Genomic DNA, 56,160 nt, shown 5'->3' with positions numbered 1-56,160 from the left:
CACCGTGGCCGTCACCCTCGTGGAACTGATCGGCGACAACCGGCCCGCCCCCATCGCCATGAGTGCCGTCGTCGCGCTCTACACGGTCGCCTCCCGCACGGACCGGCCCACCACCTGGCGGGTCGGCCTCGTCACCATGGCGCTGCTGACCGTCGCGGCCATGGCCTTCGGCCCCACCCACTGGTACGCGCAGGAGAACCTCGGCGTCTTCGCCTGGACGGGCATGGCGGCCGCCGCCGGTGACGCCGTGCGCAGCCGGAGGGCCTTCGTCGACGCGATAAGGGAGCGCGCCGAACGGGCCGAGCGGACCCGCGAGGAGGAGGCCGGCCGCCGGGTCGCCGAGGAGCGGCTGCGGATCGCCCGCGACCTCCACGACGTCGTCGCCCACCACATCGCCCTGGTCAACGTGCAGGCGGGCGTCGCCGCCCACGTCATGGACAAGCGCCCCGACCAGGCCAAGGAGGCCCTCGTGCACGTCCGGGAGGCCAGCCGCTCCGCCCTCGACGAGCTGCGCGCCACCGTCGGCCTGCTGCGCCAGTCCGGCGACCCGGAGGCGCCCACCGAACCGGCCCCCGGCCTCGCCGTCCTCGACGGGCTCCTCGACACCTTCCGCAAGGCCGGCCTCCCGGTCGCCCTGGCCCGTACCGACGGCGAGTCGCCGCTGCCCGCGACCGTCGACCTGGCCGCGTACCGGATCGTGCAGGAGGCCCTGACCAATGTGCGCAAGCACGCGGGACCGGACGCGGAGGCCGAGGTGAGCGTCGTCCGGGTGGGCCGTACGGTCGAGATCACCGTCCTCGACAACGGCGGCCCGCCCGCAGCCGGGGACCCCGCTCCCCACGGCGGCCACGGCCTCCTCGGCATGCGCGAACGGGTCGGCGCCTTCGGCGGCACCCTGACCGCGGGCCCCCGGTACGGCGGCGGGTTCCGGGTCCAGGCGATACTGCCCGTGACGTCCCGAACGGGGGAGGACCGATGACGATCCGGGTAGTGCTCGCCGACGACCAGGCCCTGCTGCGCAGCGCCTTCAAGGTGCTGGTCGACTCCGAACCGGACATGGAGGTCGTCGGCGAGGCCGCCGACGGCGCCCAGGCCGTGGCCCTCGCCCGCTCCGAGAAGGCCGATGTCGTCCTCATGGACATCCGGATGCCGGGCACGGACGGCCTCGCCGCCACCCGCATGATCACGGCCGACCCGGAGCTGTCCGAGGTGCGGATCGTCATGCTGACCACCTTCGAGGTCGACGAGTACGTCGTGCAGTCGCTGCGCGCCGGCGCCTCCGGCTTCCTCGGCAAGGGGGCCGAGCCCGAGGAACTGCTCGGCGCGATCCGGATCGCGCACGCGGGCGAGGCGCTGCTCTCCCCGGCCGCCACCAAGGGCCTGATCGCCACGTTCCTCGCGCAGGGCCCCGGCGCGGAGGACGTCGGCGGGGGCGGTGCGGCCCGCACCGAGCGGCTGTCCGCGCTCACCGCCCGGGAGCGCGAGGTCCTCGTCCTGGTCGCCGGCGGCCTCTCCAACGACGAGATCGCCGACCGGCTCGACGTCAGCCCGCTCACCGTGAAGACCCATGTCAACCGGGCCATGGCCAAGCTCGGCGCCCGCGACCGGGCCCAGCTGGTGGTCACGGCCTACGAGTCCGGTCTCGTACGCCCCCGGGTGGAGTGAGCGCGTACTCCAGACGCGGTATGCGCCGGATAAGGATCTGGACCCGGGGACCGAGGACTTCCGGCGCTCGATGGCAGATCGTATAGACGGGGGGCGCCCCCGGCGGATCCAGCGGATCCCGGCCGGGGTCTTGGCTGCTCCCGCCTGTCGACGAGTACGCCACAGAAGAGAGACCCCATGTCCTGGCTGTCCAGATTCAGCCTCGCGCAACGGGCCCTGATCGGGCTGATCTCCATCGTCGCGATCGTGTTCGGCGCGATCGCGATCCCGCAGCTGAAGCAGCAGTTGTTCCCCTCGATCGAGCTGCCGATGGTCTCGATCCTCGCCCCCTACCAGGGCGCCTCTCCCGATGTGGTCGAGAAGCAGGTCGTGGAGCCCCTGGAGAACAACCTGAAGGCCGTCGACGGCCTGAAGGGCGTCACCTCCACCGCCTCCGAGGGCATGGCCCTCGTCATGGCCTCCTTCGACTACGGCGACGAGTCGACGAAGCAGCTCGTCGCCGACGTCCAGCAGGCCGTGAACCGGGCCCGCGCCCAGCTGCCCGACTCGGTCGACCCGCAGGTCGTGGCCGGCTCGACGGACGACATACCGACCGTCGTCCTCGCCGCCGCCTCCGACAAGGACCCGCAGGCGCTCGCCGACCTCCTGGAGCGGACCGTCGTGCCCGCCCTCGAGGACATCGACGGCGTCGGCCAGGTCTCCGTCAGCGGCGTCCAGGACCTCCAGGTCTCCGTCACCCCGGACGACACGAAGCTCGCCGCGGCCGGACTCAACTCCATGAAGCTCGCCGAGGCCCTCCGCTCCGGCGGCGGCACGATCCCGGCCGGCTCCTTCTCCGAGGCCGGGAAGAACCGCACCATCCAGGTCGGCGGCGGCTACACCTCGCTGCGCCAGATCGAGGACCTGCGCATCCCCGCGGCCGTCCCCGGCAAGGGCAAGGCGGTCCGGCTCGGCGATGTCGCCACCGTCCGCCAGCAGGAGTCGCCGCGCGTCTCCCTGACCCGGACCAACGGCAAGCCCAGCCTCGCCGTGATGGCCACCATGGACAAGGACGGCAGCGCCGTCGCGATCTCCGACGCCGTCAAGGAGAAGCTGCCCGAGCTGCGCGCCGCCCTCGGCGCGGGCGCCGAGCTGACCGTGGTCTCCGACCAGGGCCCGGCCGTCGCCAAGGCCGTCTCCGGACTGACCACCGAGGGCGCGCTCGGCCTCGTCATGGCCGTCCTGGTGATCCTGGTCTTCCTCGCGTCGATCCGCTCGACCCTGGTGACCGCCGTCTCCATCCCGCTCTCGGTCGTCCTCGCCCTGATCGTGCTGTGGACCCGTGACCTCTCGCTCAACATGCTGACGCTCGGCGCGCTCACCATCGCCATCGGCCGGGTCGTCGACGACTCGATCGTGGTCCTGGAGAACATCAAGCGGCACCTGGGCTACGGCGAGGAGCGCCAGACCGCGATCCTCACCGCCGTCCGCGAGGTGGCGGGCGCCGTCACCTCCTCGACCCTCACCACCGTTGCCGTCTTCCTGCCGATCGGCCTGGCCGGCGGCATGATCGGCGAGCTGTTCGGCTCGTTCTCGCTGACGGTCACGGCGGCCCTGCTCGCCTCGCTGCTCGTCTCGCTGACCGTGGTCCCGGTCCTCTCGTACTGGTTCCTGCGCGCCCCCAAGGGCACCCCGGACGATCTGGCGGAGGCCCGCAGGCTGGCCGAGGAGAAGGAGGAGAAGAGCCGTCTCCAGCGTCTCTATGTGCCGGTCCTGCGGTTCGCGACCCGGCGCCGGCTGACCAGCCTCGCCATCGCGTTCGCCGTCCTCGTCGTCACCTTCGGCATGGCCCCGCTCCTGAAGACGAACTTCTTCGACCAGGGCGAGCAGGAGGTGCTCAGCATCCGGCAGGAGCTGGCGCCCGGCACCGGCCTGGACGCCTCCGACGCCGCCGCGAAGAAGATCGAGAAGCTCCTCGCGGACACCGAGGGCGTCAAGGACTACCAGGTCAACGTCGGCTCGTCCGGCTTCATGGCGGCCTTCGGCGGCGGCACCGGCACCAACCAGGCCACCTACCAGGTCAGCCTGGAGGAGTCCGCCTCCTCCGAGAAGGTCCGCGAGACCATCGAGAAGGGCCTCGGCTCCCTCGACGGCATCGGCGACACCACCGTCTCGGCCGGCGGCGGCTTCGGCAGCCAGGACCTGAGCGTGGTCGTCAAGGCCGGCGACGCCGAGGTCCTCAGGAAGGCCTCCGAGCAGGTCCGCGCGGCGGTCGCCGGGCTCAAGGACGTCACCGACGTGCAGAGCGACCTCTCGCAGTCCGTGCCCCGGATCTCCGTCAGGGCCAACGCCAAGGCGGCCGACGCGGGCTTCGACTCCACCTCGCTCGGCATGATCGTCGCCCAGGCCGTTCGGGGCACCCCGGCCGCCAAGGCGATCCTCGACGACAGCGAGCGGGACGTCCTGATCACCTCGGCGCGTCCGGCCACCACCCTGGCCGGGCTCAAGGCCCTGCCGCTCGGCCCGGTGAAGCTGGGCGACATCGCCACCGTCGAGCTGGTCCCCGGCCCGGTCTCGATGACCCGGATCGACGGCGCCCGCGCCGCGACGATCACGGCCAAGCCGGTCGGTGACAACACCGGCGCGGTGAGCGCCACCCTCCAGTCGAAGATCAAGTCCCTGGATCTGCCCGAGGGCGCCTCCGCCACCATCGGCGGTGTCTCCGAGGACCAGTCCGATGCCTTCCTCAAACTGTTCCTGGCGATGCTCGCGGCCGTCGCGATCGTCTTCATGCTCCTGGTCGCGACCTTCAGGTCGCTGATCCAGCCGCTGATCCTGCTGGTCTCGGTCCCGTTCGCGGCCACCGGCGCGATCGGTCTCCTGGTGGTCACCGACACCGCGATGGGCGTACCGGCGATGATCGGCATGCTGATGCTGATCGGCATCGTCGTCACCAACGCCATCGTCCTGATCGACCTGATCAACCAGTACCGGGCCCAGGGCCTCGGCGTCGTCGAAGCGGTCATCGAGGGCGGCCGGCACCGGCTCCGCCCGATCCTGATGACCGCCCTGGCGACGATCTTCGCCCTGCTGCCGATGGCGCTCGGCATCACCGGCGAGGGCGGCTTCATCGCCCAGCCGCTGGCCGTGGTGGTGATCGGCGGTCTGATCACCTCGACGCTGCTGACCCTGCTGCTCGTCCCGACGCTCTACGCGATGGTGGAGCTCCGCAAGGAGCGCCGCGCGAAGAAGAAGGCGGCGAGGAAGGGCGGGGCGCCCGGCGAGACGGCGGTCCCGCCGCAGGCGAAGGAGCCGGCCGCGGTCTGATCCGTACGGCATGACGAAGGGGCGCCCCACGAGCTCGTGGGGCGCCCCTTCCGGCGTACGTACGGGAGAACCGTTACGGCAGCGCCAGCATCCGCTCCAGCGCGAGCTTGGCGAAGCTCTCCGTCTCCTTGTCGACCCGGATTTGGTTGACGAGGTTGCCCTCGGCCAGCGACTCCAGGGTCCACACCAGGTGCGGCAGGTCGATGCGGTTCATGGTCGAGCAGAAGCAGACCGTCTTGTCGAGGAAGACGACCTCCTTGTCCTGGTCGGCGAAACGGTTCGCCAGCCGCCGGACGAGGTTCAGCTCGGTGCCGATGGCCCACTTGGAACCGGCCGGGGCCGCCTCCAGGGTGTTGATGATGTACTCGGTCGAGCCCACGTAGTCGGCGGCGGCGACGACCTCGTTCTTGCACTCGGGGTGGACGAGCACGTTCACGCCCGGGATGCGCGCGCGCACGTCGTTCACCGAGTCCACCGAGAAGCGGCCGTGCACCGAGCAGTGGCCCCGCCACAGGATCATCTTGGCGGCGCGCAGCTCCTCGACGGTCAGCCCGCCGTTGGGCTTGTGCGGGTTGTAGAGCACGCAGTCGTCCAGGGACATGCCCATGTCGCGGACGGCGGTGTTGCGGCCCAGGTGCTGGTCCGGCAGGAACAGCACCTTCTCCCCCTGCTCGAAGGCCCAGTTCAGGGCCCGCTCGGCGTTGGACGAGGTGCAGATCGTGCCCCCGTGCTTGCCGGTGAAGGCCTTGATGTCGGCCGAGGAGTTCATGTACGAGACGGGCACGACCTGCTCGGCGATGCCGGCCTCGGTCAGCACGTCCCAGCACTCCGCGACCTGCTCGGCGGTGGCCATGTCGGCCATCGAGCAGCCGGCCGCCAGGTCCGGCAGGACGACCTTCTGCTCGTCGCCGGTGAGGATGTCGGCCGACTCCGCCATGAAGTGCACACCGCAGAAGACGATGTACTCGGCCTCCGGCTTGGCGGCGGCGTCGCGGGCGAGCTTGAAGGAGTCGCCGGTGACGTCGGCGAACTGGATGACCTCGTCGCGCTGGTAGTGGTGGCCGAGGACGAAGACCTTGTCCCCGAGCTTCTCCTTGGCGGCGCGGGCGCGCTCCACCAGGTCCGGGTCGGAGGGAGACGGCAGATCGCCGGGACACTCCACGCCGCGCTCGCTCTTCGGGTCGGCCTCGCGACCGAGCAGGAGCAGGGCGAGCGGCGTCGGCTGTACGTCGAGCTCAGGACGGGTTTGGGCCGTGGTCACGTCACGCACCCTTTCTTCGGGGAACCTTTTCGTCGAAATGACGCTATCTATCATAACCCCTTCACGTCACGTTGACGATGTCCATAGTGTCGATGTGACGAATTCGCCTTCGCCGTCCCTGGCCTTCGTCGTCCCCGCAGCTGGACAGGGTGTGCGAGCATGAAGGGGGAAAGACCCCACGCGGCCCGGAATGAATCCGGGGCACCGTCGGTTGCAACCGTCGGCAAGCAGTCTCCGTACACACCGGGAGAGAAGCAGATGTCCGTATCGGACGAGAAGACCACTGTCAGCGACGGCATCCTCCTGTCCGACGCCGCCGCGGCCAAGGTCAAGGCCCTCCTCGACCAGGAAGGCCGCGAGGATCTGGCCCTGCGCGTCGCCGTTCAGCCCGGTGGCTGCTCCGGCCTGCGTTACCAGCTGTTCTTCGACGAGCGTTCGCTCGACGGCGATGTCGTGAAGGACTTCGACGGCGTCAAGGTCGTCACCGACCGCATGAGCGCCCCGTACCTGGGCGGCGCCTCGATCGACTTCGTCGACACCATCGAGAAGCAGGGCTTCACGATCGACAACCCGAACGCCACGGGCTCCTGCGCCTGCGGCGACTCGTTCAGCTAAGCCGTACGTACGTGAGGGCGGCGGCCCGGGATCACTCCCGGGCCGCCGCCCTCACGCATGCCCCGGCCGGACCGGCTCCCCGGCCCCGGTCCCGGCGGTTCAGCGCCGCGGCACCGCCGCGCCGCTCGCCGCGTCGACCACCGGACGGGAGCCCAGCGGCACCTGGAGCGTCACGGTCCGGGTGAACTCCTTGGCGACCATGACGCAGACCCGGTCCGGGTCGACCGGCGCCTCGGTGATCCGCACCGCCACCCGCTCCGGACGCTCCTCGGCCGTCACCCCGTACGTGCTGCACACCCCGCCCCAGAAGGTGACCGCGAGCTTCCGCCCGCCGTCCTCCGAGCGGTACGACTCGACCTGCCGTGCCGGCGCCGTGCCGCCGTCCCCGGGAGGAGGCGTCGGCGAGGGCTTCGCGGGCGGCGCCAGGTACTCCTGCGCCACCGCCGTCTCCGGCACCGTGTACGGCGCCCCGTCGTCCGGGTCCGCCGTGAACAGCCAGGACGGCACGAGCAGCCGCTCGCCGTCCACCTCGCGCGCGGCCAGACCGAACACCGCGCCCGTCACCGCCACCCGCTCCGGCTGCGCCCTGTCCACGACCGTCCGGCAGGGCCCGCCGGGCTCGGTCTGCCCGTCGCTCTCGATCTTCCCGCTCCCGATGACGTCACCCGGCGACGAAGGCGGCCCGGTCGGGCAGCCCCCGACACCGACGGGGCCGGCGCCCTTGGACTCGTCGTTCAGCGCGGCGAGCGCCTTCGACGCCCCGACCACCGGATACGTGGCGCCGCGCACCGGCACCTTGAGCATCCCGCTCCCGGAGACCGGCTTCCCGTCCCGCCCGATGTGCAGCCCCGTCGACCAGCCGTAGGTCGGCAGCCCGCTCACCACCGGATCGGCGTTGACCACCCGCACCGAACCGTTCACCACCTGGCTCGCGGTGACCTTCGCGCCGTCCTGGCCGAGCGCCTTCAGGACCGGAGCCGCCGCCGCCTTCGCCGCCGCCTCGCTCAGCGGCGTACCGCCCGGCGACTGCTTCGAGGGCTCGCCGGGCGGCGGGCAGGCCTTGCCCTTCAGGCAGGTGTCGCCGACCGGTCCGCCGTCGTACCAGGAGTACGTCCAGTTCCCCGGTGCCCGCTTCGCCACGTCGAGCCGCGGCCCCGAACCGTCCTTCTCGGGCCGGATCGTCCAGACGTCCCCCACCAGGGCCGGACGGCCGGAGACGCCCAGCGCGCCGGCCAGCCTGGTCACCTCCGCGGAGGTGACCAGGCCCTCGGGCCGGTGGACCGCGGCCGAGGAGGGCCCTTGGGGGAGTGGGCCCTTGGCTGTGTAGACGGTCCCGTTCGGACCGCCGCCGGGGTCGGGCTCGCCGGGCGCGATCCCGGGACCGCCCCGGGTGGCGCTCTCGCCGCCGGTGCCCGTACCGCCGCCGCCTCCGAGCCGCAGCGGCGGTGGGGGCCCGGCCGCGTCGGCGGCCCGGCCCGCCGGTCCGGTGTCGTCACCGGACGCCGTGCCGGCCAGGTAGACCCCGCCGCCCCCGGCGAGCAGCACACCCGCCGCCACCGAGGCGGCCAGGATGTTCCGTCGCCTCCGTACGTTCTCCGTACCGCTCACCGCAAAGCTCCTTCGTCTCGACCGGACGCCGATGGGACGGAGCGGGCGGGCGGACGGTTCCGTCCGTCAGCCCCCGTATTCGGCCGTGGCGTCGATCAGCCGTGCCGAAGCCGCCGGTACGACGACCCCGTGGATCAACGCCGGGGAGACCGGGACGGGTACGGGGGAGGCGGGGGTCACCCAGTGCGGAGCCATCAGAGCGCTGTCACCCCGCAGGTCGGCGAGGCTCAACTCGGACTCGTGTCGCTCACGTGAAGCGGGGTAGAGGGTCATGGGCGCACCGTAAGCACCGCACGCCCCCGGGGAAAAGGCCTACTCTGGGGTAGTTTCCACTGTTCGGCAGGCGCGCCCCCACCCGGTAGCGTGAACTGTCTGTCATTGCCGCCTTCCCGCAGGAGCACCCCGCCGTGCGTATCGCAGTCACCGGCTCCATCGCCACCGACCACCTCATGACCTTCCCCGGCCGGTTCGCCGACCAGCTCGTGGCCGACCAGCTCCACACGGTGTCGCTCTCCTTCCTCGTCGACAACCTCGACGTCCGGAGGGGCGGTGTCGGCCCCAACATCTGCTTCGGCATGGGCCAGCTCGGCGGCAGCCCGGTCCTGGTGGGCGCGGCAGGCTACGACTTCGACGAGTACCGGGGCTGGCTCGACCGGCACGGCGTCGACACCGGCTCGGTGCGGATCTCCGAGGTCCTGCACACCGCCCGCTTCGTCTGCACCACGGACAAGGACCACAACCAGATCGGCTCCTTCTACACGGGCGCGATGAGCGAGGCCCGGCTGATCGAGCTCAAGGCCGTCGCCGACCGCGTCGGCGGGCTCGACCTGGTCCTGATCGGCGCCGACGACCCCGAGGCGATGCTCCGCCACACCGAGGAGTGCAAGACGCGCGGCATCCCCTTCGCCGCCGACTTCTCGCAGCAGATCGCCCGCATGGACGGCGAGGAGATCCGCACGCTCCTCGACGGGTCGACCTACCTCTTCTCCAACGAGTACGAGAAGGGCCTCATCGAGTCCAAGACCGGCTGGACCGACGCCGAGATCCTCGCCCGCGTCGGCCACCGGGTCACCACCCTCGGCTCGCGCGGTGTGCGCATCGAGCGCGTCGGCGACACCCCGATCGAGGTCGGCTGCCCCGAGGAGACCGCCAAGGTCGACCCGACCGGCGTCGGCGACGCCTTCCGCGCCGGCTTCCTCACCGGCCTGTCCTGGGGCGTCGGCCTGGAGCGCGCCGCGCAGGTCGGCTGCATGCTGGCCACCCTGGTCATCGAGACCCTCGGCACCCAGGAGTACACCCTGCGCCGCGCCAACTTCATGGAGCGCTTCACCAAGGCCTACGGCGAGGACGCCGCCGCCGAGGTCCGGTCGCACCTGACCTGACGCCACCTGCCCGGGGCCCGCGCACGCGGGCCCCGCAGCATGTCCGGGCACACCGGGGCCCGCGCGCACGCGCGGGCCCCGTGGCGTATCCGCGCCGTCGGCGGGTCTACGCCACCCGGCGCACCACGTACGCGACGCCGCCGCGCTCCGAGGGCTCCTCGCCCACGTACTCCTGGCCGCGCATCTCGCACCAGGCCGGGATGTCCAGACGGGCCGCCGCGTCGTCCGCCAGGACCGTCACCGTGCCGCCCACCGGGACGTCGCCGATCACCTTCGCCAGCTCGATCACCGGGATCGGGCAGCGCCGGCCGAGCGCGTCCACCACCAGCGGGCCCGCGTCCGCCGCCGGGGCGGCCACTGGGGCCACCGGGGCGCCCAGCCGCTCCCGTACGCCCGCCACCACCCCCGGCAGCACCTCCAGGAAGCGGTCCACGTCCTCGGCCGCCGTGCCCGCAGGCAGGGACACCCGGACGTTCCCCTCGCTCAGCACCCCCATCGCCCGCAGCACATGGCTGGGCGTCAGCGTCGAACTCGTGCACGACGAACCGGACGAAACGGAGAAACCCTCCCGGTCCAGCTCGTGCAGCAGTGTCTCCCCGTCGACATAGAGACAGGAGAACGTCACCAGATGGGGCAGCCGGCGCACCGGGTCGCCCACCACCTCCACCTCGGGCACCAGCTCCGGCACCCGCGCCCGGATCCGGTCCACGAGCACCCGCAGCCGCGCCCCCTCGGCCGCCGCCTCCGCCCGTACCGCCCGCAGCGAGGCCGCCGCCGCCACGATCCCCGGCAGGTTCTCGAAACCGGGCGCCCGGCCCGACTCCCGCTCGTCCGAAGGGCCTTGGGGCGCGAACCTGACCCCCTTGCGTACGGCGAGCAGCCCCACCCCCGCCGGGCCGCCCCACTTGTGCGCGCTCGCCGCGAGCAGCGACCAGCCGTCCGCCACCGGCCCCCAGCCGAGCGACTGGGCCGCGTCCACCAGGAGCGGCACCCCCGCCGCCCGGCAGGCCTCGGCCACCTCCGCCACCGGCTGCTCGGTCCCCACCTCGTGGTTGGCCGACTGGAGACACGCCAGGGCCGTACCGGCGTCGAGCGCCGCCGCGAACCCGGCCGCGTCCACCGCGCCGGACCGGCCCACCGGCACCTCGGCCACCGCCCCGCCCGCCGCCGCGTGCGACTCGGCCGCGTGGAGCACGGAGGAGTGTTCGACCGCGGAGAACACGAGCCGGTTCCCGACACGCCGACGCCCCGCGAGAGCGCCGGAGATTCCCGCGTGAACCGCGCGCGTCCCCGAAGGAGTGAACACGAGCTCGTCCGGGCGACAGCCCACGGCCTCCGCCGCGGCCTCCCGCGCGGCGTCGAGGAGCAGCCGGGCCCGCCTCCCCTCCCGGTACAGCCGGGCCGGATCGGCCCAGCCCTCGTCCAGGGAGGCGAGCAGCGCCTGACGGGCGACGGGGTGCAGCGGGGCGGCGGACGCGGCGTCGAAGTACGGCATCCGCCCACCGTAGGGCCTGTGGGGACCGGTCGGACGGGCCGGTCGCGGCGGGGCCGGGGGTGATCTTCGTCCGGCCCCGGTGAGCCCTCGTCAGAAGCGGGCGGCGGCGCACTGGCAGACCGCCGAACGGACGCGTTCCACCCCCCTCCGGAACCCCGGAGTCCACCCCTTCGGGGACTCGGACGGCGCGTTGGGCACCCTCCCCGCGCGACCCCAAATAGCGTCCAGTAGGGTTTGGTCCGCATAAACATCCAAACCCCTGCCCGCGGCCGGGGCGGCGACCGACCAGCGAGACGGACGGCCGTGGCCGACCAACGCGGGCCGAGACTCTCGGGAAGGCGCTACGTGAGTCCCAACGGCTCCGACCGCTCGTCGCGGCGCCCGATGCGGCGGAAGCTGCCGCAGGTGCTGACTGCGGGCCTGATCCTGGCGACAGCCACGGGCTGCTCGTACAACTGGGAAGACTTCCCCCGCCTCGGTATGCCCACCCCAGTCACGGAAGAGGCGCCTCGGATCCTCTCCCTGTGGCAGGGCTCCTGGGCTGCCGCGCTCATTACCGGCGTCCTGGTGTGGGGCCTGATCCTCTGGGCCACCATCTTCCACCGGCGCAGCCGGACCAAGGTCGAGGTACCTCCGCAGACCCGTTACAACATGCCCATCGAGGCGCTGTACACGGTCACTCCGCTCATCATCGTCTCGGTGCTCTTCTACTTCACCGCGCGCGACGAGTCGAAGCTCCTCGAGCTCACCCCGAAGCCGCCCCACACGGTCAACGTGGTCGGCTACCAGTGGAGCTGGGGCTTCAACTACGTCGAGAACGTGCCCGGTGTGAAGGGTGACGCCAAGACGGACAAGAACCTCGCCTCGATCCCGGACAAGTTCCTGGAGGCGTTCCCGGAGAACGCCGGCGGTGTCTACGACGCCGGTGTCCCCGGCGACCGGAACCCGCAGACGGGCAACCCGGGTCCGACCCTGTGGCTGCCCAAGGGCGAGAAGGTCAGGTTCGTCCTGACCTCGCGTGACGTCATCCACTCCTTCTGGGTCGTCCCCTTCCTGATGAAGCAGGACGTCATCCCGGGGCACACCAACGCCTTCGAGGTGATTCCGACGCAGGAAGGCACCTTCCTCGGCAAGTGCGCCGAGCTGTGCGGTGTCGACCACTCCCGGATGCTCTTCAACGTCAAGGTGGTCTCCCCGGAGCGCTACCAGGCGCACCTGAAGGAGCTGGCCGAGAAGGGGCAGACCGGCTACATCCCGTCTGGCATCGAGCAGACGGACCCGGCCAGGAATGCGGAGAAGAACCAACTGTGAGCATCCACAACGAAACCCAGGGTGCCGCCGCAGCTGAGGACTCGTACGAGAACGAGCTGCCCGTACGGCGCAAGCAGCCCGGTAACGTCGTGATCAAGTGGCTGACCACCACCGATCACAAGACGATCGGGACGATGTACCTGGTCACGTCGTTCGTCTTCTTCTGCATCGGCGGACTCATGGCGCTCTTCATGCGCGCCGAGCTGGCCCGTCCGGGTACGCAGATCATGTCGAACGAGCAGTTCAACCAGGCGTTCACGATGCACGGCACGATCATGCTGCTGATGTTCGCGACGCCGCTGTTCGCCGGATTCGCGAACTGGATCATGCCGCTGCAGATCGGCGCGCCCGACGTGGCGTTCCCGCGGCTGAACATGTTCGCCTACTGGCTCTACCTGTTCGGCTCGATCATCGCGGTGGCCGGCTTCCTCACCCCGCAGGGTGCGGCCGACTTCGGCTGGTTCGCCTACTCCCCGCTGTCGGACGCCGTCCGCTCGCCGGGTGTCGGCGCCGACATGTGGATCATGGGTCTGGCCTTCTCCGGCTTCGGCACGATCCTCGGTTCGGTCAACTTCATCACCACGATCATCTGCATGCGCGCTCCGGGCATGACGATGTTCCGCATGCCGATCTTCACCTGGAACGTGCTGCTGACCGGTGTCCTGGTCCTGCTCGCCTTCCCGGTGCTGGCGGCCGCGCTGTTCGCCCTGGAGGCGGACCGCAAGTTCGGTGCCCACGTCTTCGACGCGGCCAACGGCGGAGCCTTGCTCTGGCAACACCTCTTCTGGTTCTTCGGACACCCAGAGGTGTACATCATCGCCTTGCCCTTCTTCGGCATCATCTCCGAGGTCATCCCGGTCTTCAGCCGTAAGCCGATGTTCGGCTACATCGGTCTGGTGGCCGCGACCATCGCGATCGCCGGTCTCTCCGTGACCGTGTGGGCCCACCACATGTACGTCACCGGTGGCGTGCTCCTCCCGTTCTTCTCCTTCATGACGTTCCTCATCGCCGTACCGACAGGCGTGAAGTTCTTCAACTGGATCGGAACGATGTGGAAGGGCTCACTGTCCTTCGAGACACCGATGCTCTGGGCCGTCGGCTTCCTGATCACCTTCACCTTCGGTGGTCTGACCGGCGTCATCCTGGCCTCGCCCCCGATGGACTTCCACGTCTCCGACTCGTACTTCGTCGTGGCGCACTTCCACTACGTGATCTTCGGCACCGTCGTCTTCGCGATGTTCTCCGGCTTCCACTTCTGGTGGCCGAAGTTCACCGGCAAGATGCTCGACGAGCGCCTCGGCAAGATCACGTTCTGGACGCTGTTCGTGGGCTTCCACGGCACGTTCCTGGTGCAGCACTGGCTCGGTGCCGAGGGCATGCCGCGTCGTTACGCGGACTACCTCGACGCCGACGGCTTCACCGCGCTGAACACGATCTCGACGATCTCCTCCTTCCTGCTCGGTCTGTCGATCCTGCCGTTCTTCTACAACGTCTGGAAGACCGCCAAGTACGGCAAGAAGATCGAGGTCGACGACCCGTGGGGCTACGGCCGTTCGCTCGAATGGGCGACGTCCTGCCCGCCGCCCAGGCACAACTTCCTCACCCTGCCGCGGATCCGTTCCGAGTCCCCGGCGTTCGACCTGCACCACCCTGAGATCGCCGCTGTCGATCAGCTGGAGAACAAGGGTCACGAGGCCGAGGCCCTCACGGGCGCCAAGGAGGCCGGCAAGTGAAGATCCAGGGCAAGATGTTCATCTGGCTGAGCGTCTTCATCCTTGCCATGGCGGTCCTGTACGGCGTCTGGTCCAAGGAGCCGGTCGGCACGACGGCGCTCTTCCTGGCCTTCGGCCTGTCCATCATGATCGGCTACTACCTGGCCTTCACGGCCAAGCGGGTCGACGCGATGGCGCAGGACGACAAGGAGGCCGACGTCGCGGACGAGGCCGGTGAGGTGGGCTTCTTCGCCCCCCACAGCTGGCAGCCGCTGTCGCTGGCCATCGGTGGTGCGCTCGCCTTCCTCGCCATCGCGATGGGCTGGTGGCTGCTCTACTTCTCCTTCCCGATGATCCTGATCGGCCTCTTCGGCTGGGTCTTCGAGTTCTACCGGGGCGAGAACCAGAACCAGTAGCGGTACCCCGCTCCGCACCGGAGCACCCCGAGGGGCCCGGACGCTTCGTCACTGAAGCGTCCGGGCCCCTCTTTTGCAGCACTCGGCGCGCTGGCCGCGAGGATTGTCCTTAGCGTGAAGTCATGAACGACACGCCGCGCATTCGGACTGTTCTGAGCTGCACCTTCCTGGCCGTCACCGTCACCGCGGGCGCCACCGCGTGTGCGGGCTCCGACGGAAATCCGCTGTCGGCGCGGGCCTACGACGCGGCCGGACAGCTCGCGGTCAACGCTCCCGCCGACGGCGCCAAGGCGGATCCCGAGAAGCCCCTGGAGATCACCGCCAAGGGCGACGACGGGCGGATCACCGACGTGACCGCCATCGACGCCGCGGGACACCACCTGGCGGGCGAACTCACCGCGGACGGGCAGCGTTGGCGCTCCACGGCCGCGCTGGCGGCCGGCGCCCGCTACACGGTCCGGGTGGCCACGGAGGACGAGGACGGCGCTCCAGGGGCCCGTACGTTCACCTTCGAGACGGCTCCGGCGAAACGGGCCCTGACGGCGGCCTTCGGCCCGGAGGCGGGCACCTACGGCGTCGGACAGCCCATCACGGCCGACCTCAGCCTCCCCGTCAAGGACCGCAAGGCCCGCGCGGTCGTCGAACGGGCCCTCAAGGTCCGCTCCACGCCCTCCGTCGAGGGTGCCTGGTACTGGGTGGACGACAAGAAGCTGCACTTCCGCCCGAAGGAGTACTGGCCCGCGGGGACGCTCGTCACGGTCACCGGGAACCTGGACGGCCTCAAGGTCGGCGACAAGCTCTACGGCGGTGCGTCCAAGCCGCTGAAGATCACGATCGGCGACCGGATCGAGGCGGAGACGGACGCCGAGACCCACTACATGACGGTGAAGCGCAACGGAGAAGTGATCAATACCATTCCGGTGACCACCGGCAAACCGGGCTTCTCCACCCGAAACGGCATCAAGGTCGTGCTCAGCAAGGAGTACTACGTCCGGATGCGCGGCACCAGCATCGGCATCTCGGAGGGCAGCTCCGACTCGTACGACCTGCCGGTCTACTACGCCACCCGGGTCACCTGGAGCGGCGAGTACGTGCACGCCGCGCCCTGGTCCGTCGGCTCGCAGGGCGTCGCGAACGTCAGCCACGGCTGTGTCGGCATGTCGACGGGGAACGCGGCCTGGTTCTACGAGACCGTCCGCCCCGGCGACCTCGTCCGCGTCGTCAACAGCTACGGCGACACGATGGACACCTTCGGCAACGGCTTCGGCGACTGGAACATGCCGTGGGACAAGTGGCGCACGGGCAGCGCCCTGGTGGAGGCCACCGACGGCCCGGCGACCTCCACGGAGAAGGCCCGTCTCAGGCCCCTCCCTCTCTAGTGCCCGGTTCACCTCCGGCGCGCGGGGAGCCGGGGGAACGGGGCCGACCGTGCTCGACCCGCTCGTGCCTCACGGGCCTCCGCGCGCTCGGCCCTGTTCCCCCGACGCGCCCCTTCGGCTCACTCGCCGGGGCGCCGCGGCTACGCGTCGATCGACAGGCGCGAGCGCAGCAGGGCCGCCAGGGACGCCGCGAACTCGACCGGATCCACCGGAAGGGTGACCGCGGCGTCCGCGCGGCTCCAGGTGGCCAGCCAGGCGTCCTGCGGGCGGCCGATGAGCAGCAGCACCGGCGGGCACCGGAAGACCTCGTCCTTGATCTGCCGGCAGACGCCCATGCCGCCCGCGGGCACCGCCTCGCCGTCCAGGACGCACGCGTCGATGCCGCCCTCGTCCAGGCGCTTCAGCACCGCGTGCAGCGTCGCGCACTCCACGAACTCCACCGGGGGCACGTCCGACGCGGGCCTGCGCCCGGCCGCCAGCCGTACCTGCTCGCGGGTGTTCGCGTCGTCGCTGTAGACCAGGACCGTGGCACTCGACTGCATCGTTCCTCCGGCTGGGAAGGCGGGTGGGTCGTCGTCGACCGATGCGCGGATGCTACTCCGGTCCACACCCCGTCAACACCCGTTCAACACCTGTTCGAAGGGTGCTCCGAGGCCCTCGCACTGGGCCGTTCGGGCTGGACACACCCCTCGTACACTCCGAACGGCACCCCCCGGGGTGAGGGCGGGATAAGCGACCGACATAATGTCGGTCGTGGCGACAGTAACGACAGTAGAAACAGGGCACGCGCACCCGTCGGTCAATCGACCGAACCTCACCAGCGTCGGAACCATCATCTGGTTGAGCTCCGAGCTGATGTTCTTCGCGGCCCTCTTCGCGATGTACTTCACCCTGCGATCGGTGATGGGAGCCGAGTTCTGGACGGAAAAGGCCGATGCCTTGAACTTCCCGTTCTCGGCTACCAACACCACGATCCTGGTGCTCTCCTCACTCACCTGCCAGCTCGGCGTCTTCGCCGCCGAGCGCGGCGACGTGAAGAAGCTCAGGACGTGGTTCATCCTCACGTTCGTGATGGGTTCGATCTTCATCGGCGGCCAGGTCTTCGAGTACACCGAGCTGGTGAAGAAGGACGGCCTCTCGCTGTCCTCCGACCCGTACGGCTCCGTGTTCTACCTGACCACCGGCTTCCACGGCCTGCACGTGACGGGCGGTCTCATCGCCTTCCTGCTGGTCCTTGGCCGGACGTACGCCGCCAAGAGGTTCACCCACGAGCAGGCAACCGCCGCCATCGTCGTGTCCTACTACTGGCACTTCGTCGATGTCGTCTGGATCGGCCTCTTCGCCACGATCTACATGATCAAGTAATCGGTGCCGCCTCCATGGCGGACCGAGACATCCAGCAAGCATCGACGCAGAAGATCCTGACACCGGGGTAATCCGTGAAAAAGCTCTCCGCACGACGACGCCATCCGCTGGCGGCGGTCGTCGTCCTACTTCTCGCGCTGGCGGCCACTGGGGGGCTGTACGCCGCGTTCGCGCCCGCGGGCACGGCGAAGGCCGATGAAACCGCCCAGTCCCTCGCCATCGAGGAGGGGAAGAAGCTCTACTCCGTCGGCTGCGCCAGCTGCCACGGAACCGGGGGTCAGGGCACCACTGACGGCCCGTCCCTCGTCGGCGTCGGTTCGGCCGCCGTCGACTTCCAGGTCGGCACGGGTCGCATGCCGGCCCAGCAGCCGGGCGCCCAGGTCCCGAAGAAGAAGGTCATCTACTCGCAGGCTGAGATCGATCAGCTCGCGGCGTACGTCGCCTCTCTCGGTGCCGGTGCGATCACGCCCACCGAGGGCCAGTACAGCCCGGTCGGTGCCGACGCCGCCCGCGGTGGCGAGCTGTTCCGCACCAACTGTGCCCAGTGCCACAACTTCACCGGTGAAGGTGGCGCGCTGACCCACGGCAAGTACGCCCCGGGCCTCGAAGGCGTGAGCCCGAAGCACCTCTACGAGGCCATGCAGACCGGCCCGCAGAACATGCCCTCCTTCCCGGACACGACCATGCCGGAGAAGGAGAAGAAGGACATCATCGCGTACGTCCAGGCCGTCAACAGCGAGAAGTCCGACAACCCGGGCGGTCTCTCCCTCGGTGGCCTCGGCCCCGTCAGTGAGGGCCTGTTCGCCTGGATCTTCGGTCTGGGCGCGCTGATCGCAGTTGCCATCTGGGTCGCGGCCCACACCGCTAAGGCCAAGAAGTCATGAGTAGCCAAGAGATTCCAGAAGAGAACCTGCCGGCAGGGCAGGACACCGCGCACGGCGCGGTGATGGTCGCCGACGACCCGTTCGCCGACCCGGGCCTCCCGCCCCACAAGCCCCGCATCCAGGACATCGACGAGCGGGCCGCCCGTCGGTCCGAGCGCGCGGTCGCCTTCATGTTCACGCTGTCGATGCTGGCCACCGTCGGCTTCATCGCCTCGTACGTGATCTTCCCGGTCGACAAGATCGTGTACATCTGGCCCTTCGGCCGGGTGTCCGCGCTCAACTTCTCGCTCGGCTGGACCCTCGGCCTCGCCCTCTTCTTCATCGGCGCGGGCGCGGTCCACTGGGCCCGCACCCTGATGTCCGACGTCGAGATCGCGGACGAGCGGCACCCGATCCAGGCCGACGCCGAGACCAAGGCGAAGGTCATGTCGGACTTCGCGGCCGGTGCCGCCGAGTCCGGCATGGGCCGCCGCAAGCTCATCCGCAACACGATGTTCGGTGCGCTGTCGCTCGTACCGCTCTCCGGCATCGTGCTGCTGCGTGACATGGGCCCGCTGCCCGAGAAGAAGCTCCGGACCACGCTGTGGACCAAGGGCCTTCAGCTCATCAACATGAACACGCACGAGCCGCTGCGTCCCGAGGACGTCGCGGTCGGTTCGCTGACCTTCGCGATGCCGGAAGGCCTGTCGGAGCACGACGAGGACTTCCAGACCCAGATCGCCAAGGCCGCCCTGATGATCGTCCGGATCCAGCCGGACGACATCAAGGACAAGCGCGAGCTCGAGTGGTCGCACGAGGGCATCGTCGCCTTCTCGAAGATCTGCACCCACGTGGGCTGCCCGATCTCCCTGTACGAGCAGCAGACGCACCACGTCCTCTGCCCGTGCCACCAGTCCACCTTCGACCTCTCCGACGGCGCCCGCGTCATCTTCGGCCCGGCCGGTCACGCCCTCCCGCAGCTGCGGATCGGCGTGAACGACAAGGGCTTCCTGGAGGCGCTCGGCGACTTCGACGAGCCCGTCGGTCCTGCCTTCTGGGAGCGCGGATGAGCACTGTGACGGATACGAAGAAGGCACCCGCCGGTGAGCGGGTCGCCGACTGGGCCGACGGTCGCCTGGGGATCTACACGCTGGCCAAGGCCAACATGCGGAAGATCTTCCCGGACCACTGGTCCTTCATGCTGGGCGAGATCTGCCTCTACAGCTTCCTCATCATCATCCTGACGGGTGTCTATCTGACGCTGTTCTTCCACCCGTCGATGAACGAGGTGGAGTACGTCGGACCGTACGTCCCGCTCCAGGGACAGCTGATGTCCGAGGCGTTCAACTCGACCATGCACATCTCGTTCGAGGTGCGCGGTGGCCTGCTCATCCGGCAGATCCACCACTGGGCGGCGCTGATCTTCCTCGCCGGCATGTTCGTGCACATGATGCGCGTCTTCTTCACGGGCGCGTTCCGCAAGCCGCGTGAGATCAACTGGCTGTTCGGCTTCCTGCTGTTCTTCCTGGGCATGTTCACCGGCTTCACCGGTTACTCGCTCCCGGACGACCTGCTCTCCGGCACCGGTGTCCGCTTCATGCAGGGCGCGATCCTGTCCGTGCCGGTCATCGGCACGTACCTGTCGATGTTCCTGTTCGGCGGGGAGTTCCCCGGCGGCGACTTCGTGGCCCGGTTCTACTCGGCCCACATCCTGCTGCTGCCCGGCATCATGCTCGGCCTCGTGGTCGCCCACCTCATCCTGGTGTTCTTCCACAAGCACACGCAGTTCGCCGGCCCCGGCCGTACGAACAAGAACGTCGTGGGCATGCCGCTGCTGCCGGTCTACATGGCCAAGGCCGGAGGCTTCTTCTTCCTGGTCTTCGGTGTCATCGCGGTCATCGCGGCCATCGCCTCGATCAACCCGATCTGGGCCATCGGCCCGTACCGGCCGGACCAGGTGTCCACCGGCGCCCAGCCCGACTGGTACATGGGCTTCGCCGAGGGTCTGATCCGAGTGATGCCGGGCTGGGAGATCAACCTGTGGGGCCACACGCTGGTCCTCGGTGTGATGATCCCGCTGGCGATCTTCCCGGCGGTCCTCGCGGCGATCGGTGTCTACCCGTTCATCGAGTCGTGGATCACGGGCGACAAGCGCGAGCACCACATCGCGCAGCGCCCGCGCAACGCTCCGACGCGCACCGCCTTCGGTGTCGCCTGGATCACCGCGTACATGGTCATGCTCATGGGTGGTGGAAACGACCTCTGGGCGACCCACTTCCACCTGTCGCTCAACTCGATCACCTGGTTCGTGCGGATCTTCTTCTTCCTCGGCCCGGTCATCGCGTTCATCGCCACCAAGCGGATCTGCCTCGGCCTCCAGCGCCGCGACAAGGACAAGGTGCTGCACGGACGCGAGTCCGGCATCATCAAGCGCCTGCCGCACGGTGAGTTCGTCGAGGTCCACCAGCCGCTCAGCCAGGGCGAGCTGCACCGCCTCACGGCGCACGAGCAGTACGACGCGGCGGAGCTTCCGCCGGCCGTCGACGAGAACGGCGTGGAGCGCAAGGTCGGGAGCATCGAGAAGCTCCGGGTCAAGCTCAACAAGGGCTACTACGGCGACGACAGCCAGATCGCCAAGCCCACGGTCGACGAGTTCCAGGAGATCCAGAGCGGCCACGGCCACCACTGATCGCCTGAACTCATGATGTGAGACAAGTCGCCACGGCGAGAGCCCCGTCCATTCGATGGACGGGGCTCTTTGCCGTCCCCTGGGGTCGATAGGGTGGAGCCGTATTCCCTACGGACTGACCAGGAGCTGCCATGAGCGCTGCGACCCCCGCTGGAGGACCTACGTCGGCGGGCCGCTCCTGGCCCGCCGTACTGGACGGTCTGCTGTCCGGCCGCGACCAGAGCGCCGAGGACACCGCCTGGGCGATGGACCGCATCCTGCGCGGAGAGGCCACCGACGCCCAGATCGCCGGATTCGTGGTCGCCCTGCGCGCCAAGGGCGAGACCGTCGAGGAGATCACCGGCCTCGTCCGCACCATGTACGAGCACGCCAACACGATCGACGTGCCCGGCCCGTCCGTCGACATCGTCGGCACCGGCGGCGACGGCGCCAAGACCGTCAACATCTCCACCATGTCCGCGATCGTCGTCGCGGGCACGGGCGCCAAGGTCGTCAAGCACGGCAACCGGGCCGCGTCCTCCGCCTCCGGCGCCTCCGACGTCCTGGAGAAGCTCGGCGTCAACCTCAACCTGACCCCGAAGCGGGTCGTCGAGGTCGCCGAGGAGGCCGGGATCACCTTCTGCTTCGCGGTGAAGTTCCACCCGGCGCTGCGGCACGTGGCGACGGCCCGCAAGGAACTCGGCATCCGGACCGTCTTCAACTTCCTGGGCCCGCTCACCAATCCGGCCCGGGTGAAGGCCCAGGCGACCGGAGTCGCGGACGCCCGGGTGGCCCCGATCGTCGCCGGCGTGCTGGCCGAGCGCGGTTCCTCCGCCCTCGTCTTCCGCGGCGACGACGGACTCGACGAGCTGACCACCACGGCCACCTCGCGGGTCTGGGTGGTCCGGGACGGCTCGGTGCGGGAGGAGGCCTTCGACCCCAGGGACGTCGGCATCGACCTCGTACCGGTGGAGGCCCTGCGCGGCGCCGACGCCTCGTACAACGCCGACGTCGCCCGCCGGCTGCTCGCGGGGGAGACCGGTCCGGTACGCGACGCGGTGCTGCTCAACTCCGCGGCGGCGCTGACCGCGCTGGCGCCGGGGGAGGGCACCCTCGCGGAGCAGATCCGCGCCGGGATCGGGCAGGCCGCGGAGTCGATCGACTCCGGGGAGGCCCGACGGGCCCTCGAACGCTGGATCGCCGCCAGCAACGCCTAGGGGCTGTCGTCACGCTCCCGCCTGCCCCACGACGCCCGTTCGACGGCAGGGCTTAGCCCCGTACACCGCCCCACGACCCCGGTCCAGCATGCGGACCGGGGTCTTGCGGTTCGTCGATCATGTGGCAGGATGCTCCGTAGGTCACGAGTGACAGCGTTTTGGCCCCGGCTTGCTGTCCGGCAACCCTCCGTCCGTGGCGGGGTGCCCCGGGTGATGACCAGGCCGTAGGCAGCGAGGTCTACGGCAAGCGCGGACCCCTCGACACACCAGGGGTCCTGGTCTCTCGAGGAGCGTTTTCCGTGAGCAAGCGAATGCGATAGGGCGAGTCCGCCCCTACTTCACCCTCGGATCATCGGATCAGGGTCACTTCCGCGTACCCGTGCGTACCGCCGTGTACCGCCGTGTCCTCCCATGCCCCCGAGGCATCACCCGTACCCCGCCGTGTCCGGCCGCGTACGGGATCACCGAAGCCATTCCGCACCGCCCGCCGGGAGATACCGCCATGTCCGCACGCCCTGACGCCGTCGCCGCCGCCGCCGCCGTCGAGTCCGCCGCCGCGGAGTCCGCCGACCCCTGCTGCGCCGCCCCGCTGCCCGTCCTCGGCCGGGACGTCACCGTCCCGCTCGTCACCGGCGGCGAGGTGACCTACGCTGCGCTCGACTACGCGGCCAGCGCGCCCGCCCTCCAGCGGGTCTGGGACGACGTCGCCGCGTACGCCCCCTACTACGGCAGCGTCCACCGCGGCGCCGGCTACCTCTCCCAGCTCTCCACCGACCTCTTCGAGAACAGCCGCGTCACCGTCGCCGAGTTCCTCGACTGCCGCGCCGACGACCAGGTCGTCTTCACCCGCTCGACCACCGACTCGCTGAACCTGCTCGCCGCCGTCATCCCCGCCGACTGCGAGGTCTTCGTCTTCGAGACCGAGCACCACGCCTCGCTGCTGCCCTGGGGGACCCCCCACGCCCCTGGGCGTAGGGGGAGCGACGCCCGCGTCACCTACCTCACCGCGCCCCGCACCCCGCAGCAGGCCGTCGAGACCCTGGAGCGCGCCCTCGCCGACCGTGATCCTCACGGTCCCGCCCTGGTCTGCGTCACCGGCGCCTCCAACGTCACCGGCGAGCTGTGGCCGGTGAGGGAACTGGCCGCCGCCGCGCACGCCCACGGCGCCCGGATCGTGCTCGACGCCGCCCAGCTGGCGCCCCACCACCCGGTCTCCGTGCAGGACCTGGACGTGGACTGGATCGCCTTCTCCGGGCACAAGCTGTACGCGCCCTTCGGCTCCGGCGTCCTCGCGGGCCGGGCCGACTGGCTCCAGGACTCCGAGCCCTACCTCGCGGGCGGCGGCGCCTCCCGCAAGGTGGCGCGCCGGGCCGACGGCGGGGTGGACGTGGAGTGGCACACCACCGCGGCCCGCCACGAGGCCGGCTCCCCGAATGTCATCGGCGTGTACTCCATCGCCTCCGCGTGCAAGGCGCTCACCGAGGCGGGCTTCGAGGGCCTCGTCGCCCGTGAGCGGCACCTGATCGCCACGGTCCGCGAGGGCCTCGCCGAGGTCCCCGAGGTCAAGGTGCTGTCGCTGTTCGGCGACGACTCCCCCCGGGTCGGCGTCATCTCCTTCGTGGTGGACGGCTGGAACAGCTCCCACTTCGCCGCCGCGCTCTCCGCCGAGTACGGCATCGGCGTCCGCGACGGACTCTTCTGCGCCCACCCGCTGGTCCGCACCCTGCTCGGCAGCGACCCGCAGGACCCGGGCGAGTGCGGCGCCCCCGAGGCGGCCCCCGGCGAGAGGTCCCTCAACGCCATCCGGGTGAGCTTCGGCGCCGGTACGCCGGACGAGCACGTGGAGCGGTTCGTCGGCGCCGTGAAGGCGCTCGTCCGCGACGGCGCGCAGTGGAAGTACCGCACCGAGGACGGCCGCTGCGTCCCCGACCGCGGCTGAGCACTCACTCGTACGGGTGAAGGGGGCCTCCCGGTCGGGAGGCCCCCTTCAGCATGCCGCGTACGGGGTCTCAGGACTCCAGACCGATGGCGAAGGCCGCCTCCAGATCGTGCTGGGAGTACGTGCGGAACGCGACGTGGGTGTCCGTCGCCTCCACGCCCGGGATCTTGCTGATGCTGCCGGGGATGACGTCCGCCAGGTCGTCGTGGCGGGGCACGCGGACCATCGCGATGAGGTCGTAGGTGCCGGTCACCGAGAAGACCTCGCTGACGCTGTCGAGCGCGGCGATCGACTCGGCGATCTCGGGGATGCGGTCCACGCTGGTCTTGATGAGCACGATCGCGGTGATCACGGCTGGCTTTCTCCCTCGGTCGCCGCGGCTTGGGCTTTCACTCTATCCCCACCCCGGTAGCGCCCCCAGGCGTAGAGGAAGCCGACGGAGAAGCCGACGACGTGGGCCAGATAGGCGACGCCGGGTCCGGCCCCCGCCGCCCGGGCGGCCATCCACTGGAGCGCGAACCAGAAGATCAGCACGATCCAGGCGGGGAAGCGCAGCGGCAGGAAGAAGAGGAAGGGGAAGAGGCTGGTGACCCGGGAGCGCGGGAAGAGGAAGAGGAAGGCCCCGAGCACCCCGGAGATCGCCCCGGACGCCCCCACGAGGGTCTGCTCGCTGTTCGCGTGCGCCACCGCGTACCCGAGGAGGGCGAGGTAGCCGGTGCCCAGGTAGAAGAGGGCGAACTCGACCGGGCCCATGCGCTCTTCGGCCATCGCGCCGAAGACGTACAGGAAGAGCATGTTCCCCAGCAGGTGGAGCCAGCTGCCGTGCACGAAGAGCGCGGTGAGCGGGGTGAGCAGGGCGCGGGGCTCGCCGCTCATCAGCTCGGCGGGGACGACGCCCCAGCGGCGGAAGTACGCGCCCTGCGCCGCGAGGAGCTGGTCCCCGGAGCCGTACACCGGGTTCAGCCCGGAGACCGGGCTGATCACGAAGAACAGGCAGCAGGCGGCGATCAGTCCGTACGTCACCGTGGGGCCGCTGCGGGTGCCGCGCCAGGCCCCGAGGGCCGAGCCTCGCCAGTCGATCATGGACAGATCATGGCGTACCGGGGCCGAACTGGACAGAGTGCCTCGCCGTGCCTCCGGGTACCGGTGAGGCCGTAGGGTTGCAGGCAGTACAACCGCAGTTCGACGGCGCACCGCGGCTCCCGCACCTGGTACCACGCAGACAGGAAGAAGGACGGCTCGATGACGACGGTTCCCCTGCCGACCGCCGAGACCCGCTGGCGCTGCACGCTCTGCGGCAACCTCACCCGCTTCGACGTGACGCGCTCCTCCAAGGTCGTCGAATACGTCCATCTGGACCTCGCGGGCGATCCCACGGTCGAGGAGCGGCAGGTGGTCAGTGAGACCATCGAGTCGGTCCGCTGCCGCTGGTGCAACGCGGTGGACCAGATCGAACTGGTGGACAGGCCGGGCGCCGCTTCCTGAGGGACGGCGCGGACGACATAGGGGTGACGGATCGTGGAGCAGCCCGCGCACGGTGGAGAGCCGGCCGGCGCGGCAGGTGACGCTGCCGAGACGCTCGACCACCCACTGCCGGAAGGCGTACGGCGGCGGGTCGTCGCGCTGGTCGCCGACGCCTTCGGCGGGCTGACCGTCGCGGAGCTGCCCGCACCCCTGAGGCAGTACGCCCGTTTCACCGCGAGCCGGCGGGCCAAGTTCGCCGGCAACGCGATGGCGGCGGCTCTGGAGAGCGACCCGCTGTTCCGGCAGCGGATCGGCGAACGGTTCAAGCTGGCCCAGCCCGAGCTGGCCGGTGCCGTGGAGACCGGCACCCCGCCCGCCGCCGCCGACCCCGTGGACGTGGCCGCCGCCGCCTATGTGCTGCGCCCGCCCGGCTGGGTCAAGCTGGTCGCCGCCGCGGGCGAGGAGGCCCAACGGGCCGACGCCGAGCGGGCCGACGAGGCCGGCCGGCGCGAGCTGGACCGGCTGCGCGAGGAGCTCGCCGCCGCCCGGGACCGCACGCGGACCGAGACCGAGCAGCTGCGCCACGACCTCGAAGCGGCCCGGAAGGAAGCGGAGTCGCTGCACCGCAAGCTGCGCAGCGCCCAGAGCGATGTGAAGCGCGGCGAGGCCGCGTTGCGCAAGGTCCAGGGCGAGACCGAGGCGGCGCGCGCCGACGCGGCGGCCCAGGTGTCCTCCGCCGAGAGCGAGACCCGGCGGCTCAAGGCCCGGCTCGCCGAGGTGGAGTCGGCGCTCGAAGCGAGCCGCAGGACCGCCCGCGAGGGGCGTTCGGTGGAGGACATGCGGCTGCGGCTGCTCCTCGACACCGTCCTCGACGCCGCTCAGGGGCTGCGCCGCGAACTCGCGCTGCCGCCCGTCTCCGTGCACCCCGCCGACACCGTGGACGCGGTGGAGCCGGGGCGGATGTCCCCGAAGGACATCGCGGCGCGGGCGCTCTCCGAGACCGATCCGGCGCTCCTCGACCAGCTGTTGGCGCTGCCGCAGGCGCATCTGGTCGTCGACGGCTACAACGTCACCAAGACCGGCTATCCCACGATGCCGCTGGAGAAGCAGCGGCTGCGGCTGCTGGGCAGCCTGTCCGCCCTGGCGGCCCGCTCGGGCGCCGAGGTCACCTGTGTCTTCGACGGCGCGGAGCTGGCGGCCCCGGTGCTGCTGGCGCCGCCGCGCGGGGTGCGGGTGCTGTTCTCCAAGCCCGGTGTGACGGCCGACGAGTTGATCCGTCAGCTGGTACGGGCGGAGCCGCCGGGCCGGCCGGTCGTGGTGGTCTCCACGGACCGCGAGGTCGCCGACGGAGTGGCGAAGGCGGGTGCGCGACCGGTGGCGTCCGCCTTGTTGCTGAAGCGGCTTTCGCGCCTTCAGTGAGGCATCGCAACTCCTGGGTCTTTTGACCGATTTCTGGATGGCGGACCGTCAAGTGCTCATCACTGCCTGTGTGATGTATGTAAATAAAGTGGTGCGTGAGCGATATTTTTGCCGGTGGGATTTGAACTGATCACAACTTGGTCACTAGGGTCGGGCTTCGAACCTTCGCGCGGTTGATCACCCATCCGGGGTGGCGGCGGAGGAACCGCCTGCCCGTGACCGGTTGGGCGGCTCTGAGGAAGAAGGAGCTCGCCTTCGTGGCGTCCCACCGTCGACTCAAGCAGCCGAGCCGAACCCGCGTGACCGTGCTCACCGTGACCGCGGCCGCGGCCGTCGCGCTCACCGCCCAGTCCGGAGCCCAGGCGGCCCCCGCCAAGCCCAGCATCGACGAGGTCAAGTCCAAGGTCGACAAGCTCCACCACGAGGCCGAAGAGGCCACGGAGCAGTACAACCTCGCCGACGAGCGCCGCGGCACGCTGCAGAAGGAGATCGGCAACCTCCAGGACAAGGTGGCCCGAGGTCAGCAGGAGCTCAACACCCTGCGGGACCAGATCGGTTCGGTCGCCAGCGCCCAGTACCGCTCCGGCGGCATCGACCCGGCGCTCCAGCTCTTCCTCTCCGCCGACCCGGACACCTACCTCGACAAGGCGTCCGCGATCGACCAGCTGAGCGCCCAGCAGGCCGACGTGCTCACCTCGATCCAGGCCAAGCAGCGCACGCTCGCCCAGCAGCGGGCCGAGGCCACCACGAAGCTGGCCGACCTCGAGGACGTCCGCAAGACCCTCGGCGCGAAGAAGAAGAAGTTCCAGGGCAAGCTGGCCGAGGCGCGCCAGCTCCTCAACACCCTCACCGCGGCCGAGCGGGCCAAGATGGAGGAGAAGGAGCAGCGCGCCAGCCGCGCCGCCAGCGAGCGCGTCGACCTGGGCAACGAGGCCCCCGCGAGCGGCTTCGGCGCCGCGGCGCTGGCCGCCGCCGACACCCGCGTCGGCATGCCGTACGCCTCCGGACACGAGGGCCCCGGCTCGTTCGACTGCTCGGGTCTGACCCAGTGGTCCTACCGCCAGGCCGGCGTCACGCTCACCCGCACCACCTTCACCCAGCAGAACGACGGCACGAAGATCGGCCGCAGCCAGCTCAAGCCGGGCGACCTGGTCTTCTTCAACGGGCTCCAGCACGTGGGCCTGTACGCGGGCAACAACACCGTCCTGCACGCCCCCTACTCGGGCGCCTACGTGCGCTACGAGTCGATGAACACCATGGGGTCCTTCCAGTTCGGCGTCCGCATCGCCGGCTGACCCCGCGACCCGCTGCGGTATGCCGCCCGAACGGGTGGTTCGCCGCGACGCGAGCTGACCTGACGCCCCGCCGGTGACCTGTGATCTCCGGCGGGGCGTCACTTTGTGTGTCCATCGGCTTCGTTGGACGCGGAGTGATCAGCGGCTACTGTCTGCCGCGCCAGTCTGCGTCGAGCCGAACGGAGCGCGATTCGTGGCGTCCCACCGCCGACCCGCCAGGGTCACCGTCCTCACCGCCGCCGCCGCGGCCACCGCGGCGGCCTCCCTCGTTGCCGTCCCCGCGAGCGCCGACCCCGGGGCCGGACCCGCGGCCGGCCGCGCCACCGTCGACCGCCTCTTCGAGGAGGCCGAGAAGGCCACGGAGGGCTACAACCGGGCGGACGAGAAGGCGGACGCGCTGCGCAGGACGGTCTCCCAGGCCCAGGACGGCCTGGCCCGGGGCCAGGAACGCATCAACCGCATGCGGGGCGCCCTCGGTTCGGTCGCCGGCGCCCAGTACCGCTCCGGCGGCATGGACCCCGCCCTCGCCCTGCTGCTCTCCTCCGACCCGGACACCTACCTCGAACGGGCCTCCGCCCTCGACCGCGCCACCGCCCGGCAGAGCGCCGCGCTCGGCGAACTCCGGCGGGAACAGCGCCGGCTGGACCAGAAGCGCTCCGAGGCCCGCACGGCCCTCACCGAACTGGAGCGCAGCCGCGCCGAGGTCGCCCGCCACAAGCGCACCGTCGAACGCAAGCTCGCCGAGGCCCGCCGGGTGCTCGCGAGCCTCACCGTCGAGGAGCGCGCCGACTACGACCGCTCCTCCCGCTCCGGAGGCCGCGCGGGCGCCGAGGAGCTGCCGCCGCCGGCCGACCTCGGCTTGGCCTCCTCACGGGCCGCCGCCGCGGTGATGGCCGCCCGCAGCGCGATCGGCAGGCCGTACGTGTGGGGGGCGACGGGACCGTCCGCCTTCGACTGCTCGGGCCTGATGGTCTGGTCGTACCGGCAGGCGGGGATCAGCCTGCCGCGCACCTCGTCGGCGCAGCGGAACGCGGGCCGGCGGGTGCCGCTCTCGCAGGCACAGCCCGGGGACCTCGTCACCTACCGCGGCGACGCCAGCCACGTCGCGATCTACGCGGGCAACGGGCAGGTCATCCACGCCCCCTACCCCGGCGCCCGGGTCCGCTACGACCCGGTGAACATGATGTCGCACATCACGGTCACCCGGGTCTGAGCCGGTACCGGGAGCGGGGCCCGTCCCTCCGACCGTACGATCGGAGGCGTGGCAGGTCAGGGGTGCGGAGCGCGGCGATCGGCGACCGCCTGCCTGCTGGCCCTGCTGCTCGCCCTCACGGGCCTCGTCGGCTGCGCCGCGAAGGCGCCCGCCGAGCCGGCCTCCCGGGAGGTGCAGGAACTCCTCGACCGGCACGCCCGCGCCCTCCTCGACCGTGACGAGCCCGGCTACCTGGCCGCCCTCGACCCCTCGTACGCGCCGGCCGCGCTCACCGTCTACCGGCGGCTCGCCGCGGTACCGCTCGACGGCTGGACGTACCGGGTCACCGGCGTCGACCCCATCGGCACCGACCGGCTCACCGCCCGCGCCGACCTCGGCTACCGGCTCCGCGGCCACGACCGGCGGCCCGTCACCGGCGCCCGCGTCCTCGACCTCGTCCGGCGGGACGGCCGCTGGTACGTGGCCGGGGACCGCCCCGCCGAGGGCGCGCCCCGGCAGCTGTGGGAGCAGGGCGACGTCGTGACCGTCCGGGGCGCCCGCTCGCTCGTCCTCGGCGTCGGCGCGACCACCGGACGGCTCCGGGAGATCGCCGCGGCGGCCGACCGGGCGGTCCCCGCGGTCACCGCCGCCTGGCCCGGCGACTGGGCCCGGCAGGTGGTCGTCCTCGTCCCCGGCTCCCTCGAAGGGATGGGGGAGCTGCTCGGGGCGCCCGGCGCCTCCTACCGGGGGATCGCGGCCGTCACCACGGGGGAGACCCGGGGCGGCCCGGACGCCCCCGCGGACCGGGTGATCGTGAACCCCGACGCGTACGGGGTGCTGGGCGGCTTCGGCAGGCAGCTGGTCCTCACCCACGAGACCGTCCACGTCGCCACCCGCGCCGTCACCACCCCGTCGACCCCGGTCTGGCTCTCCGAGGGCTTCGCCGACTGGGTCGCCTACCGGGGCACCGACCGCACCCCCGCGCAGGCGGCCCCCGAGCTGCGCCGCGCGGTCCGCGCGGGCGAGCTGCCGGCCCGGCTCCCGGTGGACGGGGACTTCGCCTTCGGCGGCGACGCGGAGGCGCTGGCGCGGGCGTACGAGGGGGGCTGGCTGGCCTGCGCGCTGATCGCGGACCGCTGGGGCGAGACGAAGCTGACGGCCTTCTACCGGGCGGTGGGCGCCCACCCGGGCCGGGACGGCGCGGTGGAGCAGGCACTGCGCGAGGTGCTGGACACCACACCGGAACAGTTCACGGCGGACTGGCGGACGTATCTGGGGGAGCGGCTGGGATAGGGGCCCGGGCCGGACCCCGTGAGCCCCGGCCGGAAACCCCTGGCCCGGCGCCCCGTCAGCGGGAGCCGGAGAGGGTCTTCTCGCGCTCCGTGCGCACCGCCTGCGCGGGCACGACCGCCGACTCCGCGAGGCGCGGCTCCGTCACCGTCTGGCGCCACAGGATGCGGCAGGCGATGAGGGTGGCGGCGATCAGGAGACCGTTCCTGGTGAACAGCAGCGCGATGCCCAGCGGATCGCTCCGCGTGACGTGCGAGAACCACACCGGGAACTCGAACTGCGTCACCGCCGTCGCCCACACGATCAGATGGACGGGCCGCTGCATCCGGCTCGACCGGTACGCCAGGCACACCGCCGCCAGGCCGACCAGCCACAGCATGTACTGCGGGGAGAGCACCCGGCTCGTCGTCGTGAACAGCAGCACCGCCACGAAGGCCGCGTCCGCCACCGTCGAGGAGGTGAAGCGGCGGGCCTTGAAGCGCCAGAGCAGCAGCCAGCCGAAGGCGGCGAAGGTGAGCAGCATCGCGGCCGTCGAGACTGCGGAGACGTACGGGCCGAGGAACTCGATCGAGCCGTAGTTCATCCGCACCTCGCCGCCCCAGCCGAAGTGCCGGGCCACGTGGAAGACCATCGAACCCAGCGACTCGACCTCCGTGCCCCGGTCCTTCTGGAACGAGAGGAAGGCGAGCGCCCCCGGCATCCACAGCACACAGAACAGCAGCACCGCCGCCGCCGCGCCCACCGCCGTCGACCAGGAGCGGAAGGTCGCCCGGCCCTTCGCCGTGCCCGCGAGCACCAGCACCGGCCACACCTTCAGGACCGCGCCGAACCCGGCGAGCGCGCCGAGGACGCGCGGGCTGCGGCCCGCCGCGAGCACCGCCGCCACCGCGACGGCGGTCACCATCACGTCGTACCGGGCGTACGCGGTCGGGCCGAGCAGCGGGACGGCCGCGATCCAGATCCAGGCACCGCGCAGCGAACGCCCCGCCCGGCGGCCCGTGTACGTGAGCAGCCCGAAGACGAGCGCGTCACAGAGGAAGGCGAGGACGAAGAAGGCGGCCGAGTAGTCGAGGAAGGGCAGCAGCCCGGGGGCGAGGATCGCGAACGCGGCGGCCGGCGGGTACTGCCAGGTCACGTCGTCCTGCGGATACGTGCCGTTCCGGAGGACCTCGAACCAGGCCTGGTAGATGTCCTCGACGTCACTGGTGACGTCGGGGCCGGGGATGACCACTATCTTGAACACGCAGACCAGCAGGATGACCCGGGTCAGACCCCAGAGGCCGACCGGCAGCCGAAGACCTGTGCGTGCCCACTTCCCCACTGCGCCCGTCATCACTGTCTCGTCCTTCTCCGGTCGGCCCGCTCGCGCGGGAGAGTGGTGGTGCTGGGCGGTGGGTGCGCTCGCGGTACTGTCGGCCACGATGCACAAGACCCTGATCGTAACCAACGACTTCCCGCCACGCCCCGGCGGAATCCAGGCCTTCCTGCACAACATGGCCCTGCGCCTGGATCCCGAGGGGATCGTGGTCTACGCCTCCACCTGGAAGCGCAGCCGTGAAGGGATCGAGGCGACGGCCGCGTTCGACGCCGAACAGCCTTTCACGGTTGTCCGTGATCGCACCACCATGCTGCTGCCCACACCCCGGGTCACCGCCCGTGCCACCGCCCTGCTGCGCGAGCACGGCTGCGAGTCCGTCTGGTTCGGCGCCGCCGCGCCGCTCGGCCTGATGGCGCCCGCCCTGCGCAGGGCCGGCGCCCGGCGGCTCGTCGCCACCACGCACGGCCACGAGGCGGGCTGGGCCCAGCTGCCCGCCGCCCGGCAGCTGCTGCGGCGGATCGGCGAAGGCACGGACACGATCACCTACCTCGGCGAGTACACCCGCTCCCGGATCGCGGGGGCCCTCACCCCGGCCGCCGCCGGACGCATGGTGCAGCTCCCGCCCGGTGTGGACGAGAAGACCTTCCACCCGGACTCGGGCGGCGCCGAGGTCCGCGCCAGGCTCGGCCTCAGCGACCGGCCGGTCGTCGTCTGCGTCTCCCGGCTCGTCCCGCGCAAGGGTCAGGACACCCTGATCAGGGCGATGCCCGAGATCCTGCGCCGGGTGCCGGACGCGGTCCTCCTGATCGTCGGCGGCGGCCCGTACGAGAAGGACCTGCACCGGCTCGCCGACGAGACCGGCGTGGCCGGATCCGTACGCTTCACCGGCGCCGTCCCCTGGTCGGAGCTGCCCGCCCACTACGGGGCCGGCGATGTCTTCGCCATGCCCTGCCGGACCCGCCGCGGCGGTCTCGACGTCGAGGGTCTCGGCATCGTCTACCTGGAGGCCTCCGCGACCGGCCTCCCGGTCGTCGCGGGCGACTCCGGCGGCGCCCCCGACGCCGTCCTCGACGGCGAGACCGGCTGGGTCGTCCGGGGCGAGTCCGCCGAGGACACCGCCGACCGCGTCACCACCCTCCTCCTGGACCCGGAGCTCCGGGCCCGCATGGGGGAGCGGGGGCGCGACTGGGTCGAGGAGAAGTGGCGCTGGGACCTGCTCGCGGAGCGGCTGCGCGAGCTGCTCTGACGGACGGTGTACGAAGGGGCCCGAGGCGATCCGTCCGCCTCGGGCCCCTTCGCGCACCGCTCCCGGCTCACGCCGAGTAGATCGCCTCGATCTCGTCCGCGAAGTCCTTCGCCACCACGTTCCGCTTCAGCTTCAGCGACGGGGTGATGTGGCCCGCCTCCTCCGTGAACTGGGCCGGGAGGATGCGGAACTTGCGGACCGACTCCGCCTTGGAGACCGCCGCGTTGCCGTCGTCGATCGCCCGCTGGACCTCCGCCACCAGGTCCGCGTCCTCGCGGAGGGCGGCCGCCGTCGAACCCGCCGGCTTGCCGTGCTCGGCCGCCCAGCGGCCGAGGAACTCCTCGTCGATCGTGACGAGCGCGCCCACGAACGGGCGGCCGTCGCCGACCACCATGCACTCCGCGACCAGCGCGTGCGCCCGGATCCGGTCCTCGATGACCGCCGGGGCGACGTTCTTGCCGCCCGCCGTCACCAGGATCTCCTTCTTCCGGCCGGTGATCGCCAGGTAGCCGTCCTCGTCGAGGGTGCCGATGTCACCGGTGTGGAACCAGCCGTCCGCCAGCGCCTCGGCCGTCGCCGCCTCGTTGTTCCAGTACCGCGAGAAGATGTGCTCGCCGTGCAGCAGCACCTCGCCGTCGTCGGCGATCCGCACCACGGAGCCCGGCAGCGGCTGCCCGACCGTGCCGATCTTCTGCCGGTCCCAGGGGTTGAACGCCGTCGCCGCGCACGACTCCGTCAGGCCGTAGCCCTCCAGGACCGTGAAGCCAATGCCCCGGAAGAAGTGGCCGAGCCGCTCGCCCAGCGGCGCGCCGCCCGAGATCGCGTACTCGCCGCGCCCGCCGAGGACCGCCCGCAGCTTGCTGAAGACCAGCTTGTCGAAGACCTTGTGCTTGAGCTTGAGGCCGAAGGACGGGCCCTGCGGGGTGCTCAGCGCCCGGCTGTACGCGATGGCCGTGTGCGCGGCCTTGTCGAAGATCTTGCCCTTGCCGTCGGCCTGCGCCTTGGCCCGCGCCGAGTTGTAGACCTTCTCGAAGACCCGGGGCACGCCCAGGATCAGCGTCGGCCGGAACGAGGCCAGCTCGTCCGTGAGGTTCTTGATGTCCGGGACGCAGCCCAGCCGGATCGGCGCCATCACGGACGCGACCTCGACGAGCCGCCCGAAGACGTGCGCGGCCGGCAGGAAGAGCAGCACCGAGCACTCGCCGGTACGGAAGAGGGGCTTCAGCCGCTCCACGATGTTGCCGCACTCGGCGAAGAAGGCCCGGTGGGACAGGACGCAGCCCTTGGGGCGGCCGGTCGTGCCCGAGGTGTAGACGATCGTCGCCGGGTCGTCGGCGGTCGCCGCCGACATCCGCGCGTCCAGCAGCTCGTCGGAGACGTCCGCGCCCGAGGCCGTGAGCCGCGCGACCGCGTCGTCCTCGATCTGCCACAGCTCCTTGAGCTCCGGCAGGTTCGCGCGCACCGACTCCACGGACTCCCGGTGCGCCGCGCTCTCCACCAGCGCCAGCGTCGCGCCCGAGTCGCCGAGGATCCACTGGATCTGCTCCGGCGAGCTGGTCTCGTACACCGGGACGGTCACGCCGCCGGCGCTCCAGATCGCGAAGTCGAGGAGGACCCACTCGTAGCGCGTACGGGAGAGCAGCGCGACCCGGTCGCCCGGCTCGACACCGGCGGCGATCAGGCCCTTCGCGGCCCCGCGGACCTCCGCGAGGAACTCCGTGGCGGTCACGTCGGTCCAGACGCCGTCGACCTTGCGGCCCATCACGGCCACGTCTGGGTGCTGGGAGGCGTTGCGGCGGATGAGATCCGTCAGGTTGCCGTCCGCGGGGACCTCGTACAGGGCCGGAAGGCTGAACTCGCGCAAGACTGCTGCTCCTCATCGGGCGCCGGCGCCACGGCTCTGTGTGATGCACCGGTGTAGTCCAAGAACTGGCAGGTGCTCCGTGGGGGTGAGCACGACTGGACTGCCCGGACGTTACCCACCAGTACACGGTTCCCGATAGGGGGTCCCGGCCAGATGTTCCGTGCGTCACACACGCATGACGGTGCTCTGCGCACAGTAATCCACAGGTTTCCCGACTCGGAAGTAACCGCAGGTGACACCCCCTAAGGTGGGGTCCATGCGAGTCCATGTGGTCAGTGACGTGCACGGCAACGCCGAAGACCTGGCCCGAGCGGGCGAGGGCGCCGACGCCCTCATATGCCTCGGTGACCTGGTCCTCTTCCTCGACTACGCCGACCACAGCCGGGGCATCTTCCCCGACCTCTTCGGCGCCGAGAACGCCGGCCGGCTCGTGGAGCTGCGCACCGCCCGCCGCTTCGACGAGGCCCGCGACCTGGGACGCCGGCTCTGGGCCGGGCTCGACATCGACCGCGACACCGCCGTCGAGACCGCGGTCCGCCGCCAGTACGCCGCGCTCTTCGCCGCCTTCCCCACCCCCACGTACGCCACCTACGGCAATGTCGACATCCCCCGCATGTGGCCCGAGTTCGCCCGGCCGGGGACCACCGTCCTCGACGGCGAGCGGATCGAGCTGGGCGGCCTCGTCGTCGGCTTCGTCGGCGGCGGGCTGCGCACCCCGATGCGCACCCCGTACGAGATCTCCGACGAGGAGTACGCCGCCAAGGTCGAGGCCCTCGGCGACGTCGACGTCCTCTGCTCCCACATCCCGCCGGACGTGCCCGAGCTGACCTACGACACCGTCGCCCGCCGCTTCGAGCGCGGCAGCCGCGCGCTGCTCGACGCGATCCGCCGCACCCGGCCCCGGTACGCCCTCTTCGGCCACGTCCACCAGCCGCTGACCCGGCGGATGCGGATCGGCTCCACCGAGTGCGTGAACGTCGGACACTTCGCCTCGACGGGCAGGCCCTTCGCCCTGGAGTGGTGACGGGCCCCGCTTCGCGGCGCGATAGCCTTCCGTCGGCACGTCTGTGCCCCTTTGACTTCCGCCGGACCGCACAGTGGAGGAGCCACCACGATGGCCGAACACACCAGCTCGAGCATCACGATCGAGGCGGCACCGGCCGACGTCATGGGCGTGATCGCCGACTTCGCCCGCTACCCCGAGTGGACGGGCGAGGTGAAGGAGGCCGAGGTCCTGGAGACCGACGCCGCCGGCCGCGCCGAGAAGGTCCGGCTGCTCCTCGACGCCGGCGCGATCAAGGACGACCACACCCTCGCGTACACCTGGACCGGCGCCGACGAGGTCAGCTGGACCCTGGTCAAGTCCCAGATGCTCCGCTCCCTCGACGGCTCCTACCGGCTCGCCCCGGTCGCCGGCGGCGCCCACACCGAGGTCACCTACCAGCTGACCGTCGACGTCAAGATCCCGATGCTCGGCATGATCAAGCGCAAGGCGGAGAAGGTCATCATCGACCGCGCCCTCGCGGGCCTCAAGCAGCGGGTGGAATCGGGCGCGTAGGCGCTCCCGCCGTCGTGGCCGGCGGAACGATCGCCCACGACAGGGCCCGGTAACGTCCTTCGTATGCGGATCATTCTTGTCACCGGGCTCGGCGGCGCCGGGCGTACCACCGTCGCCGCCGCGACCGCGCTCGCCGAGGCGCGGGCCGGGCGCCGGGTCCTCCTCGTCTCCGAGGGCGCCGATCCGCTGCTGGGCGGCGACGGCCTCAGGGTCCTGCGGCCCGCACCCGCCGCCGACTTCCGCCGCGAGTTCCTCGCCCTCCAGGAGCGCTCCGCCGCCGCCCTCGACCTGCTGGGCGCCGCGCCCTTCGAGGACGCCGAACTCACCGAACTCCCCGGCAGCCGCCACTTCGCCCTGCTGCGCTCCCTGCGCGACGCCGCCGCCGGTGACCACGACCTGGCCGTCGTCGACCTGCCGCCGCTCCCCGAGGCGCTCGCCGTCCTCGCCCTGCCCGAGCAGCTCCGCCGCTATCTGCGCCGCCTCCTGCCCCCGGAACGGCAGGCCGCCCGCGCCCTGCGCCCGATGCTCGCCCAGCTCGCCGGGGTCCCCATGCCCGCGCAGTGGCTGTACGCGACCGCCGCGCGCTGGGAAGCCGAGCTGGCCGCCGTCCAGGCCGTCGTCGACGCCCCCGCCACCAGCGTCCGGCTCGTCCTCGAACCCGGCCCCGCCGCCGCGGACGCCCTGCGCACCGCCCGCCTCGGCCTCGCCCTCCAGGGCCTCGCACTCGACGCCGTCGTCGCCAACCGGCTGCTGCCCGCCACGTCCGAGGACCCCTGGCTCGCCGGACTCACCGCCCAGCAGCACCGGCACCTGGCGGAGCTCCGTACCGCCGGCGGGACCCTCGACGAGCTGCCGCACCTCGGCCGGGACCCGCGCGGACCCGAGGACCTGGCCCTCCTGGCGCCCGCCCGGCCCGCGGCCGAGCCCGTCCCCGTACCGGAGTGGACCGTCGAGGACCGGCGGGAGGAGGACGGTGTCCTCGTCTGGCACATCGGTCTGCCCGGCGCCGTCAAGGACGAGCTGTCCCTCGTCCGCAGGGGTGACGAACTGCTGCTCACCGTCGGAGCCTTCCGCCGCAACCTGCCCCTGCCCGCCGCCCTGCGCCGCTGCACCGTCACCGGCGCCGGGCTCGTCGAGGGGGACCTCCGGGTCCGCTTCACCCCCGACCCCGGGCTCTGGCCCCGTACCTCCTGAGGAGGCGTGTACCGTCGAAGTACCACCACTGAGGAGTACGCCATGAGCGATTCGGACGCCTGGGCCAAGGCGTGCGCCGAGGACCTGGAGGCGGAGAAGGCCCGTCGCAGGGCCGAGCGCGGGACGGAGCCCGGCTCCGCCGCCGAGGAGTTCCGCAAGCTGTTCGAGGCCGTCGCCGACAAGGTCGCCGGCGGACTCGGGAACCCACAGCTCGGCGGCCAGGCCGTACAGACCGTGCAGCAGCTCGTCAGCCAGGCGAAGTCCGTCGTCGAGCCCGTCATCGAGCGCAACCCGCAGGTCTTCGACCACCTCGCCGCCGCCGGGAACGAGCTGCTCGCCGCCTACCGCTCCGCCGTCGAGGGCCACGAGACCCGCTGGACCCGCGGAGGGTCCGTGCCCGAGGCCGACGACCCGCGCCGGGACGCCGACCCGGAGCCGCCGCGCGAGGCCGATCACAAGGCCGACCCCAAGGCCGATCACAAGGCCGACCCCGAGGACGATCACAAGGACGATCACAAGGGCGACGAAGGGCCGGGAACCGGCCAGCACATCGACCTCGACTGATCAACGGGCGAGCTCCCCTCGGGTACGGTGGGCCCTAGCGGGGCTCGACCGAAAACTGAGGGACACATGGGACTCACCATCGGCGTCGACATCGGCGGCACGAAGATCGCGGCCGGCGTGGTCGACGAGGACGGCAAGATCCTCGACACGCACAAGGTGCCCACCCCGCCGACCCCCGAGGGCATCGTCGACGCGATCAGCGCCGCCGTCTCCGAGGCCGGCAAGGGCCACTCGATCGAGGCCGTCGGCATCGGCGCCGCGGGCTACGTCGACGACAAGCGTGCCACCGTCCTCTTCGCGCCGAACATCGACTGGCGGCACGAGCCGCTCAAGGACAAGGTCGAGCAGCGGGTCGGCCTGCCCGTCGTCGTCGAGAACGACGCCAACGCGGCGGCCTGGGGCGAGTACAGGTTCGGCGCCGGCCAGGGCCACGAGGACGTCATCTGCATCACCCTCGGCACCGGCCTCGGCGGCGGCATCATCATCGGCAACAAGCTGCGCCGCGGACGCTTCGGCGTGGCTGCCGAGTTCGGCCACATCCGGGTCGTCCCGGACGGTCTGCTCTGCGGCTGCGGCAGCCAGGGCTGCTGGGAGCAGTACGCCTCCGGGCGCGCGCTCGTCCGCTACGCCAGGCAGCGCGCCAACGCCACCCCGGAGCGCGCGGAGATCCTCCTCGGCCTCGGCGACGGCACCCCGGAGGGCATCGAGGGCAAGCACGTCAGCCAGGCCGCCCGCGCGGGCGACCCGGTGGCCGTCGACTCCTTCCGCGAGCTGGCCCGCTGGGCGGGCGCCGGTCTCGCCGACCTGGCCTCGCTCTTCGACCCCTCGGCGTTCATCGTCGGCGGCGGCGTCTCGGACGAGGGCGACCTGGTCCTCGACCCGATCCGCAAGTCCTTCCGGCGCTGGCTGATCGGCGGCCAGTGGCGGCCGCACGCCCAGGTCCTCGCCGCCCAGCTGGGCAACAAGGCCGGACTCGTCGGCGCGGCCGACCTCGCCCGCCAGGGCTGAACGGCCCGCAGGAGGACTGATCACGGCAGCCGCCCGCCGCGTCCGCACCGGACGCGGCGGGCGGCTGCCGTACGTTACGTGCCATGGCGATCAGTGAGCTGCCCAACTCCCGCACCGAGGAGGACGGTTCGGCCGTCCTCCGGGTCCTCAGCTACAACGTGCGCGCGATGCGCGACGACGAGGACGCCCTCGCCCGGGTCATCCGGGCCTGCGCCCCGGACCTCGTCATGGTCCAGGAGGCCCCACGCTTCTTCCGCTGGCGCAAACACGCCGCCCGGCTCGCCGCGAAGAGCGAACTCGTCCTGCTGAGCGGTGGTGCCACCGCGGCGGGGCCGATGCTGCTCTGCTCGCTGCGGGCCACCGTCGAACACACCGAGGACGTGCTGCTGCCGCTCACCCCCGGCCTGCACCGGCGCGGCCTCGCGACCGCCGTCGTCCGCTTCGCCGGGGCCCGGGTCGGCGTCGTCAGCTGCCATCTGAGCCTCCGGAAGGACGAGCGGTACGCCCAGGCGGGCATGGTCCTCGACCGGGTCGCCGCCCTGGGGACCCCGTACGCCCTGGTCGGCGGGGACCTCAACGAGCGGCCCGACGGCGCCGCCTTCCGCCGGCTGACGACGGAGCTCCGGGACGGCTGGGAGGCCAGCCCCCGGGGCGGCGAGTACACCTCGACCTCCGGCGGCCCGCACCAGCGGATCGACGCGATCCTGGCCACCCCGGGCGTCGAGTTCCTCGGCTGCGGGGTGCCGGCCGACCTCGATCCGGCCGACCTGCGGGCCGCCACCGACCACCTTCCGGTGCTGGCGGCGGTCCGCGTACCGGCGGCCGGCTGACCCGGCCCGGCCCGCGCCGTGCCTGGCCGGGCCGGGCCGGGAAAGTCCCGCCCGGCCCACGTCCGGACTAGACGACCGCCCCGCGGCCCGGGTCGTCGAAGCCGTCGTCATCCTCGTCGTCGTGCTTCATCCGCCCCACCAGGGTGGCGAAGCCGCCCAGGAAGCCGCCGATGCTGAGCGTCGTCAGCCACCAGGTCATGTCCCACTGGAGCAGCACGGCCACCAGCATCAGGACCGGGCCGCCGACCACGGCCAGCCAGGCGAACTTGGTCGTGGTGTCCGCCTCCGGCAGCGGAGGCGGCTCCGGCGGCACGAAGTGCCCCTCGTCGGAGCCGCCCGGGGCGTCGTCCGGTTCGGCGGGGGAGTAGTCCCGGGGCCCGGGGGGCCGCACGCCGACGCCGGGCGCGAAGACGATCGAGCTGCCGAGCGCGGGCCGCTCGGGGCCCGCGTCGGAGTCCCCGTCGGCCTCGTCCTCGGCGGCCTTGGCCGCCTCAGCCGCCTCGGCCGCCTCGGCCCCCTCCGGCGGGGTCTTCCCGGCCGTCGGCCTCGGCTTCCAGGGCGTGCCCTCGCCGACCGTCGGCCTCGGCCTCAGCGGCGGCCGGGTCTCCCCGGGCGTGCCCTCCCCGTCGTCCCCGGCCTCGTCCTCCGGCTCCGGCAGGGCCAGGTTCTCGATCGGCCGGTACGGCTTCGCCCCCGGAGGGTCCACGGGCTCCTCGCCGTACCCGGCGACGATCGCGGCCCAGGCCGCCTCCTCGTCTATGGGCTGCGGCTCCCGCTCGCCGCCGTCCTGCTGCTCAGCCACCGCTCCTGCTCCCCTGTTCGTCGACCAGCCCCGGGGCGAGACGCTCGACGAAGGCCAGGCTCTCGTCGAAGATCCGCTCCGCGTCATGGTCCAACGTCGCCACGTGGTAGCTCTGTTCCAGCAGGATCTCGCGGACGTCCGTCGAGGAGATCCGGGAGAGGATCCGGGCCGAGTCGACCGGCGGCACGACATGGTCCTGCGGGCTGTGGAGCAGGACGACCGGCTGCGTGACCTGCGGAAGCTCCGCGTCGACGAGCCGGAAGAACGCGCGCAGGGAGTGCGCGGCGTGCAGCGGCACCCGGTCGTAGCCGACCTCGGTGACGCCCTCCTTGGCGATGTCGCTGGCGATGCCCTTGGTGGAGGGGAGCAGATGGCGGGCGACCGGCAGCGCGTGCGCGGCCAGGCCGTGCACCTTGTTGCCCGGGTTGACCAGGACGACGCCCTTCACGGCGTCCCCGTGCTGGGCGGCCAGCCGCAGGGTCAGCGCCCCGCCCATCGAGAGGCCGAAGACGAAGACGGTCGTGCACCGCTCCAGAAGCTCGCGCAGGGCCCGGTCCACCTCCGCGTACCAGTCGTGCCAGGTGGTGAGCTGCATGTCCTGCCAGCGGGTGCCGTGGCCCGGCAGCAGCGGCACCGAGACGGTCAGACCGCGCTCGGCCAGATACTCGGCCCACGGGCGCATCGACTGCGGGGAACCGGTGAATCCGTGACAGAGAAGGACGCCGACCTCTCCGCCCTCGTGGCGGTACGGCTCGGCTCCGGGAAGGACCGTCACCGGGGTCTCCTGTTCGCTCGGCTTCGCGTCCGTCTTCGGGTGCGCCGAAGCGACGGAACATGGGGAAGGGACCTTCACGGTACGCGACCGGACCGACACCGACCAGGGCCGTAGCGGGGGGCGTACGCCGGTACGGGATAAAGTCGTCGCGACGGCACACGGAAGGCATGGCGAGTTGATCTACGGCGCAATGAAGTTCTCCCTCGGAGGGTCCCTGAAGCTTGCCTTCCGGCCCTGGGTGGAGGGTCTGGAGAACATTCCCGCCGAGGGGCCCGCGATTCTGGCGAGCAACCACCTGTCGTTCTCCGACTCCTTCTTCCTGCCCGCCGTCCTCGACCGCAAGGTCACCTTCATCGCCAAGGCGGAGTACTTCACCTCGCCGGGTGTGAAGGGCAAGCTCACCGCCGCCTTCTTCAAGGGCGTCGGACAGCTCCCGGTGGACCGTTCGGGCGCCCGGGGCGCGGGCGAGGCGGCGATCAAGGCCGGCATCGAGGTCATCGAGAAGGGCGGGCTCTTCGGGATCTACCCCGAGGGCACCCGCTCGCCCGACGGCCGCCTCTACCGGGGCAAGCCCGGCGGTCTGGCCCGGGTGGCCCTGGCCACCGGCGCGCCGGTGATCCCGGTCGCGATGATCGACACCGAGAAGATCCAGCCGCCCGGCAAGGTGGTCCCCAAGCTGATGCGGCCGGGCATCCGGATCGGCAAGCCGCTGGACTTCACCCGCTACCAGGGCATGGAGGGCGACCGCTTCATCCTCCGTTCGGTGACCGACGAGGTCATGTACGAGATCATGAAGCTGTCCGGCCAGGAGTACGTCGACATCTACGCGACGGCCGCCAAGCGGCAGATGGCGGACGCGGAGAAGGCGGCCAAGGAGGCCGTCAAGGCCGAGATCGCCGCCCGGGAAGAGTCCGGCGCGTAACACCGGGAGTCCGGTGGAGAAGGCGTCCCGCGAGGGACGTCCGGGGGTGGGGGAGATGGCCAGGCGCGAGCGTGTCGTGCGCATGTCGGTCGAGCAGCCGTTGTGGCGGGCCCTGACCGGCTACCGCCTTCTGACCATGGTCTACGCGGTCCTGCTGTTCGTGTTCGGCAGGGACCGGTTCGAACGGCCCTGGGTCGCCGTCGCCTATCTGGCGGTGATGTGCGTCTGGACCCTCGCCACCCTCCCCAAGGTGGCGAACGCGGCCAGCTGCACCCGGCGCTTCCTCTGCGCCGACCTCACCATGGCCGTCGTCGGCATCCTCCTCACCCCGCTGGCCGACGCCCACGCCCAGAGCGTCGACGGCCCCACCCTGCCGTCGATATGGACCGCCGGCGCCGTCCTGGCATACGCGATCAAGGGCGGTTGGCGCTGGGCCGGCGTGGCCTCCTCCGTCGTCGCCGTCGCCAACATCGTCGAGCGCGGCCACCCCAGCCGGGACACCTTCCACAACGTCCTCCTCGTCTGGGTCGCCTCCATCGCCATCGGATACGTCGTCGAGGTCGCCCGCGCCTCCGAGCGCACCCTCGCCCGCGCCCTGGAGATCGAGGCCGCCACCCGGGAACGGGAGCGGCTCGCCCGCGACATCCACGACAGCGTCCTCCAGGTCCTCGCCATGGTGCAGCGGCGCGGCACCGCGCTCGGCGGCGAGGCCGCCGAACTCGGCCGGATGGCGGGCGACCAGGAAGTGGCCCTCCGCACCCTCGTCGCGGGCGGCCTCGCCCGGCCCAGCCTGGTCTCCGAGGACGAGTCCGAGGGGGCCGTCGTACGGGTCGTCGAGGTGGACGAGGAACCGGACGACGACACGCCCGTGGACCTGCGGCTGCTGCTCGCCCCGCGCGCCGGGGCCCGGGTCACCCTCTCCGAGCCGGGTGCGCCCGTGCTGCTGGCGCCGCCCGCCGCGCGCGAGCTGGCCGCCGCCGTCGGCGCCGCCCTGGACAACGTACGGGTGCACGCGGGCGAGGAGGCGCAGGCCTGGATCCTCGTCGAGGACTGGCCGGACGAGGTGATCGTCACCGTCCGGGACGACGGCCCCGGCATCCCGGAGGGCCGCCTCGCGCAGGCCGAGGGCGAGGGCCGGATGGGCGTCGCCCTCTCCATCCGGGGGAGACTGCGGGATCTGGGCGGCGAGGCCGAGCTGATCTCGGTCCCCGGGCAGGGCACGGAAGTCGAGTTGAAGGTCCCACGGGGGAAGGCAGGGGAGAAGTGAGCGAGCAGCCGATCAAGGTGATGGTGGTCGACGACCACCCGATGTGGCGGGACGCGGTCGCCCGCGACCTGGCGGAGGCGGGCTTCGACGTCGTCGCCACCGCGGGCGACGGGGAGCAGGCGGTGCGCCGCGCCGTCGCGGCCGGGCCCGACGTCCTCGTCCTGGACCTGAACCTGCCGGTGAAGCCGGGCGTCCAGGTGTGCAAGGAACTCGTCGGCGGCCGGCCGCGGCTGCGGGTCCTGGTGCTCTCGGCGAGCGGCGAGCACGCCGACGTCCTGGAGGCCGTGAAGTCGGGCGCCACCGGCTACCTCCTCAAGTCCGCCAGCACCGAGGAGCTGATCGACGCCGTGCGGCGGACGGCGGTCGGCGACCCCGTCTTCACCCCGGGCCTCGCCGGGCTCGTCCTCGGCGAGTACCGCCGCCTCGCCTCCGAGCCCGCTCCGGCCTCCGGCGCCGACGAGCCGAAGGCCCCGGAGCTGACCGAGCGCGAGACGGAGGTCCTGCGGCTCGTCGCCAAGGGGCTCAGCTACAAGCAGATCGCCGAGCGCCTGGTCATCTCGCACCGCACGGTGCAGAACCATGTGCAGAACACCCTCGGCAAGCTCCAGCTCCACAACCGGGTGGAGCTGGTCAGGTACGCCATCGAGCGCGGCCTCGACGACGCCTAGGGCAGATGGGTCGTATATTCACGCATATACGGCCCATCGTCCCGTTGAGGGGAAACACGTGGAAATCCTGGCATTCGGCGTGCAGGCGGACGAGAAGCCGCTGATCGAGAAGGCGTTCGCGGGACACCACGACGTCCGCTGTCTGGGCGTCTTCCTCACCGAGGACACCGCCCCCATCGCGGCCGGCTACGAGATCATCTCCACCAGCGTCAACGCCAGCCTGGACCACCGGGTCCTCCAGACCCTCGCCGCCGGCGGGACCCAGATGATCGCCCAGCGCTCCACGGGCTTCAACAACATCGACCTGGAGGTCGCCGAGCGGCTCGGCATCACCGTCGCCCGGGTCTCGTACTACTCGCCGTACTCCGTCGCGGAGTTCGCCTGGACCCTCGCCACCGCCGTCAACCGGCGGATCGTCCGCGCCTCCAACCGGACCCGTGACTTCGACTTCCGGCTCGACGGACTGATGGGCCGTGACCTGCGGGGCCGTACCGTCGGGGTCCTCGGCACCGGCAAGATCGGCGAGGCGTTCACCCGGATCGCCCACGGCTTCGGCATGAACCTGCTCGGCTGGGACGTCGCCGAGAACCCCGCCTGCCTCGCCCTCGGCATGCGGTACGTCGAGAAGGAACGGCTCTTCGCCGAGGCCGACCTCATCAGCCTCCACGTACCGCTGCTGCCGTCCACCCAGCACATCATCGACGCCGCCGCCCTCAAGGCCATGAAGGACGACGTCATCCTGGTGAACTCCAGCCGGGGCGGGCTCCTCGACTCCGAGGCGCTCGTCACCGAACTCCGGGCCGGCCGCTTCGCCGGCGTCGGCCTCGACGTGTACGAGGCGGAGGCCGGGCTCTTCTTCCTCGACAAGTCCCTGGAGGTCGTCGAGGACGACACGCTCGCCCGGCTGGTGACCTTCCCGAACGTGGTGGTCACCTCCCACCAGGCGTACTACACGGTGGACGCGGTCGGCCAGATCATCGACACCACCGTCCGCAACGTCCTCGACTACACCGCGGGACGGCGCAGCGAGAACGTCCTCGTCCCCAGGGAACCCGCCGGCCGGTCCGCGCATCCTCCAGCGTGACCAGGCGGCGCGGTCACCGGACCGCGCGCCGCTCATCCGTGGGGGATCACATGTTCTCGTCCGTCCGGCGCCGTACCGCCGCCGCGCTCACCGCCTCCGTCCTCGCCGCCGCCGGGGGCGTGGCGGCCGTGGCGACCCCGGCCGCCGCCGTCCACGGCGGCCGCTCCACCACCGTGACGGACCACCCGTACGCCATGCTCATCGAGACCCCGGACGGCACCCAGTTCTGCGGCGGCACCCTGGTCGCGCCCACCAAGGTCCTCACCGCCGCGCACTGCGTGGCCGACGCCGAGGCCCCCCGCGAGCTCCTCGTCATCGGCGGGCGCACCGCCCTGGACAGCCCCAAGGGCACGGTCCGGCACATCGCCTCGATCAAGGTCCACCCCCGGTTCGAGCAGTCCACGCTCACCTACGACGCGGCCGTCCTCACCCTGGACCGGCCCATGCCCTACAAGCCGCTGCCGGTCGCGGGACCGAAGGACAAGGCGCTCTACGCCTCCGGCACCAAGGCGACGACCACCGGCTGGGGCCGTACCGGCCGCGACAGCCTCGCCACCCGCCTCAAGGCCGCCGAGCTCCGCCTCGCGCCGCTCAAGAGCTGCGATCCCTTCACCTTCCCCACCGACAGCGGCGCGCTGAAGGTCTGCGGGGTCGCGGCCCCCGGCACCCGCGACAGCGTCTGCAAGGGTGACTCCGGCGGCCCGCTGACCGCCGGGGGCAAGCTCATCGGTGTCGTCTCCACCGGCAACAAGTACTGCGACGACCAGTTCCCGGTCTCCGTCTTCACCCGGGTCAGCGCGGTCGCGAAGGACCTGGGCCTGACGGTGTCCTGAGCCGGCGGCCCAGGACACCGTCGGACGTTCAGACCAGTACGCCCGCGAGCAGCGCGGCCGTCAGCGCCGCGCCCTCCGTCGTCAGCACCGACTCGGGGTGGAACTGCACACCCGCGAAGCCCGGCCCGCGCAGCGCGTGCACCTCGCCGGTCTCCGCGTCCCGGCTCACCTCGATCCGGTGCAGCGCCAGCTCCGTCGCCGTCCGGTCGTCGCAGCGGGCGGTGAAGCTGTTGTAGAAGCCGACCGTCCGCTCCTGTCCGAAGAGGTCGATCCGCAGCTGGGCCCCCTGGAACGGGGTCCGCTTGCGGACGATCTCCAGGCCCAGTTCGGCGGCGATCAGCTCGTGCCCGAGGCAGACGCCGAGCAGGCCGTGGCGGTGCTCCCGCACCAGCTCGGCCGTCAGACCGCGCAGGAAGCGCATCTTCGGGTCGGCGGCGTCCGAGGGGTCGCCGGGCCCGGGGCCCAGGACCACCGGCCCCTCGTGGGCGAGCGCCAGCTCGCGCAGCCCCGGCTCGTCGTAGCGGAGCACCGACACCTCCAGGCCCGAGGAGCGCAGCACGTGCGCCAGCATCGCCGTGAAGGTGTCCTCGGCGTCGATGACCAGCGCGTGGCCCGACAGTTCGGCCGACCGGGTCTGCATCCGCAGCCAGAACGGCGCGAGGTCCGCCCGGCGCGCGTCCAGGGCGGCCCGTACCCGCGGATCGTCGGCGAGCGCGGCGGCGGACGGCGCCGCCCCGCCGGCCGGGCGGCCCTCCCGGACCCCGAGCGCGGTGAGCACCCCCGCCGCCTTGGCGTGGGTCTCGGCGACCTCGCCCGCCGGATCCGAGTGCCGGACGAGCGTGGCACCGACCGGCACCCGCAGGCCCCCGTCGGGGGCGATGTCGGCGGTACGGATCAGGATGGGGGAGTCCAGGGTCTGGGCGCCGTTCGCGTCGGTGCCGAGGAGGGCGAGGGCCCCGGCGTAGTAGCCGCGCCCGCCCGCTTCGTGACGCTCGATCACCCGGCAGGCGTTCTGCACGGGCGAGCCGGTGACGGTCGCCGCGAACATCGTCTCGCGCAGCACCTCGCGCACGTCCAGGCTGGAGCGTCCCCGCAGCTCGTACTCGGTGTGGGCGAGATGGGCCATCTCCTTGAGCCGCGGTCCGATCACCACCCCGCCCATGTCGCCGACCGTGCACATCATCTTGAGCTCCTCGTCGACCACCATCGACAGCTCCTCGGTCTCCTTGCGGTCGGCGAGGAAGGCGAGCAGGCCGTCGGGGGTCGGGGCGGACCCGGCCGGGTAGCGGTACGTGCCGCTGATCGGGTTCATCACGACGGTCCCGCCCGTCATCCGGACGTGCACCTCGGGGCTGGCCCCGACGAGCGTCCGGTCGCCGGTGTGCACGACGAAGGTCCAGTACGCGCCCCGCTCGCCGCAGAGCAGCCGCCGGAACAGGGCGAGCGCGTCGGCGCGGCCGAATCCGGGGATCTCCCCGGTGTAGGTGCGCCGGATGACGAAGTTGGCGCCCTCGCCCGAGCCGATCTCCTCGTCGATGACCCGCCGCACGATCCCGGCGTACTCCTCGTCACAGACGTCGAAGCCGCCGTCCTCGACGGTCACGTCGTGCGCCGGAAGCTGCGCGAGGGCCTCGGCGAGCGGCAGTTCGTGGGTCTCGTCGGCGACCAGGACGGAGAGGGGGGTGCCGTCGTCGCGGACGTCGAAGCCGCGCTCCCTGATCTGCCGGAAGGGCACCAGGGCGAGCGTCGGCCGGGGGCCGACGGGAAGGTCCGCGAGGCGCTCGGCCTCGTGGACCCGGCCGATCAGGACCTCGACGGTGTCGTGGTCGCGGCCGGGGGTGCGGCGGCGCAGCAGGGCGAAGGGCGGGCAGGAGTCGTCGAGGAGACGGGAGAGGTCCATGGTCCGTCGTTCCTTCCGTCGGTGTGCGGAGAGGAACGGCCCCGGGTACGAGAAAGGCCGCCCTCTCGGGGCGGCCTGTGCGTTCGGTGTACGCGCGATCAGTGGGCCGCCGGGTGAGCGGTCCACCACCAGTTCTGGATCTGAGGCGCGAACATGCGAGCACTGTAGCCCAGCGGGAAGCGGAGCGGGGCCCGGTCCGCACCGTGGACGGTGCGAGCCGGGCCCCGTGAGCCGTTCGACTGCCTTCGGCTACCCGATCGGATCAGAAGATCATGTTGTAGATCTGCCAGCCCGGGCCGACCTGCACACGGGCGGCGAAGGGAGCGGTGGGCTTGCCGGTGCCCTTGTAGAACCACATCGCGCCGCTGGACTCCCGGGCGACGAGGTCGACCTTGCCGTCGGCGTCGAGGTCGCTCGGACCCACCATGCTGTTGTAGGCGCCCCAGCCGCCGCCGACCCTGACGCGGGGTGCGAACGGCGTGGCGGGCTTGCCGGTGCCCTGGTAGTACCAGAGCACGCCGGTGGTGTCGCGGGCGACCATGTCGGCCCTGCCGTCACCGTTCAGGTCACCGGTGCTGATGAGCTGGTTGTACGTCTGCCAGCCACCGCCGACCCGGAGCCGGGTGGCGAACGGGACCGCCGGGTTGCCGGTGCCCTGGTAGTACCAGAGCACGCCCGACTTCTCCCGGGCGATCAGATCCGGCTTGGAGTCGCCGTTCAGGTCGCGGATGCCGAGGATCCGGTCGTAGACCTGCCAGCCGCCACCGGTCCTGAGCCGGGCCTTGAACGGCGAGGCGGGGTTGCCGCTGCCCTGGTAGTACCAGAGCGTGCCGGAGGCCTCACGGGCCACCGCGTCACCGGTGCCGTCGGCGCGCAGCGCGGTCAGGGGAGTGATGGTGTCGTACGCGTTCCAGCCGCCGCCGACGCGGTAGCGGGAGAGGAACGCGCCGGTGCCGTTGCCCTGGTACTGCCACAGGACACCGGAGGTGTCACGGGCGAGCAGGTTGTAGCGGTTGTTCGTGGCGACGGGGGCGGCGCCGGCCGCCTCCTCGATGTCGCTCTGCTTCACCCAGGTGATCTTGTGGTGGAAGCGGATCGGCACGAACATCGTGCTGCCGACGACGTTCCGCTGGGCGGAGCCGAACCAGTCGTCGCCCTTCACCGCGGGGCCGGCCTTCACGTAGGCCTGGCCGGCGGCGAAGGTGAACTTCGTCAGGAAGGCGTTCTCGTCGCCCGGGGCGGCGAGGCCGGCGGCCGTGTAGGCGGCGGTGTCGGGGAAGGCGCGGCCGAAGACGTTGGTCGAGTTCAGCCCGGCCTTGACCTTGACGGTCGTGGCGCCGCTCACGGGCACGGTGTACTGGCCGCCCGGGTTGTAGAACCAGGCCTTCTGGCCCGCGTACCAGATCGCGGTCCAGTCGGTCCGGGACTCGGCGACCACGTACGAGCCGCCCGCGCGGACCTTGTTGCCGTAGTTGGAACCCTCGGACCACAGCGAGGTGAAGTACGGGTCCTTCAGCGTCGTCGCGCTCGTCGACGGCGAGGTGTAGAGGTAGCCGAAGTTGGCCGGACGCGGGGTGGCGGTGGTGGTGCCCGTGGTCAGCTTCGGCTGGTTGGCCGTGGTGAACGGCGGCACCACGCGGACCACCTGGCCGGCCCGGAGCAGACCGCCGGCGCCCTTGTCGCCCTGCGGGGCGCCCAGGAGGGACATGTAGTAGTTCCAGTCCCAGTACGGGCCCGCGTCCCAGTGGAGGCTCGCGACCCGGTTGTCGGTCTGGAGCGCCACCTCGTCGTGCCCGATGATGTGCTCGCGGTCGATCGGGACGCCGTACTTGCTCGCCAGGAACTTCACCAGCTCGGCGGAGGAGCGGTACTGGGGCTCGGTGAACCAGCTCCCCTCCTTCATGGCGAAGCCCTCGTGCTCCACGCCGATGGCGTGCATGTTGAGCGTCCAGTTGCCCGCGTGCCACGCCAGCTGCTTGTTCTCCAGCATCTGGGTGACCTGGCCGTCCTGGGCCCGGATCAGGTAGTGCGCGCTGCCCGCGCCCTTCGGGTCGGTCAGCGTGTCCAGCGAGCCCTGGTAGGGGCCCTCGGTGTCGTGGATGACGATCTGCCGGATGTCGACGCCCTGGTTGGGGCGGTCGGCGGGCGTGTAGTTGCGCGCGCCGCCCGGGTCCGTGCGGACCGGCACGAAGGAGCAGTTCAGACTCGTCGGGCACTCGGGGGTCGGGGTCGCCGTCGTGGCGGCGAAGGTGGCCGCCAGCGGGACGTTCGAGGGCTTGACCGGCTCGGCCGACGGGTCGGCCGGCAGCGCGACCTGCTCGCCGTCCAGGGTGAGCGCCCGCTCGCCCTTCTTGATCGACGCGAAGACGCGCTTCGCGAAGAGGTCGGCGCCCTTCCGCTCCGGGGACTGGCTGTACCGGGCCACGGCCGGGTACCAGTCGCCCGGGTCGTCGGACAGCTCGGCGCCGGCCTGCTTCTGGTAGTCGGCGAGCAGCGCGGCACCGGCGCGGATGGAGGCCGCGGTGTCGTTCTGCACGGTCTCCGTGGAGCTGTCGATCAGCTCCGCACCCTTGTCCAGGGTGTGCAGCCGCGGGTCGTCGGTGTCGACGACGGCCTTCTCCAGGATGCGGCGGACCAGCGCGCGGTCGAACTTCTTCTCGATCTCCGGGCGCCCGGAGCCGTTGAAGTGGTCGATCTGCTCGTCCGTGACCTTCTGGGCCACGTCGTCCGGGTCGACCTTCGTCAGACCCATGACGTTGTACGCGCCGGTGGTGCTGGGCTCCCCGTCGTGCGACTCCCAGCGGGTCTGCTGGTACGACACCGCCATCAGCACGCTCTGCGGCACGTCGAACTCGCGCGCCGCGTTTGCGAACTGCGACTGGAGGGAAGCGTCACTCGCGGACGCCTTGTCGCCCGCCGCGCCGAGGAGGCCCGGTGAGGCGACCGCGATGGTGCCGATCGTGGCGGTGGCGACGACAGCCGCCGCCGCTCCGTACAAGAGTCGTCTCTTCTTGCGGTCCCTGCGGTGCCTCTGGGTCACGCCCACCCCTGTGGTTCGACTGTTGTGTTGTGAAACGGGCCAGAGGGTAACACCACTCGATGGCATGAAGATCGGCGGGGGACATACCGGGCGCGCGTCTCAGTCACTGGGCAGACGGACAGGACTGGACGAAGAACCCCGTAATGTGGTGCACGTGACCGTGAACGCTGATTCCCACGCCGTCGCCGAGGCGACCTGGCGAGACCTGCCCGCGGCGCAGCAGCCCGAGTACCCCGATGCCGAGGCTCTGCGCGATGTGATCGCGGACCTCGAGTCGTATCCTCCGCTCGTCTTCGCCGGCGAGTGCGACCAGCTGCGCGCCCGGATGGGAGCCGTCGCCCGTGGCGAGGCGTTCCTGCTCCAGGGCGGCGACTGCGCCGAGGCCTTCGACGCCGTGTCCGCCGACCACATCAGGGCCAAGCTCAAGACGCTGCTCCAGATGAGCGCCGTCCTCACCTACGCGGCCTCCGTGCCCGTGGTGAAGGTCGGCCGCATCGCCGGCCAGTACTCGAAGCCCCGCTCCAAGGGCACCGAGACCCGTGACGGCGTGACCCTGCCGACCTACCGGGGCGACTCGGTCAACGGCTTCGGCTTCGACGAGAAGTCCCGCATCCCGGACCCCGAGCGCCTGAAGCGGATGTACAACGCGTCCGCCTCCACGCTCAACCTGGTGCGCGCCTTCACCACCGGCGGCTACGCCGACCTGCGCCAGGTGCACGCCTGGAACCAGGACTTCGTGAAGTCGTCCCCCTCGGGCCAGCGCTACGAGGCGCTCGCCCGCGAGATCGACAACGCGCTGAACTTCATGAAGGCCTGCGGCACCGACCCGGCCGAGTTCAAGGCCGTCGAGTTCTACGCCTCCCACGAGGCGCTGCTGCTCGACTACGAGGGCGCCCTCACCCGTACGGACTCGCGCACCGGCAAGCTGTACGACACCTCCGGCCACATGGTCTGGATCGGTGAGCGCACCCGCCAGCTCGATCACGCCCACATCGAGTTCGCCTCGCGCATCGCGAACCCGATCGGCATCAAGCTGGGCCCGACCACCTCGGTGGACGAGGCGCTGACGTACATCGACCGTCTCGACCCGGACCGCGAGCCGGGCCGGCTGACCTTCATCGTCCGCATGGGCGCCGACAAGGTCCGCGACAAGCTCCCCGAGCTGGTCGAGAAGGTCACCGCCTCCGGTGCCGCCGTCGTCTGGGTCACCGACCCGATGCACGGCAACACCTTCGAGGCCGCCTCCGGCCACAAGACCCGCCGCTTCGACGACGTGCTCGACGAGGTCAAGGGCTTCTTCGAGGTCCACAAGGCGCTCGGCACCCACCCGGGCGGCATCCACGTCGAGCTCACCGGTGACGACGTCACCGAGTGCGTGGGCGGCGGCGACGAGATCTTCGTCGACGACCTGCACCAGCGCTACGAGACGGCCTGCGACCCGCGTCTCAACCGCAGCCAGTCCCTGGACCTGGCGTTCCTGGTGGCGGAGATGTACCGCGATCAGTAAGTGGATACCTACGACGATGGGGCGCGGATCCATGTGATCCGCGCCCCATCGTCGTATCCGGCCTTTTGCGGCCCCCGCCGTGCCGGGTAAGGTTAGGTTAGCCTTATCGATCACGGCGGGAGGTGAACCGCGTTGTACGTCTGCTCGTGCTTCGGCGTGACGGAGAAGCAGGTCAAGGACCATGCGGACGCGGGCGCCTGCACGCCCCGCCAGATCGCCTCGGCCTGCAAGGCCGGTACGGACTGCGGATCCTGCGTCCGTCGCATTCAGGCCATTCTCGGACGCGGCAACTGCCCGCGCCGCGAACTTCTGGACCAGGGGATGCCCGCCCTGACGCCGGAGGCCGTCGAACTGCCGGAAGCCGCTTAGCCCCGGCCGCCCGGCCGGTGCCGGCTCGGCCCGTCCGCTCGATCAGTCCGTCCGCACGATCAGCTGGGCTGCTCGATCAGGGTCGAGATGTACAGCGCCTCGCCCAGGGACTCGATCAGCCCCAGCTGGGTGTCCAGGTAGTCGATGTGGTGCTCCTCGTCGGCGAGGATCTCCTCGAAGAGGTTGGCGGACGTGACGTCCCCCTTGGCGCGCATGACCTCGATCCCGCGCCGCAGCCGGTCGATCGCCTCCACCTCGACCTGGCGGTCCGCCTGGAACATCTCGGTGAGGGTCTGGCCGACCCGTACATGGAAGAGTCGCTGGTAGTTGGGCAGGCCGTCGAGCATCAGGATGCGCTCGGTCAGCTTGTCCGCGTGCTTCATCTCGTCGATGGACTCTTCGCGGGTGTACTTGGCGAGCTTCGTCCAGCCCTTGTCGTCCTGGATGCGGTAGTGCAGCCAGTACTGGTTGATGGCCGTCAGCTCGCCGGTCAGCTGCTCGTTGAGAAACTCGAGGACCTCGGGGTCGCCCTGCATCGCAGAGGCTCCTTCCACGTTCCGTGTCTATGCCGTCACCGGGCGGGATGGCCGCATCCTCGCACCCCGAATGGGGGGCGTCCAGTAAGTGCAGGCTTAGTGGGAGTTGCCCGAATCGTGATGCCCGGAAGGTAGCCTGGTCATGACCACCCCTCGCGGTCTGTCACCATGGATGACATGGGTCAGCCGGAGAGCGGAGTACACCGGGAAGCGGGTCAGCCGGATCGTTCGCCGGACCTTCCGCCGGGTCAGCGGCTCCAGCGCGGCTGGCCGGTCACCCACTACGGGCCCGTCCCCAAGTTCAAGCCGGACCGCTGGGAGTTCCGCGTCTTCGGCGCGACGGCCGACGGTGACAAGCGCTGCTGGAACCACGAGGAGTTCACGGCCCTCCCCTTCTCCACGGTCGTGGCCGATCTGCACTGCGTCACGAAATTCAGCATGCTCGGCGCCGAGTGGGGTGGCGTGACCGCCCGCACGGTCCTCGACCTCGCCCCGCCCGCGCCCTCGGTGACCCATGTGATGGTCTGGGCCGAGTACGGCTACAGCGCCAACATGCGGCTCGCCGACTTCGCCGCCGACGGCACGATCTTCGCCACCCACAAGGACGGGGAGCTGCTCACCGCCGAGCACGGCTTCCCGCTGCGTCTCGTCGTCCCGCACCTGTACGCCTGGAAGGGGCCCAAGTGGGTCCGGGGCGTGGAGTACATGGCCGCCGACCGCCGGGGTTTCTGGGAGGAGCGCGGCTACCACAACCTCGGTGACCCGTGGGCGGAGCAGCGGTACTCGTACCAGGAGGAACCGGGCGACGGCCCGGAGCTGTAGCGCTCCGGGCCGTGCGTCGAGGTCGTCGTTCGGTGGCGGTCGGGTCGTTCGGTCGTCGTTCGGGCCGTTCAGTGGTGGTACTGGTGGACCACCGCGTGGCCCTTGCCGCGGCCGATCATCCACTTGTTGACCGGGGTGGTGATCACGAAGGCGGCGGCGAGCGCGATGGCGAGCACGATCCAGAAGAGCGGCTCGTCCAGGTGCGCGTCCATGGCGCCGGGCCAGAGCGCGATGACGCCGTTGTCGATGATCTCCATGACCGCGATGGAGAGGGTGTCGGCGGCCAGCGCGACCTTGAAGGCCGTCCTGAAGTCGACGCCGGCGGCCAGGATGCCGCGCAGGGTGAGCGCGTAGCCGAAGAAGAAGGCCAGGACGATCGCGAGGATCATCGTCTGCATGTTGCTCCAGCCGAGCGCGGTGCCGATCATCATGCCGAGGATCTCGCCGATGGCGCAGCCGGTGAGGCAGTGCAGCGTGGCCTTCGCGGCCATGGACCAGGAGACCTTGCCGGGGGCGTGGTGGGCGCCGTGGTGCTCGTGTGCCGCCGAGTGGCCGGCGTGCTCCTCGCGCCCCACCATGTGACCGGTGTGGTCCGCGTGGCTGGTGTGCTCCGCGTGACCCGTGTGGTCGGTGGTGTCGGTGCCGTGTTCGTGACGGGCGTGCGCGTCGTGCTGCATCGGGTGCCCCCAAGGTCGGGTAGCGGTTCCTGCCGTTAGAGGAACCGTATACCCCCCTGGGGTATTCCTCAACGCGAAATCGGGGTCAGCCCCTCAGCTTCTTGAGCAGCTCCACGTCCGCGAGGTGCCCCGCCTTGCCGCCGGGAGTCTCGATGATCAGCGGGACGCCGTCGGTCGCCGGGTGCCGGAGCAGGTTCCGGAAGCCGTCCTCGCCGATGTGGCCCGCGCCGATGTTCGCGTGCCGGTCCTTGCGCGCGCCGACGACGTCCTGCGAGTCGTTGGCGTGGATCAGTTTCAGCCGTCCCTCGCCCACGGTCTCCACCAGCTGGTCGAGCGTCTGCGCGGCGCCGTGCGGGCCGGTCAGATCGTGGCCCGCGGCGAAGATGTGGCAGGTGTCCAGACAGATCCCCAGCTTCGGGTGCCGGTCGAGGGCGTCGAAGTACGGGCCGAAGTCCTCCGCGCGCGAGCAGAGCGAGAAGCCCTGGCCCGCCGTCGACTCGAGGAGCAGGAACGG

General features: G+C 71.2%; 52 protein-coding genes and 1 riboswitch (2 of these 53 only partly in view). Of the genes, 35 read left to right on the top strand and 17 right to left on the bottom strand.

Annotated features, from left to right (window positions below; genetic code table 11):
• The 3 genes from V4Y03_RS08570 to V4Y03_RS08560 form a co-directional block, all read left to right on the top strand.
• Positions 1-979, top strand: the 3' portion of a protein-coding gene (locus tag V4Y03_RS08570) for a sensor histidine kinase (RefSeq protein ID WP_332434527.1). 263 nt of this gene lie to the left of the window's left edge; 979 of the gene's 1,242 nt are visible here — the last part of the coding sequence; its start codon lies beyond the left edge, outside the window; the stop codon is at positions 977-979.
• Complete coding sequence (locus V4Y03_RS08565) at positions 976-1,665, top strand: response regulator transcription factor (protein WP_317876079.1); 690 nt, start codon at positions 976-978, stop codon at positions 1,663-1,665. Before V4Y03_RS08570 ends, V4Y03_RS08565 begins: the two co-directional genes overlap by 4 nt.
• A 177-nt stretch (positions 1,666-1,842) precedes the next feature.
• Complete coding sequence (locus V4Y03_RS08560; protein ID WP_332434526.1) at positions 1,843-4,971, top strand: efflux RND transporter permease subunit; 3,129 nt, start codon at positions 1,843-1,845, stop codon at positions 4,969-4,971.
• 73 nt (positions 4,972-5,044) lie between these two features.
• Here V4Y03_RS08560 and nadA read toward each other — a convergent pair whose 3' ends face one another.
• On the bottom strand, positions 5,045-6,241 hold the full coding sequence (nadA, locus tag V4Y03_RS08555; protein WP_332434525.1) for a quinolinate synthase NadA: 1,197 nt from the start codon (positions 6,239-6,241) through the stop codon (positions 5,045-5,047).
• A gap of 249 nt (positions 6,242-6,490) precedes the next feature.
• Between nadA and V4Y03_RS08550 the strand changes: the two genes are divergently transcribed.
• The gene (locus V4Y03_RS08550; protein ID WP_015033024.1) at positions 6,491-6,847 is read left to right on the top strand and encodes a HesB/IscA family protein; all 357 of its coding nucleotides are present in this window, start codon (positions 6,491-6,493) and stop codon (positions 6,845-6,847) included.
• Between the two features lie 99 nt (positions 6,848-6,946).
• Here the strand turns inward: V4Y03_RS08550 and V4Y03_RS08545 are convergent, their stop codons facing one another.
• Positions 6,947-8,455, bottom strand: coding sequence for a hypothetical protein (locus V4Y03_RS08545; RefSeq protein ID WP_332434524.1), 1,509 nt, complete (start codon positions 8,453-8,455; stop codon positions 6,947-6,949).
• A 66-nt stretch (positions 8,456-8,521) separates the two neighbouring features.
• The gene (locus V4Y03_RS08540; protein ID WP_332434523.1) at positions 8,522-8,728 is read right to left on the bottom strand and encodes a hypothetical protein; all 207 of its coding nucleotides are present in this window, start codon (positions 8,726-8,728) and stop codon (positions 8,522-8,524) included.
• A 134-nt stretch (positions 8,729-8,862) separates the two neighbouring features.
• On the opposite strand from V4Y03_RS08540, the gene V4Y03_RS08535 reads away from it, so the two are divergent.
• The gene (locus V4Y03_RS08535) at positions 8,863-9,837 is read left to right on the top strand and encodes a carbohydrate kinase family protein (protein WP_332434522.1); all 975 of its coding nucleotides are present in this window, start codon (positions 8,863-8,865) and stop codon (positions 9,835-9,837) included.
• A 106-nt stretch (positions 9,838-9,943) separates the two neighbouring features.
• Here V4Y03_RS08535 and V4Y03_RS08530 read toward each other — a convergent pair whose 3' ends face one another.
• Positions 9,944-11,332 (bottom strand): cysteine desulfurase/sulfurtransferase TusA family protein, encoded by a 1,389-nt coding sequence (locus V4Y03_RS08530; RefSeq protein WP_332434521.1) that lies wholly within the window; start codon positions 11,330-11,332, stop codon positions 9,944-9,946.
• 345 nt (positions 11,333-11,677) lie between these two features.
• Between V4Y03_RS08530 and ctaC the strand changes: the two genes are divergently transcribed.
• From ctaC to V4Y03_RS08510, 4 genes are all read left to right on the top strand, one after another.
• The gene (gene ctaC, locus V4Y03_RS08525) at positions 11,678-12,643 is read left to right on the top strand and encodes an aa3-type cytochrome oxidase subunit II (RefSeq protein WP_317875266.1); all 966 of its coding nucleotides are present in this window, start codon (positions 11,678-11,680) and stop codon (positions 12,641-12,643) included.
• Positions 12,640-14,376: an aa3-type cytochrome oxidase subunit I gene (gene ctaD, locus V4Y03_RS08520; protein WP_056560445.1), complete on the top strand. Its 1,737-nt coding sequence runs from the start codon at positions 12,640-12,642 to the stop codon at positions 14,374-14,376. Before ctaC ends, ctaD begins: the two co-directional genes overlap by 4 nt.
• Positions 14,373-14,771 carry a cytochrome c oxidase subunit 4 gene (locus tag V4Y03_RS08515; RefSeq protein WP_317875267.1) on the top strand — a complete coding sequence of 133 codons (399 nt, stop codon included), beginning with the start codon at positions 14,373-14,375 and terminating at the stop codon, positions 14,769-14,771. Before ctaD ends, V4Y03_RS08515 begins: the two co-directional genes overlap by 4 nt.
• Positions 14,772-14,893: 122 nt before the next feature.
• Positions 14,894-16,150 carry a L,D-transpeptidase gene (locus tag V4Y03_RS08510; protein ID WP_332434520.1) on the top strand — a complete coding sequence of 419 codons (1,257 nt, stop codon included), beginning with the start codon at positions 14,894-14,896 and terminating at the stop codon, positions 16,148-16,150.
• 140 nt (positions 16,151-16,290) lie between these two features.
• On the opposite strand, the gene V4Y03_RS08505 is transcribed toward V4Y03_RS08510, so the two are convergent.
• Positions 16,291-16,692 (bottom strand): hypothetical protein, encoded by a 402-nt coding sequence (locus tag V4Y03_RS08505; protein WP_317875269.1) that lies wholly within the window; start codon positions 16,690-16,692, stop codon positions 16,291-16,293.
• Between the two features lie 202 nt (positions 16,693-16,894).
• On the opposite strand from V4Y03_RS08505, the gene ctaE reads away from it, so the two are divergent.
• From ctaE to V4Y03_RS08475, 6 genes are all read left to right on the top strand, one after another.
• Positions 16,895-17,515 (top strand): aa3-type cytochrome oxidase subunit III, encoded by a 621-nt coding sequence (gene ctaE / locus V4Y03_RS08500; protein WP_317875270.1) that lies wholly within the window; start codon positions 16,895-16,897, stop codon positions 17,513-17,515.
• A gap of 74 nt (positions 17,516-17,589) precedes the next feature.
• Positions 17,590-18,399: a cytochrome bc1 complex diheme cytochrome c subunit gene (qcrC, locus tag V4Y03_RS08495; RefSeq protein WP_317875271.1), complete on the top strand. Its 810-nt coding sequence runs from the start codon at positions 17,590-17,592 to the stop codon at positions 18,397-18,399.
• The gene (gene qcrA / locus V4Y03_RS08490) at positions 18,396-19,448 is read left to right on the top strand and encodes a cytochrome bc1 complex Rieske iron-sulfur subunit (protein WP_317875272.1); all 1,053 of its coding nucleotides are present in this window, start codon (positions 18,396-18,398) and stop codon (positions 19,446-19,448) included. The genes qcrC and qcrA overlap by 4 nt, the downstream gene beginning before the upstream one ends.
• A complete protein-coding gene (gene qcrB / locus V4Y03_RS08485; protein ID WP_317875273.1) occupies positions 19,445-21,067 on the top strand; it encodes a cytochrome bc1 complex cytochrome b subunit in 1,623 nt (540 codons plus the stop codon). The genes qcrA and qcrB overlap by 4 nt, the downstream gene beginning before the upstream one ends.
• A gap of 131 nt (positions 21,068-21,198) precedes the next feature.
• Entirely contained in the window at positions 21,199-22,263 is a 1,065-nt protein-coding gene (trpD, locus tag V4Y03_RS08480; protein ID WP_332434519.1) for an anthranilate phosphoribosyltransferase, read from the top strand.
• Between the two features lie 139 nt (positions 22,264-22,402).
• Positions 22,403-22,519, top strand: a riboswitch (SAM riboswitch).
• 246 nt (positions 22,520-22,765) lie between these two features.
• Complete coding sequence (locus V4Y03_RS08475) at positions 22,766-24,202, top strand: aminotransferase class V-fold PLP-dependent enzyme (RefSeq protein ID WP_332434518.1); 1,437 nt, start codon at positions 22,766-22,768, stop codon at positions 24,200-24,202.
• Between the two features lie 70 nt (positions 24,203-24,272).
• Here V4Y03_RS08475 and V4Y03_RS08470 read toward each other — a convergent pair whose 3' ends face one another.
• Together V4Y03_RS08470 and V4Y03_RS08465 are read right to left on the bottom strand one after the other, a co-directional pair.
• A complete protein-coding gene (locus V4Y03_RS08470) occupies positions 24,273-24,554 on the bottom strand; it encodes an Lrp/AsnC family transcriptional regulator (protein ID WP_030205672.1) in 282 nt (93 codons plus the stop codon).
• A complete protein-coding gene (locus V4Y03_RS08465) occupies positions 24,551-25,285 on the bottom strand; it encodes a rhomboid family intramembrane serine protease (RefSeq protein ID WP_317875276.1) in 735 nt (244 codons plus the stop codon). The genes V4Y03_RS08470 and V4Y03_RS08465 overlap by 4 nt, the downstream gene beginning before the upstream one ends.
• A gap of 159 nt (positions 25,286-25,444) precedes the next feature.
• Here V4Y03_RS08465 and V4Y03_RS08460 point away from each other — a divergent pair, with 159 nt between their 5' ends.
• The 5 genes from V4Y03_RS08460 to V4Y03_RS08440 all read left to right on the top strand — a co-directional run bounded on the left by V4Y03_RS08460 (position 25,445) and on the right by V4Y03_RS08440 (position 30,865).
• Positions 25,445-25,687, top strand: a complete 243-nt coding sequence (locus V4Y03_RS08460) for a hypothetical protein (protein WP_017238847.1) — start codon at positions 25,445-25,447, stop codon at positions 25,685-25,687.
• A 33-nt stretch (positions 25,688-25,720) separates the two neighbouring features.
• Complete coding sequence (locus V4Y03_RS08455; RefSeq protein ID WP_332434517.1) at positions 25,721-27,085, top strand: NYN domain-containing protein; 1,365 nt, start codon at positions 25,721-25,723, stop codon at positions 27,083-27,085.
• Positions 27,086-27,342: 257 nt separating this feature from the next.
• On the top strand, positions 27,343-28,380 hold the full coding sequence (locus tag V4Y03_RS08450) for a C40 family peptidase (RefSeq protein ID WP_317878567.1): 1,038 nt from the start codon (positions 27,343-27,345) through the stop codon (positions 28,378-28,380).
• A gap of 193 nt (positions 28,381-28,573) precedes the next feature.
• The gene (locus V4Y03_RS08445; RefSeq protein WP_332434516.1) at positions 28,574-29,593 is read left to right on the top strand and encodes a C40 family peptidase; all 1,020 of its coding nucleotides are present in this window, start codon (positions 28,574-28,576) and stop codon (positions 29,591-29,593) included.
• Positions 29,594-29,641: 48 nt separating this feature from the next.
• Entirely contained in the window at positions 29,642-30,865 is a 1,224-nt protein-coding gene (locus V4Y03_RS08440; RefSeq protein WP_332434515.1) for a hypothetical protein, read from the top strand.
• A 55-nt stretch (positions 30,866-30,920) separates the two neighbouring features.
• On the opposite strand, the gene V4Y03_RS08435 is transcribed toward V4Y03_RS08440, so the two are convergent.
• Positions 30,921-32,195, bottom strand: coding sequence for a glycosyltransferase family 87 protein (locus V4Y03_RS08435; protein ID WP_332434514.1), 1,275 nt, complete (start codon positions 32,193-32,195; stop codon positions 30,921-30,923).
• An 88-nt stretch (positions 32,196-32,283) separates the two neighbouring features.
• Between V4Y03_RS08435 and V4Y03_RS08430 the strand changes: the two genes are divergently transcribed.
• Entirely contained in the window at positions 32,284-33,426 is a 1,143-nt protein-coding gene (locus V4Y03_RS08430) for a glycosyltransferase family 4 protein (RefSeq protein WP_332434513.1), read from the top strand.
• Positions 33,427-33,493: 67 nt separating this feature from the next.
• On the opposite strand, the gene V4Y03_RS08425 is transcribed toward V4Y03_RS08430, so the two are convergent.
• Entirely contained in the window at positions 33,494-35,290 is a 1,797-nt protein-coding gene (locus V4Y03_RS08425; protein ID WP_317878432.1) for an AMP-dependent synthetase/ligase, read from the bottom strand.
• Positions 35,291-35,546: 256 nt separating this feature from the next.
• Between V4Y03_RS08425 and V4Y03_RS08420 the strand changes: the two genes are divergently transcribed.
• The 6 genes from V4Y03_RS08420 (at position 35,547) to V4Y03_RS08395 (ending at position 40,444) form a co-directional block, all read left to right on the top strand.
• Positions 35,547-36,314, top strand: coding sequence for a metallophosphoesterase family protein (locus V4Y03_RS08420; RefSeq protein WP_332434512.1), 768 nt, complete (start codon positions 35,547-35,549; stop codon positions 36,312-36,314).
• A 90-nt stretch (positions 36,315-36,404) separates the two neighbouring features.
• Complete coding sequence (locus V4Y03_RS08415; RefSeq protein WP_317878430.1) at positions 36,405-36,848, top strand: SRPBCC family protein; 444 nt, start codon at positions 36,405-36,407, stop codon at positions 36,846-36,848.
• 63 nt (positions 36,849-36,911) lie between these two features.
• The gene (locus V4Y03_RS08410) at positions 36,912-38,042 is read left to right on the top strand and encodes an ArsA family ATPase (protein WP_332434511.1); all 1,131 of its coding nucleotides are present in this window, start codon (positions 36,912-36,914) and stop codon (positions 38,040-38,042) included.
• Positions 38,043-38,084: 42 nt separating this feature from the next.
• Complete coding sequence (locus V4Y03_RS08405; RefSeq protein ID WP_332434510.1) at positions 38,085-38,606, top strand: DUF5304 domain-containing protein; 522 nt, start codon at positions 38,085-38,087, stop codon at positions 38,604-38,606.
• 66 nt (positions 38,607-38,672) lie between these two features.
• Complete coding sequence (locus V4Y03_RS08400) at positions 38,673-39,614, top strand: ROK family glucokinase (RefSeq protein WP_317878682.1); 942 nt, start codon at positions 38,673-38,675, stop codon at positions 39,612-39,614.
• A gap of 83 nt (positions 39,615-39,697) precedes the next feature.
• Entirely contained in the window at positions 39,698-40,444 is a 747-nt protein-coding gene (locus tag V4Y03_RS08395; RefSeq protein WP_332434509.1) for an endonuclease/exonuclease/phosphatase family protein, read from the top strand.
• Positions 40,445-40,511: 67 nt separating this feature from the next.
• Here V4Y03_RS08395 and V4Y03_RS08390 read toward each other — a convergent pair whose 3' ends face one another.
• Positions 40,512-41,246, bottom strand: a complete 735-nt coding sequence (locus tag V4Y03_RS08390) for a hypothetical protein (RefSeq protein WP_332434508.1) — start codon at positions 41,244-41,246, stop codon at positions 40,512-40,514.
• Entirely contained in the window at positions 41,239-42,021 is a 783-nt protein-coding gene (locus V4Y03_RS08385; protein ID WP_332434507.1) for an alpha/beta hydrolase, read from the bottom strand. The genes V4Y03_RS08390 and V4Y03_RS08385 overlap by 8 nt, the downstream gene beginning before the upstream one ends.
• Before the next feature lie 190 nt (positions 42,022-42,211).
• Between V4Y03_RS08385 and V4Y03_RS08380 the strand changes: the two genes are divergently transcribed.
• From V4Y03_RS08380 to V4Y03_RS08360, 5 genes are read left to right on the top strand one after another with little or no spacing between them, the layout of a single operon-like run.
• Complete coding sequence (locus V4Y03_RS08380; protein ID WP_442809816.1) at positions 42,212-42,943, top strand: lysophospholipid acyltransferase family protein; 732 nt, start codon at positions 42,212-42,214, stop codon at positions 42,941-42,943.
• Between the two features lie 55 nt (positions 42,944-42,998).
• Complete coding sequence (gene macS, locus V4Y03_RS08375; RefSeq protein ID WP_317877790.1) at positions 42,999-44,210, top strand: MacS family sensor histidine kinase; 1,212 nt, start codon at positions 42,999-43,001, stop codon at positions 44,208-44,210.
• Between the two features lie 20 nt (positions 44,211-44,230).
• Complete coding sequence (locus V4Y03_RS08370) at positions 44,231-44,878, top strand: response regulator transcription factor (RefSeq protein ID WP_317877793.1); 648 nt, start codon at positions 44,231-44,233, stop codon at positions 44,876-44,878.
• Between the two features lie 58 nt (positions 44,879-44,936).
• Positions 44,937-45,962 (top strand): 2-hydroxyacid dehydrogenase, encoded by a 1,026-nt coding sequence (locus tag V4Y03_RS08365; RefSeq protein WP_317877789.1) that lies wholly within the window; start codon positions 44,937-44,939, stop codon positions 45,960-45,962.
• Between the two features lie 50 nt (positions 45,963-46,012).
• The gene (locus tag V4Y03_RS08360) at positions 46,013-46,795 is read left to right on the top strand and encodes a S1 family peptidase (protein ID WP_332434506.1); all 783 of its coding nucleotides are present in this window, start codon (positions 46,013-46,015) and stop codon (positions 46,793-46,795) included.
• Positions 46,796-46,823: 28 nt separating this feature from the next.
• Here the strand turns inward: V4Y03_RS08360 and V4Y03_RS08355 are convergent, their stop codons facing one another.
• The 3 genes from V4Y03_RS08355 to V4Y03_RS08350 form a co-directional block, all read right to left on the bottom strand.
• Positions 46,824-48,695, bottom strand: coding sequence for an anthranilate synthase family protein (locus tag V4Y03_RS08355; protein ID WP_332434505.1), 1,872 nt, complete (start codon positions 48,693-48,695; stop codon positions 46,824-46,826).
• A gap of 98 nt (positions 48,696-48,793) precedes the next feature.
• Positions 48,794-48,850 carry a trp operon leader peptide gene (locus tag V4Y03_RS33875; RefSeq protein ID WP_071892416.1) on the bottom strand — a complete coding sequence of 19 codons (57 nt, stop codon included), beginning with the start codon at positions 48,848-48,850 and terminating at the stop codon, positions 48,794-48,796.
• Positions 48,851-48,957: 107 nt separating this feature from the next.
• The gene (locus V4Y03_RS08350; protein ID WP_332434504.1) at positions 48,958-51,735 is read right to left on the bottom strand and encodes an N-acetylmuramoyl-L-alanine amidase; all 2,778 of its coding nucleotides are present in this window, start codon (positions 51,733-51,735) and stop codon (positions 48,958-48,960) included.
• A gap of 154 nt (positions 51,736-51,889) precedes the next feature.
• On the opposite strand from V4Y03_RS08350, the gene V4Y03_RS08345 reads away from it, so the two are divergent.
• Both V4Y03_RS08345 and V4Y03_RS08340 read left to right on the top strand, forming a co-directional pair.
• Entirely contained in the window at positions 51,890-53,242 is a 1,353-nt protein-coding gene (locus V4Y03_RS08345; protein WP_317876748.1) for a class II 3-deoxy-7-phosphoheptulonate synthase, read from the top strand.
• A 132-nt stretch (positions 53,243-53,374) separates the two neighbouring features.
• Complete coding sequence (locus V4Y03_RS08340; RefSeq protein WP_317876747.1) at positions 53,375-53,611, top strand: (2Fe-2S)-binding protein; 237 nt, start codon at positions 53,375-53,377, stop codon at positions 53,609-53,611.
• Between the two features lie 59 nt (positions 53,612-53,670).
• Here V4Y03_RS08340 and bfr read toward each other — a convergent pair whose 3' ends face one another.
• On the bottom strand, positions 53,671-54,147 hold the full coding sequence (bfr, locus tag V4Y03_RS08335; protein WP_332434503.1) for a bacterioferritin: 477 nt from the start codon (positions 54,145-54,147) through the stop codon (positions 53,671-53,673).
• Between the two features lie 177 nt (positions 54,148-54,324).
• On the opposite strand from bfr, the gene V4Y03_RS08330 reads away from it, so the two are divergent.
• Positions 54,325-54,969: a sulfite oxidase-like oxidoreductase gene (locus V4Y03_RS08330; protein WP_332434502.1), complete on the top strand. Its 645-nt coding sequence runs from the start codon at positions 54,325-54,327 to the stop codon at positions 54,967-54,969.
• A 68-nt stretch (positions 54,970-55,037) separates the two neighbouring features.
• Here the strand turns inward: V4Y03_RS08330 and V4Y03_RS08325 are convergent, their stop codons facing one another.
• Together V4Y03_RS08325 and V4Y03_RS08320 are read right to left on the bottom strand one after the other, a co-directional pair.
• Positions 55,038-55,646, bottom strand: a complete 609-nt coding sequence (locus V4Y03_RS08325) for a DUF4396 domain-containing protein (protein ID WP_332434501.1) — start codon at positions 55,644-55,646, stop codon at positions 55,038-55,040.
• Positions 55,647-55,731: 85 nt separating this feature from the next.
• Positions 55,732-56,160, bottom strand: partial view of a deoxyribonuclease IV gene (locus V4Y03_RS08320; protein ID WP_332434500.1) — the 3' portion only. The gene runs 423 nt beyond the window's last position; the window shows 429 of its 852 coding nt (coding positions 424-852); its start codon lies off the right edge, out of view; it ends in the stop codon at positions 55,732-55,734.

The sequence above is a fragment of the Streptomyces sp. P9-A4 genome, assembly GCF_036634195.1.
Taxonomy (GTDB): domain Bacteria; phylum Actinomycetota; class Actinomycetes; order Streptomycetales; family Streptomycetaceae; genus Streptomyces.
Note: the sequence above shows the minus strand (reverse complement) of the source record. Positions and strands in the feature narration are given on the sequence as shown.

What these genes read in the sequence shown, in the direction of transcription:
- V4Y03_RS08465 (WP_317875276.1), bottom strand. Translation starts at nt 25,285, where the DNA reads ATGATCGACTGGCGAGGCTCGGCCCTCGGGGCCTGGCGCGGCACCCGC.
- V4Y03_RS08330 (WP_332434502.1), top strand. Translation starts at nt 54,325, where the DNA reads ATGGGTCAGCCGGAGAGCGGAGTACACCGGGAAGCGGGTCAGCCGGAT.
- V4Y03_RS08510 (WP_332434520.1), top strand. Translation starts at nt 14,894, where the DNA reads ATGAACGACACGCCGCGCATTCGGACTGTTCTGAGCTGCACCTTCCTG.
- trpD (WP_332434519.1), top strand. Translation starts at nt 21,199, where the DNA reads ATGAGCGCTGCGACCCCCGCTGGAGGACCTACGTCGGCGGGCCGCTCC.
- qcrB (WP_317875273.1), top strand. Translation starts at nt 19,445, where the DNA reads ATGAGCACTGTGACGGATACGAAGAAGGCACCCGCCGGTGAGCGGGTC.
- V4Y03_RS08380 (WP_442809816.1), top strand. Translation starts at nt 42,212, where the DNA reads ATGAAGTTCTCCCTCGGAGGGTCCCTGAAGCTTGCCTTCCGGCCCTGG.
- V4Y03_RS08370 (WP_317877793.1), top strand. Translation starts at nt 44,231, where the DNA reads ATGGTGGTCGACGACCACCCGATGTGGCGGGACGCGGTCGCCCGCGAC.
- V4Y03_RS08400 (WP_317878682.1), top strand. Translation starts at nt 38,673, where the DNA reads ATGGGACTCACCATCGGCGTCGACATCGGCGGCACGAAGATCGCGGCC.
- V4Y03_RS08540 (WP_332434523.1), bottom strand. Translation starts at nt 8,728, where the DNA reads ATGACCCTCTACCCCGCTTCACGTGAGCGACACGAGTCCGAGTTGAGC.
- V4Y03_RS08460 (WP_017238847.1), top strand. Translation starts at nt 25,445, where the DNA reads ATGACGACGGTTCCCCTGCCGACCGCCGAGACCCGCTGGCGCTGCACG.
- qcrA (WP_317875272.1), top strand. Translation starts at nt 18,396, where the DNA reads ATGAGTAGCCAAGAGATTCCAGAAGAGAACCTGCCGGCAGGGCAGGAC.
- V4Y03_RS08395 (WP_332434509.1), top strand. Translation starts at nt 39,698, where the DNA reads ATGGCGATCAGTGAGCTGCCCAACTCCCGCACCGAGGAGGACGGTTCG.
- V4Y03_RS08415 (WP_317878430.1), top strand. Translation starts at nt 36,405, where the DNA reads ATGGCCGAACACACCAGCTCGAGCATCACGATCGAGGCGGCACCGGCC.
- V4Y03_RS08475 (WP_332434518.1), top strand. Translation starts at nt 22,766, where the DNA reads ATGTCCGCACGCCCTGACGCCGTCGCCGCCGCCGCCGCCGTCGAGTCC.
- V4Y03_RS08405 (WP_332434510.1), top strand. Translation starts at nt 38,085, where the DNA reads ATGAGCGATTCGGACGCCTGGGCCAAGGCGTGCGCCGAGGACCTGGAG.
- ctaE (WP_317875270.1), top strand. Translation starts at nt 16,895, where the DNA reads ATGTCGGTCGTGGCGACAGTAACGACAGTAGAAACAGGGCACGCGCAC.
- bfr (WP_332434503.1), bottom strand. Translation starts at nt 54,147, where the DNA reads ATGCAGGGCGACCCCGAGGTCCTCGAGTTTCTCAACGAGCAGCTGACC.
- V4Y03_RS08410 (WP_332434511.1), top strand. Translation starts at nt 36,912, where the DNA reads ATGCGGATCATTCTTGTCACCGGGCTCGGCGGCGCCGGGCGTACCACC.
- V4Y03_RS08565 (WP_317876079.1), top strand. Translation starts at nt 976, where the DNA reads ATGACGATCCGGGTAGTGCTCGCCGACGACCAGGCCCTGCTGCGCAGC.
- macS (WP_317877790.1), top strand. Translation starts at nt 42,999, where the DNA reads ATGGCCAGGCGCGAGCGTGTCGTGCGCATGTCGGTCGAGCAGCCGTTG.
- V4Y03_RS08530 (WP_332434521.1), bottom strand. Translation starts at nt 11,332, where the DNA reads ATGCCGTACTTCGACGCCGCGTCCGCCGCCCCGCTGCACCCCGTCGCC.
- V4Y03_RS08505 (WP_317875269.1), bottom strand. Translation starts at nt 16,692, where the DNA reads ATGCAGTCGAGTGCCACGGTCCTGGTCTACAGCGACGACGCGAACACC.
- V4Y03_RS08435 (WP_332434514.1), bottom strand. Translation starts at nt 32,195, where the DNA reads ATGACGGGCGCAGTGGGGAAGTGGGCACGCACAGGTCTTCGGCTGCCG.
- V4Y03_RS08550 (WP_015033024.1), top strand. Translation starts at nt 6,491, where the DNA reads ATGTCCGTATCGGACGAGAAGACCACTGTCAGCGACGGCATCCTCCTG.
- V4Y03_RS08325 (WP_332434501.1), bottom strand. Translation starts at nt 55,646, where the DNA reads ATGCAGCACGACGCGCACGCCCGTCACGAACACGGCACCGACACCACC.
- V4Y03_RS08430 (WP_332434513.1), top strand. Translation starts at nt 32,284, where the DNA reads ATGCACAAGACCCTGATCGTAACCAACGACTTCCCGCCACGCCCCGGC.
- V4Y03_RS08360 (WP_332434506.1), top strand. Translation starts at nt 46,013, where the DNA reads ATGTTCTCGTCCGTCCGGCGCCGTACCGCCGCCGCGCTCACCGCCTCC.
- V4Y03_RS08420 (WP_332434512.1), top strand. Translation starts at nt 35,547, where the DNA reads ATGCGAGTCCATGTGGTCAGTGACGTGCACGGCAACGCCGAAGACCTG.
- V4Y03_RS08355 (WP_332434505.1), bottom strand. Translation starts at nt 48,695, where the DNA reads ATGGACCTCTCCCGTCTCCTCGACGACTCCTGCCCGCCCTTCGCCCTG.
- V4Y03_RS08560 (WP_332434526.1), top strand. Translation starts at nt 1,843, where the DNA reads ATGTCCTGGCTGTCCAGATTCAGCCTCGCGCAACGGGCCCTGATCGGG.